Here is a 56,934-nt window from a genome sequence, read left to right as displayed (position 1 = left end):
GGCCCCCTTTCGCGGGCCCGGTACGCCGCACGGACACCCCGAGGTGACCTGTGGGCCCGCCCCGGAGCCCAGTGGTTCCCCGGCAGGGATCTGGCGGACGCGGAACGCGTCAGGTCGTTGGAGGTCACGTTGCACAGCGGTACCCACGTGAGCGCCACCCCCACGCCAGCCACGACGTACTACCCCTACGAGCACACGATCGACCGTGCCCTGGCCGTGATGCTCCTGCGCGGCGGGGTGCCCTGGGCGCGCGTCGCGCAGAACCTGATGCTGTGATCAAGCAGCGCGCCACCGCCTGAGAACCCTGCGGCGACGCCCCGCGTCCTCTTTACCGGGACACGTCGTAGGGCACCGCGTCCCCGGCGGCGGTCACGATCGTGTAGCGAACCTCGCCGGGCGCCTGGATCCCGTACTCCCGGATGCCAAACCTTCCCGCCTCCGCCCCGCCATCGAGGGTGGGGTTGCGGATGGTGATCGTCCCCGTCGTCCCGCGGTCGCCCCCGACGTTGAGGGGCTTGCCCGTATTGCCGGTGACGCGGAACCCGAGCAAAAGCGTCGGATCGACGAAGGTCATGTCGCCCGTGGAGTTCTCCACGTTGATGCCGGGCGACCAGCCTTGAGGAGCCTGGGCGACATCGTTGAGGTACATCCGTTCCGACCAAATGTCTGCGCACTCCCACCAACTCGGCATCCCGAAGGCGATGTGGTGCATCCAGGTGTCCGTGACCACCGTGCGCCGGTTTCGGTTGAACATGAGGGGGGACGTCCCCACCGCCACCCCGGTGCGCGGATCGCGTCCGTCGATCTCGACGTTGCGCACCGCGATATCGGAACCGGAGTAGGCGGTGATGGCGGCAGCCTCCCCCGGCGCGTGGGCAGTCCAGCCTCGATGCGCTCCCTGGAACCGCATCGCCTGGAAGGAGGCTCCACTGCCGGTGACCTGGATGCCGTGATAGGCGACCTCACCGAAATCACGACCCCGCAAGGTGAAGTTCCCGAAGAACGCCCCGTCCGTGACGGACTCGATGAGCTTCTCCTGCAACCCGTCGGCATACGTCTGCCGACCCGCACGAAACGAGGACGCCGACGGCTCGACCACGGCCCCCGGCCCCAACCCCACGATCCCCCGCGGTACCCGGACCATCGCCCGCCATGCCCCGGCACCCCGAAAGCCCCGCGACGAATCGATCTCGTAGGGGCGCTCGTCCTCGAGAAGGACCAGGATGTCGCGCGCGCCGAGCGTCGCCACGGCGTCCTGCACCGTCTTGTTTCTGCTGCGTGCCCACCGCCATCGCACCAGGCGAGCGCCAGAGGGCAGGTGCTCCACGTCTTCGGGGCGCGTCACCGAACGTGGTCCCGTCGTGGCGCGTGGCTCGGTAGGCGTCAAGGCACGTGGGGTGGGCGCCGACGGCGACGGCTGAGTGGGCGGCTTCTCCTCACGAGGCATCAGTGCAAGGACGGGCACGCCGATGGCAACACCTGCCGCCGCGATCCCACCTAACACCGTTCGACGGGCCACCTGAGCTGACCTCGGCTGCCGCGTCCCGCGCTCCGGGGTAACCATGGGTAGATACAACCAGCCCCCAACGCGCATCACAAACGTGAGCGTGGGGCGAGCGTCGCCGAGGCGCTAGCTGCGGCTCAGCGAGTAAGGCGCCAGCACGCCGCCACCATCGTGGATTTCGTAGCGGACCGCGCCCGACGCCTGAGCGCCGTACTCCTGGATGCTCATCTTTCCGGGTTCGAGGGACGGGTCGAACGTCGGGTTACGGACGACCACCGTCCCGACGGTGCCCCGCGTACCCCCCACATTGAGGTGACGTCCGGTGTTGCCGGTGGGGCTGTAGCCCAGCAGCAGCGTGGGGTCGATGAAGTTGAGGTTGCCCGAACAGTTCTCCAGGTTGATCCCTGGCGACCAGCCGCGCGGTGCCTGCGCGACGTCGCTGTGATAGATCCGCTCCGACCAGATGTCGGTGCACTCCCACCAGGTGGGCATGCCCATCGACGTGTGATGCATCCACGTGTCGGTGACAATCGTGAGGTGGTTGCGGTTGAACATGAGCGGGGATGTGCCCACCGCGATTCCCGTGATCGGATCCCGGCCGTCGATCTCAACGTTGCGCACGGAGATGCGCGAACCCGAGTAGGCCGTGATGGCGCCCGCTTCCCCGGGAGGCTGAGCGATCCATCCGCGATGCGCTCCCTGGAACCGGATCGCCTGGAAAGTCGCGTCGCTGCCGGTGACCTGGATGCCGTGATAGGCGACCTCACCGAAATCACGACCCTGCAAGGTGAAGTTCCCGAAGAACGCCCCGTCCGTGACGGACTCGATGAGCTTCTCCTGCAACCCGTCGGCATACGTCTGCCGACCCGCACGAAACGAGGACGCCGACGGCTGGATGACCGCCCCGGGCCCCAGGCCCGCGATCCCGCGGGTCACCCGCACCATCGCCCGCCACGCTCCCGGCGTGGTGAAGCCCCGCGAGGAGTCGATCTCGTAGGGACGCTCATCTTCTGGCAACACCAGGATGTCGTTGGGCCCCATCGCCGCCGCGGCGTCCTGCAGGGTCTTGTTTTGGCTGCGCGCCCAGGGCCAGCGCACCAGCCGGGCGTCGAAGGGAAGGTAGTAGAGGTCGGCCGCGTTCCTGATCGATTGCGGCCCGATCTTCATCCAGGGCTGCGCGGGCCGCGGGACGAACATGTCCGACGCCGCGCCCGTATCGCCCCCGGCCATCGCCGGGAGTGCGAGGCTGGACGACACGGCGACGGCACCCGCCGCGGTGAGCATTGCCCTGCGGGTGAGGCGGATCGTGCTCTCTGGTGCCCGCAGCCTGCTGTCCGGCGTGTCCATGGGAGAATCCAACCAGCATGGCTGGGGCGCCACAAGCAGCCCCGGCAACCGTGGTGGACGCACGTCCCGCCACCGGCTGCCCGGGCCGCCGAGCGTGGTTCTGCCGCTACTCGACCGCGCTGGGACCTGCCCAGAGGTTGAGGCCGCCCTCCACTGCCACCGCGTCGATGCGTTGAAGTTCCTCGTCGGTGAAGTCGAGGTTCGTCACGGCCGCCGCCGAGTCCTCCAGTTGCTTCACCGAGGAGGCACCCACCAGCGCCGAGGTGATCCCCGGCTGGCGCAGCACCCACGCGATCGCCAGTTGGGCCAGCGTCTGCCCACGGCCTGCGGCGATGTCATTGAGGCTGCGGATATGTTCCAGGTTCTCGGGCGTGAGCAGGTTGGGGCTCAATGACTTGCCTTGGGACGCCCGCGATCCGTCGGGGATCCCGCCCAGGTATTTGTTGGTGAGCATGCCCTGGGCGAGTGGGGAGAAGGCGATGCCACCCACACCCTCTTCGGTGAGCGTGTCGAGGAGCCCGTCCTCCACCCAGCGGTTCAGCATCGAGTAGGACGGCTGATGGATCAGCAGCGGTGTGCCCATGGCGCGCAGGATCTCGACGGCGCGCCGCGTGCGCGTGGCCGAATAGGACGAGATGCCGACGTAACGGGCCCTGCCTGAGCGCACGGCGTAGTCCAGCGCGCCCATCGTCTCTTCCAGGGGCGTGTCCGGGTCGGCGCGGTGGTGGTAGAAGATGTCGACGTGGTCGAGGCCCATCCGGCCCAGCGAGGCGTCCAGGGAGTCCAGCAGGTACTTGCGCGACCCGCGGTTGCCGTAGGGGCCGGGCCAGAAATCCCAGCCGGCTTTGGTGGAGATCACCAGCTGCTCCCGGTAGGGGGCGAAGTCGGTGCGCAGGTGGCGTCCGAAGTTCTCCTCGGCGGCACCATAAGGCGGACCGTAGTTGTTGGCCAGGTCGAAGTGCGTGATGCCCAGGTCGAACGCGCGACGCAGGATGTCGCGCTGGCGGGCGAAGGGAACGTCGTCACCGAAGTTGTGCCATAGCCCCAGCGAGATCGCGGGCAGCATGAGGCCGCTGTCGCCGGTGCGGCGGTAAGGCATCCGCCCGTCATAGCGGTCGGGATCGGCGCGGTAGGGGTCGAGGATCGGCATCGGTGCAGGCTCCTTCGGGTCGGGACACCGTCACGCTAGCCCAGGGAGCCGGCCAGCCCCAGCTTGTTGCCCAGCATGGGCGGGCCGGGTGGCTCAGCGTCAGGAGCGCCTGGTCACTGCCGGATGATCCGCCCAGGCGGGCATGGTGGCCATCCAGGCCAGCGTCTCGGCCTCGGCAGCCTCGCGGTCAAGGCCCGGTTCGCGCTCGAGGCGCCAGGTCGTCATCGCGGCGAAGCGCTCCTCGAAGCCTTGGAGGTTGCCCTCGGCATCGGTGCAATGGACGCAATACCGGCCGGTCCCGATCGGCATGCTGCAACTCTCGCAGGTCAGTGTGGTCATCGTGATTCTCCTTGGTCGATCAATCATGGGAGGAAACGGGAGGAGCAGGCTGCGGAGGCCGGGCGCGCGCCGCAAGCGCCTTCAGGGCGTCAATGAGCGCGTCCGCGCTCGGATCACAGGCGAGCGCTTCCTCCAGCCGGGGCACGTCGAGGACGCGGTTGAGGCGATCCAGCAGCGCGCGCCCCTGCGGGGTGAGCCAGATCAGGGAGCGGCGCCGGTCGGCCGGATCGACGTCCCGTTCCAGGTAGCCGTCGTGGACGAGGTGGGCGACGATCTCGCTGACGACCGATTGGGCTCGCTGGAGATGCAGGGCGAGTTCGCCCACACTCACTGGCCCTGTCAGCGCGAGATGCGTCAAGACCGCCCGTGACGCCGCGGGCACCTCGCTGCGGGGTCCGTCGCGCCGGTGATAGGCCAGGTAGAGAGCCCGGAAGGCGTCCTCGAAGCGTTCCCCGCATCCCCGTTCGGTCATGACCTCAGCCTGCGACCAGCCCCCTCCATCGTCAATCCCGATGGATCCCTCACCTCGGCAACAGCGCCCGGCGCTCGCATCAGTGGTTCGGGCCGAGCAGGATGGATCCATGGCCACTGCACCCATGTTCGTGTCCCTGCGGCGTGATGCCGTGAGCGTCCTGATGGACGTGAGCGCTGGACGCCTCCCCGCCCTGCTGCACTGGGGCGCCGACCTGGGCTCGCTGAGCTTCGACGACGCGGCAGCCATCGCGTCCGCGACCCGAGCGCCGGTGGCGCCCAACATGCCAGACGTCCCTCCGCGCCTGGCGATCCTCCCTGAGGCGCACACCGGCTGGACGGGGCGTCCCGGATTGCAGGGGTCGCGCGCAGGCCGGGATTGGTCGCCCTCCTTCGCCGTCTCCGCGCTGACCCTCGACGGCGACCCGCTGCCCCCCGAAGGCGGGATCGCGGAGGGACACGCGCTGATCGTGCACGCCACAGACCCGCAGGCCGGGCTGGCGCTGAGCCTGGAGATCGCGCTCACCGCAGGGGGGCTCCTGCGCAGCCGCGCCACCCTCACCAACACGGGCGCACAGCCCTACCAACTCGACGCCCTCACCCTCGCCTACCCGGTGCCCGACCGGGCCGCGACGCTGCTCGACTTCGCCGGACGCTGGGGTTATGAGCGCGTTCCGCAACGGCGCGACTTCACGGTGGGGACGCACCTGCGCGAGGGACGCCACGGCCGCACCGGGGCGGACGCCGCCACGATCCTGCACGCGGGCGTCCCGGGCTTCGGCTTCGCCCAGGGGGACGTGTGGGGCGTCCACGTCGGCTGGTCGGGCAACCACGTTCACTACGCGGAACAGATCCTCACCGGCGAGCGCGTGCTGGGCGGCGGCGAGCTTCTCCTGCCCGGGGAGGTCATCCTGGCGCCGGGTGAGGAGTACACCTCGCCGTGGCTGTACGGCTCCTACGGTGTTGGCCTGGACGCGGTGGCGCACCGGTTCCACCGGTTCCTCCGGGCACGCCCACAGCATCCGGACGCCCAGCGCCCGGTGACGCTGAACGTGTGGGAGGCGGTCTACTTCGCCCACGCGCTGGAGCCGCTGTGTGAACTGGCTGACCTCGCCGCCGCGGCGGGCGTGGAACGGTTCGTCCTCGACGACGGCTGGTTCTCCTCGCGGCGCGACGACACCTCGGGGCTGGGCGATTGGTTCGTCTCGACACAGGTGTGGCCTGCCGGGCTCGGCCCGCTGGTGGAGCACGTCACCGGGCTGGGGCTGCAGTTCGGGCTGTGGTTCGAACCGGAGATGGTGAATCTGGACTCCGACGTGGCCCGTGCTCATCCCGAGTGGGTGATGGCGACCGGCGGACGCCTCCCGGTCGCCTCCCGCCATCAGCAGGTGCTGAACCTGGGCATCCCGGAGTGCTACGCCTACGTCCGCGACGCGATGGATGCGCTCCTGACCGCCTACCCGATCAGCTACATCAAGTGGGACCACAACCGCGACCTGAGCGATGCGGGCACGTCCCCCGAAGGGCGCCCCGGCGTCCACGCTCAGACGTTGGCCGCCTACCGGCTCATGGCCGAACTCAAGCAGCGCCATCCTGGGCTGGAGATCGAGTCGTGCTCCTCCGGCGGGAGCCGGGTCGATCTGGGCGTTGCCGAGTACACCGACCGGGTCTGGGTGTCGGACAACATCGACCCCCTGGATCGGCAGCAGATGCTGCGCTGGACCACCCAACTCCTGCCCCCAGAACTGCTCGGCTCCCACATCGCCAGCGGGCGCTCCCACGTCACAGGGCGCTCGCATGATCTGAGTTTCCGGGCGGCCACTGCGCTGTTTGGCCACCTGGGCATCGAGTGGGATCTGCGGGCTGCCTCCGCCGAGGAACGCGCCGAACTGGCCGAGTGGATCGCGTTCTACCGGGCCCAGCGCTCGTGGCTGCTGCGCGGGGACCTGGTCCGCGTGGACGTCCCCGATCCGAGCGTGATCCTCGGCGGGATAGTGGCTGCCGATCGTTCCCGCGCGCTGTTCTCCTACGCGGTGGTGGCCACCCCCACCGTCACGTTGGGCAGCCGTATCCGGATGCCTGGCCTGGACGCCGAGCGTCGCTATCGGGTCGTCCCGTTCGGTGCGGGGAGTTCACTGTGGAGCTTCGCTGCCCCGCCGTGGTGGGGCGAGGGCGTCGTGGGCTCGGGCGCCATGCTGGCCGCTATCGGCGTCGAGGCGCCGGTGATGCCGCCCGAACACGCGGCCATCCTTCTCGTCGAGGCGGTGGAGTGACCACCTTCGCGTTCCCGCACAGCCCTGCCCGGTCGCACGGTTACGGTAGAGCCCATGGGTTCGGTCCTGGTCACGTACGCCACCCGCACGCAGGCAGCGCGAGACGTCGCCGCGGCCCTGGCTGACTGCTTCTCTCGTGCCGGGCATCGCGTCCGGCTCTCTGATCTCGGCACCGAGGATCCGGCGGTCACCGGGGTGGATCTGGTCGTCGTCGGCAGCGGCATTCGGGCCACGACGTGGTATCCGGAGGCGCTGGCATGGCTGAGCGCGCGGGCGTCCTCGCTGGCGCAGTGCCCGGTGGCAGTGTTCAACACCTGCTTGAACGCTGCCGAGCCGGACAAGCGCGACGAAGCCTTGGGTTACAACCGTGCCGCGACGGCGACCGTCACGGCCGTCGCTGAGGAGTCCTTCCCGGGGCGGTACGTGCGTGAGCAGGTGGGCTGGGTGTCACGCCTGTTCCTGCGGGTGCTCCGCAAACCCGAACAAGACCACGTTGACCTCAGCCGAGCCCGCGCGTGGGCGACCACGCTCGCCGCGTTCCTGCCCGACCAGCACGCCTAGTCACGCCCCTCTTGTGCGATCGTTACGGCGCCAGGACGCGTGCCTTCGCCTGCGCCGTGACGGCCAACTCGGCCGCCTTCAGCGCGTGCTCTTGGGTCATGGCGTTCTCGGTGCGGTTGAGGCAGTCGAGGATCAGCTCACCGAAGAACGGGTATCCGACCTTGCCGGTCGCGTTGAAGTGGTGCTCGCCCTTGCTGTCCACGAGGAACACGTGGCCGGGGCCCTCCTGGGTGGCGATGTTGGCGTACTTGCGCAACTCGATGTAGCCCTCGGTGCCCAGCAGGACGGTGCGCCCGTCGCCCCAGGTGCTGAGGCCGTCGGGGGTGAACCAGTCCACGCGCACGTAGCCCGACGCGCCGTTGTCCATGACGATGTGGGCGTCGCCGAAGTCGTCGAGTTCGGGGTACTCCGGGTGGGCGTAGTTGGCGATGTTGGCGTCGGTGACGGTGGCATCCTTCGCCCCGGTGAAGTACAACATCTGCTCGAAGTTGTGCGAGCCGATGTCACACAGAATGCCGCCGTACTGCTCCTTGTTGAAGAACCAGTCCGGACGCGAGGGGGCGTTGAGGCGGTGCGGCCCCATGCCCAGCACCTGGATGACGCGCCCGATGGCGCCCTGCTCGACGAGCTGACCGGCCATGACCGCCGCTTCGACGTGGATCCGCTCGCTGTAGTACACGGCGTACTTCTGGCCGGTGCGGGCGGTGGCCTCGCGCACGGCAGCCAGCTGCTCCATCGTGGTGAGCGGCGCCTTGTCGGTGAAGTAGTCCTTGCCTGCTTCCATCACGCGCAGGCCCAACGGGGCCCGCTCAGAGGTGATCGCAGCGGCGGCGACGAGCTGAACGTCGTCGTCGGCGAGGATCTCCTCCTCGCTGTGGGCGATCTGGACGTTCGGGAAGATCTTCTTGGCCATCTCCAGCTTGGCCGGATCGGGATCCCACACCGACTTCAGCGTCCCGCCGGCGCCGATGAGGCCCTCGGTCATGCCGAAGATGTGACCGTGGTCGAGGGCAGCCACCGAGAAGGTGAAGTCGCCGGGTTCGACGACGGGCTTGGGCATCGGGGCGGGCGCGTAGTTCATCCCGTCCGTGGCCATCGAGATCTTTCCGTGTTCCTGGGAACTGGTCATGCCGTGCAGTGCCTCCGCCGCGATCGCTTCGAGTGTGTCGGACCCCGACGAAGCGGCTGCCGCGTCGATGCCTCGGGGAGGGCCCCGGGCGGTGCGACGTCGTCGCCGACCGCCGGCGGGATCGTCGCCCTCCGCTACGGACGATAGTGAGGTTGCCATGAGCGGGCAACGAGTTGCCACGAGTGCCGCACGAGGGGAGCGAACGTCACCCCTCCCTCTCAACACCACCTTCCCGACACCACATGTAGTGGTTTCACGGCCGCTCAACTTCTGTATATAGTGGTCGACGTAGTGGTTCGGCCCGTCAGCCAGACGGGTCGTCGCAAGAGGGAATCCGGTGAGAATCCGGAACTGCCCCGCAGCGGTATGTGGGAACGAACGTCGTCATTCAGCACTGGGACACCTCCCGGGAAGCGACGGCCAGTAGGTCACGGCCGGCACCAACGTGCCGACCCCGCCCACGAGTCCGAAGACCTGCCTCTGCCACCGGTTCGCCCCTCGCGGCCCTCCGGTGCTGGTTTGCTCAGCCTCGTGGGAGGGCTGTGTGCCACGCAGGCCCTGCGCCCGCGTCCACGCGTTTGTCCACGTCGCTGATCTTCTTCGACGGATAAGGACGAACCACATGACCATCACCATTTACTCCCAGCCTTCCTGCGTGCAGTGCACCGCCACCTACAAGGCGCTGGACAAGCTCGGGCTCGACTACGACGTCGTCGACCTGAGCACCGACGCGGACGCGCTCGACCATGTGAAGGCCCTCGGCTACCAGCAGGCCCCCGTCGTGATGGTCGACGAGGAGCACTGGTCGGGTTTTCGGCCCGACCTGATCAAGGCGACCGCCCGGCGCGCGGCAGCCTGAGACTCCCGTGACCTCGCCACGGCCCGGGAGCGAACCCGAGGACGGCGTGCGGCTGGTCTACTTCTCCTCCGCGTCCGGCAACACGCACCGGTTCGTCGCCAAGCTCGGGCTGCCCGCGTCGCGGATTCCGTTGCGCGCCGCCGAACCGGCCCTGCACCTCGACCATCCCTACGTCTTGGTCGTCCCGACCTATGGGGGCGGCAACGATCGCGGAGCCGTCCCCAAGCAGGTCATCGCGTTCCTCAACGATCCGGGCAACCGTGCGCTTCTGCGCGGCGTCATCACCGGCGGCAACACCAACTTTGCGCCCGCGTATGGCCTGGCGGGCGACATCGTCGCCGCCAAGTGCGGCGTCCCCCTCCTCTACCGATTCGAACTGATGGGCACTCCCGACGACGTTGGGCGCGTCCGCGAAGGGCTGACCTCCTCATGGCAACGACTCTGCTCACCGACACCGGCCTCGAACAGCCTGGCCCGCGCCTCGACTATCACGCGCTCAACGCACTGCTAAATCTCTACGACGCGCAGGGACACATCCAGTTCGACGCCGACCGACGCGCCGCGCGGGAGTACTTCCTGCAGCACGTCAACCAGAACACCGTCTTCTTCCATTCGCTGAAGGAGAAGCTCGACTACCTGCTGGAGGAGGGCTACTACGAGGCGGCCGTCCTGGAGCGCTACGACTTCGCGTTCATCAAGGCGTTGTTCAAGCGCGCCTACGCGGTGAAGTTCCGGTTCCCGACGTTCATGGGGGCGTTCAAGTACTACACGTCCTACACGCTGAAGACGTTCGACGGGACCCGCTACCTGGAGCGGTTCGAGGACCGGGTCTGCATGGTGGCTCTCACCCTGGCCGCGGGCGATCCGGGCCTGGCGGAGCGGATCACCGACGAGATCATGGCCGGACGCTTCCAGCCCGCCACCCCCACCTTCCTCAACGCGGGCAAGGCCCAGCGCGGCGAACTCGTCTCCTGCTTCCTGCTGCGGGTCGAGGACAACATGGAGTCCATCGCGCGGGCGATCAACTCCTCGCTGCAGCTCTCCAAGCGCGGCGGCGGCGTCGCGTTGTCGCTGACGAACCTGCGCGAGGCGGGCGCGCCGATCAAGCGGATCCAGAACCAGTCCTCGGGCGTGATCCCGGTGATGAAGCTGCTGGAGGACTCCTTCTCCTACGCCAATCAACTCGGCGCTCGTCAGGGCGCCGGGGCGGTGTACCTGCACGCCCACCACCCCGACATCCTGGCGTTCCTCGACACCAAGCGGGAGAACGCCGATGAGAAGATCCGGATCAAGACGCTGTCGCTGGGCGTGGTGATCCCCGACATCACCTTCCAGTTGGCCCGCGACGACGAGGACATGTACCTGTTCAGCCCCTACGACGTCGAACGCGTCTACGGGATGCCGTTCACCGAGGTGTCGATCTCGGAGCACTATCGCGACATGGTCGATGACGGCCGGATCCACAAGACCAAGATCAACGCGCGCCGGTTCTTCCAGACCCTGGCCGAGATCCAGTTCGAGTCCGGCTACCCCTACCTCGTCTTCGAGGACACGGTGAACCGCGCCAACCCGATCGACGGGCGGGTCACCATGTCGAACCTGTGCTCGGAAATCCTGCAGGTGTCCTCGGCGTCCACCTACCGCCCCGATTTGGGTTATGACCAGATCGGCAAGGACATCTCCTGCAACCTGGGGTCGCTCAACATCGCCAAGGCCATGGACGGCGGCGACCTGGGCGGCACCGTCGAGGTGGCGGTGCGGGCGCTGACGGCCGTCTCCGACCAGTCCGACATCTCGTGCGTGCCCAGCATCGAGCGCGGCAACGCGCTCAGCCACGCCATCGGGCTGGGGCAGATGAACCTGCACGGCTATCTGGCCCGCGAGTCCATCCACTACGGGTCGGCTGAGGGCATCGACTTCACGAACCTGTACTTCTACACGGTGACCTTCCACGCGTTGCGGGCATCCTGTCGGATCGCGGCCGAGCGCGGCGTCCGCTTCGACGGGTTCGAACGTTCCGACTACGCCTCGGGGGCCTACTTCACCCGCTACATCGAGGGCGAGTGGTCCCCGGCGACGCCTCAGGTGGCGGAGTTGTTCGAGCAGGCGGGCCTCACCCTGCCCACCCCCGAGGATTGGCGGGCCCTGGCGTCCGACGTCGCCGAGTTCGGGCTGTACAACCAGAACCTCCAGGCGATCCCGCCGACCGGGTCGATCAGCTACATCAATCACTCCACGAGCTCGATCCACCCCATCGTGGCGAAGGTCGAGATCCGCAAGGAGGGCAAGATCGGCCGGGTCTACTACCCGGCGCCTTACATGACCAACGACAACCTGGAGTACTACGCCGACGCCTACGAGATCGGCCCGGAGAAGATCATCGACACCTACGCGGCGGCCACCCAGCACGTCGACCAGGGGTTGTCGCTGACGCTGTTCTTCCCCGATTCGGCCACGACCCGCGACGTGAACCGCGCCCAGATCTACGCGTGGCGTCGGGGCATCAAGTCGCTGTACTACATCCGGCTGCGGCAGTTGGCGCTGGCGGGAACCGAAGTCGACGGCTGCGTGAGCTGCATGCTCTGACCGCCCCTCCCACCACTTCTTGATTGAGAGACGACGATGACGAAGAAACTAACCCTGCTGCGCGGCGTCCAGGCCATCAACTGGAACCGCCTCGAAGACGACCTGGACCTGGAGGTGTGGGATCGCCTCACCGGCAACTTCTGGCTGCCCGAGAAGGTGCCGCTGTCCAACGACATCCCCTCCTGGCGGACCCTGCTGCCCGCCGAGCAACTCATGACGACCCGTGTGTTCACCGGGCTGACGATGCTGGACACCATCCAGGGCACGGTCGGCGCGGTGTCGCTGATCCCCGACGCCCGCACCCCGCACGAGGAGGCGGTCTACACCAACATCGCGTTCATGGAGTCGGTGCACGCCAAGAGCTACTCCTCCATCTTCTCCACGCTGATCTCCACCGCCGAGATCGACGAGGCGTTCCGATGGAGCGAGGAGAACGAGCACCTGCAGACGAAGGCGAAGATCGTGCTCGACTACTACTACGGCGAGGATGCCGAGAAGCGGAAGGTCGCCTCCACCATGCTGGAGTCGTTCCTGTTCTACTCGGGCTTCTACGCCCCGATGCACTGGTCGAGCCGCGCCAAGCTCACCAACACCGCCGACCTGATCCGGCTGATCATCCGCGACGAGGCCGTCCACGGCTACTACATCGGCTACAAGTACCAGCGGGCGCTCGCCGAGGCGTCCCAGGAGCGCCGCGACGAGCTGAAGGACTACACGTTCGACCTGCTCACCGAGCTGTACGACAACGAGGAGTCCTACACCGAGGATCTGTACGACCCGCTCGGCCTCACCGAGGACGTCAAGGCGTTCCTGCGCTACAACGCCAACAAGGCCCTGATGAATCTCGGGTACGAGGCCCTGTTCCCCAAGGCCGCCACGGACGTCTCCCCCGCCATCCTCTCCGCACTGTCCCCCAACGCCGACGAGAACCACGATTTCTTCTCCGGATCCGGTTCCAGCTACGTGATGGGCAAAGCTGTCACTACTACCGACGACGACTGGGAGTTCTGAGATGACCGCGCAAACGACGACGGCGGGGAGTCTGCCCCGCACCGATGCCCTCCTGCAGGCGAACGCCGCCCGCAGCTTCGGCCCGGACGGTCTGACCCTGGAAGGTGGAGAGGAGCATGAGGCGCTCGTGGCAGCTGCCGTGGCAGACGTGGTCGCGCGTCAGCGTGCGGCGGGGGTCACCCTGGTGGGCGACGGGGAGTTCGGCAAGGCCATGGCGCATGCCGTGGACTACGGCGCGTGGTGGTCCTACTCGTTCCAGCGGGCAAGCGGCCTGGAACTGACCGAGGCCACGCCTCAGGATCAGGCCTCACGGAAGTCGACCCCAGGCCACCTGGTGCTGACGTCTTTCGCCGATCGCCGCGACCGTCAGGCGTTCAGCCGGGTCTACGCGGATCCGGTGGATCGTGGTGGGGTGGACACGGGTCGGATCGCCACCGGCTTTCCCACGACGACGGGCCCGCTGCACTACACGGGCCACCAGGCCGTGACGTCTGACATCGCCCACCTCACCGCAGCGCTGCGCCCCGGGGAGCAGGGGTTCCTGACGGCCATCTCGCCAGGCAGCGCCGCGCGGGTCGCGAACACCTTCTACGCCACCGACGAGGAACACATCTGGGCGTGGGCCGAGGCACTTCGCGAGGAATACGCCGCCATCACGGCAGCCGGTCTGGTTGTCCAGATCGACGACCCCTCGTTGGCCGAAAACTGGGACCAGATCACGCCAGAGCCCACCGTTGCCGACTATCAGGCATTCACCCGCATACGCGTGGAGGCCCTGAATCATGCGATCGCCGGGCTCCCCCGCCATCTCGTTCGCCTGCACCTGTGCTGGGGCTCATGGCACGGCCCGCACACGACGGACATCCCGTTGGCCGACATCCTGCCGGTCGTTCTCGAGGCGAACGTCGGGCAGGTGTCCTTCGAGGCGGCGAACGTGCGGCACGAACACGAGTGGTCGGTGTGGCGGGACGTGGCACTGCCCGACGACCTGGTGCTCGTGCCGGGCGTCGTCAGCCACGCCACCCCCGTGGTGGAGCATCCGGACCTCGTGGCCCAGCGAATCCGGCGGTTCACCGACGTGGTCGGCTCCGAGCGGGTCATCGCCTCGACCGACTGCGGCCTGGGCGGACGCGTCCACCCCGATATCGCGTGGGCGAAACTGGAGGCATTGGGCGAGGGCGCGCGGCGCGCCGCACGGTGATGACGCCAGTCGCCGTCGGGAACAGGTGCGGGTGAACTCCACGCCGAGGAAGCGCGTCGGTCTGGGCCAAAACAGCACGGGCTACTCAGGGGAGGCGGTCCCGAACCGGTAGGTCGACTGGACGGCGCCTGCGGGAAGTTGTCGGACGGACTCCAACTGTGCGGGCATCGGCGCAGGAAGACGCCCGAACAGCGGGACGCCCTCCCCCAGGAGCACCGGGACTCGGGTGAGGACGAGGTCCGCGAGCAGGCCGGCGGCGAGCAGCGCCTGCACCGTGCGCCCGCCGTCGGCGTAGGCGCGCGTGACGTGGGCGGCAGCCAAGGCGTCCACCAGTGCGGGCAGGTCCGTGTGCACCGTCACCGTCGAACGGCCCAGGTTCGGGTGAGCCCCCTCGTCGAGCGTGCGCGACAGGACGTGGATCGGCACGCCGCGATAGAAGGCGGGGTCGAACTGCAGCATGGCCTCGTAGGTCACGCGTCCCATCACCAGCGCCTCGATCGAGGCGAAGAAAGCGTCGAAGCCGGTGTCGCCCAGCACCTCGTCGAAGTCGGTGAGCCAGCTCAACTCCCCCGCCGGGCCGGCGATGAACCCGTCGAGACTGCACCCCAGGAACGCGTGAAACGTCGTCATCGCCTCACCCTACGGCGCAGGGCTACCCGGTCGCCGCGGATGAGGCGATCCCCCGTCCCGGGATCGCGGCCAGCAACTCCACCGTGTACGGGTCGTGCGGATGCTCGAACAGGTCGGCGACCGTTCCGGCCTCCACGACCTCTCCTCTGTTCATCACCGCGACCTCGTCGGCGATCTGCCGGACGACGGCCAGGTCGTGGGTGATGAACAGGTAGCCGAGTCCCAGCTCGGCCTGCAGGTCGGTGAGGAGCTGCAGCAACTGCTCCTGCACGGAGACGTCCAGGGCCGAGACGGGCTCGTCCAGGATCAGAACCTTCGGGTTGAGGGCCAGCGCCCGCGCGATCGCGACGCGCTGCCGCTGGCCGCCCGACAGCTCCGCGGGAAGCCTGCGATGCAGGTCCGCGGGAAGCTGGACGCGTTCGAGCAGGCCCGCCGCTGTGCGCGCACGGGAGGCCCGATCCCCGACCCGGTAGGCCCGCAGCGGAGCGGCGACCGTGTCGAGGATGCGCATCCGCGGGTCCAGGGAGCCGAAGGGGTCCTGGTAGACGAGTTGCAGTCCCCGGCGCAGTTCGCGCAGGTCGGCTCCTGTCGCCGTCGTGATGTCCCGTCCCCCCAGCAGGACGCGGCCCGCGTCCGGCTCCACCAGCCGGCTCGCGATCCGGGCGACGGTGGTCTTGCCCGAACCGGACGCGCCCACCAGGGCGGTGGTCCGTCCCGCCCGGACGCTGAGGTTGACGTCATGGGCGGCCACCACCTCCCGCGTCCGGCCGCCCGCGCGGCTGACGTAGCGCCGGGCGATCCCGGCCAACTCCAGCACCACAGCGTCGCTGAGCGCCTCCGGAAGGCGCGTCCCCGGCGTCGCCGACAACCGACGCGACTGCAGCGAGGGTGCGGCCGCGACGAGGCGTCGGGTGTACTCGTGTTCGGGGGCCTCCAGCACCCGCGCCGCCGGCCCCTCCTCCACGATCCGCCCGCCCTGCATGACGATGATCCGGTCGGCGCGGTCCGCCGCGACCCCCAGATCGTGCGTGATGAGCAGCACGGACGCCCCGGCCTCCCGGGTGCGCTCCTGCAGGTGATCGAGGACGACCTTCTGCACGGTGACGTCGAGGGCGGAGGTCGGCTCGTCGGCGATGATGAGTTGCGGGTCGCAGGCGAGCGCGATCCCGATGAGGACGCGCTGCCGCTGGCCGCCGGACAATTCGTGCGGGTAGCGCAGCGCGACGGCCTCGGGGTCGTCCAGCCCGGCCTGGGCGAGGATCTCCAGGGCGCGGGCGTCCGCCTCGGCGCGCCCGGCCAGGCCGTGGATGCGCAGCGGCTCGGCCACCTGGACGCCGATGCGCTGCACCGGGTTGAGGGCGACGCCCGGGTCTTGCGGAACGAAGCCGACGTGACGGCCGCGGATCGTGGCCAGCCGCCGCTGCGACCAGCCCGCGATGTCGGTCTCACCGAGCACGATCGCGCCCGCATCGCGGTGGGCGCTGCCGGGCAACAGCCCGACGATGGCGTGGGCGGTGGTCGTCTTGCCGGATCCGGACTCCCCCACCAGCGCGACGGTCTCGCCGGGTCCGACGCTGAACGCCACGCCCTGCACCGCCGCCGTGCGACGGCCTCGGGAGGTGTAGCTGATGGCGAGGTCGCCGACGCTGAGCACCGGCTCAGGCGTCCCGACGGGCTGCTCGGTGGTGGCGGCCTGGCTCATCGGATCACTCCGTCCCGGCGTTGGATGGCCTGGCTGATCCGGTTCGCCGACAGCACGACCGCGACGACGACGAATCCAGGAAGCATGGTGAGCCACCAGCTCGTCGCCAGGTAGGCGCGTCCTTCAGAAATCAGCGATCCCCATTCGGGGTCGGGCGGCACGACGCCGTAGCCGAGGAAGCTCAGCGCGGCGACGGCCAGGACGGCCTGCCCCAGTTCGAGGGTGATCAATGAGGCAACGGGCCCCCACGCGTTGGGCAGCACGTGCCGCAGAATCACCCAACCGGTGCGCTCGCCCCCGGCGAAGGCGGCCTCCACATAGGGGGTGCGGCGCACACGCATCACGTCGGCGCGCAGCAGCCGCGCAAACGACGCCACCGAGGCGATCCCGACGGCGATGGCCACGTTGGTGATGCCGAATCCGAGGGCAGCGATGACGGCCATCGCCAGGAGCAGGCCGGGGATCGCGAGCATCACGTCGACCAGCCGCATGAGGACGGCGTCGAGGCGTCCGCCGACGAAGCCCGACACGAGCCCGACCAGCGACCCGAAGACGACTCCGATGGCGACCGCGAGTCCGACCGCGAACATCGTCCGGCCCGCCCCGTGCACGACGCGGCTGAACAGGTCACGGCCCAGTTGGTCGGTGCCGAACAGGTGGAGCCCCGACGGCGGCTGCAACCGCTGAGCGGGAGCGGTCGCGGTGGGGTCGAACGTCGAGAACAGACCGGGGGCCAGGGCGAACGCGGCGACGACCACGAGAACGGCCACGGCCAGGATGAGGCTGATGCCGCCCGGCCGGGTCAGGGTGCGGCGCAGCCGGGCTCCGAGGAGCGGGGATGCGGTGGGGGCCTCCGTCGGGGCGGGACCGGCGGCGCGGACGGTCGCGGTGAGCGTGCTCATCGGACCTCCCAGGCGGGGCGGGACACGGGTGTGCTCATCGGGCACCTCCAGAAAGCAGACGGGGATCGATGCGGGCTTGCAGCACGTCGACGCCCAGGTTCGCGATCACGAAGATGGCGGCGGCGAGCACGACGATCCCCTGCACGACGGGGATGTCCTGGGCGGCGACGGCCTGCTCGGCGAGCCGGCCCAGGCCGGGGCGTCCGTAGACGCTCTCGGTGACGACCGACCCGGCCAGCACGGCACCCAGGGTGACACCGGCCACGGTGAGCGCCGGAGAGATGGCGTTGCGCAGCACGTGCCGGGTGAGCAGGCGCGGACGGCGGGCGCCCTTGGCGCGGGCGGTCTGCACGAACGGCGATCCCCAGGTGGCGTCCAGCGAGGAGGCGAACACCTGCGCCATCGACGCGGACACCGGCAGGGCGAGGGTGATGGCGGGCAGCACCAGCGACGTCCAGCCCTCAGCGCCGAACGCGGGCAGCAACCCGAGCCGGAAGGAGAAGATCTGCAGGAGCACCAGCGCCAGCCAGAAGGTGGGGATCGCCACCCCCAGCGGGGGCAGGGCCAGCAGGAAGCGGCGCAGCCAGCCGTGGGAGGTGCTGGTGGCGGCGATCGCGATGCCGGCGGCGATGACCACGGCCAAGCAGACCGCGATCAGGGCCAGCAGTCCCGTCGCGGGCAGGGCCGCGGCGATCTCGGTGGTGACGGGTGCGCCCGTGCTCATGGAATGGCCGAAGTCGCCCCGCAGCGCCGCCCCCAGACGGCTGAGGTATTGCAGCCACACCGGCTGGTCGAAGCCGTACTCGGTGCGCAGCGCCGCCACCTCGACCGGGTCGACGTTCGCGCCCTGGCCGTCGGCGCCCAGCATGGTCAAGACGGGGTCCGAAGGCAGCAGGAAGAGCAGCACGAAGGACGCCGTGAAGGCGGCCCAGAGGACGAAAGCCCCCTGAGCCGCCCGCCGGAACAAGAACCGGATCATCAGCCGATCCAGGTGTCGTACAGCAGGATCTTGGCCTCTCCGTCGACGGCGAACCCGTGGACGTCCTTGCCGAGGCCGTACACCCAGGCGCGGGTGAGCTGGGGGATGGCGACGTAGCTCTTGGCGAGCTCGATCGACGCCTCATCCACCAGCGCCTGCCGCTTGGCCGAGTCGGTTTCCCCGGCCTGGGCGGCCAGCGGGGCGTCGGCGGCCGACGGCTGGGCCCGCGAGTAGGCCTGTGCTCCCCCGACGGAGGAGAAGATGCCGCGCAGCACGTCGGGATCGGCCCGCGTCATGTTCCACACGTAGAAGTCGTAGTCGCCTTGCGCGATGGCCTGGGAGGACGCCGCGTTGTCGAGCTTGCGGATCTGGTAGTCGATGCCGACCGTCTTGAGCTGCTGTTGCAGCAGTTCGGCCTGCTCGGGGAACACGTTGATGACGTTGAGGCTGAGCCGGACGCCGTCCTTGACGCGGATGCCGTCGGATCCCAGCGTCCAGCCGGCCTCCTCCAGCGTGGCGGCCGCCGCGGTCGGATCGTGCGTGATGTAGGCGCTCAGATCGGTGAAGTAGGGCGTGTTGGGGCTCAGCAGGCCGGTCGCCGGGGCGAAGCCGGAGCCGTACAGCGTGGTGAGCGCCTCCCGGTCAAGAGCCAGCGAGATCGCCTTGCGGACGGCCTCGTCCCCACCGAGTGCCGAGCTCTGGTTCGCGATCCAGGTCTGCACGAGTCCGGGCGGGCTGGCCACCAGCGTCGAGAAGCCGGAGCCGGTGAGCACGGCCTCGTCCTGGGGCTGGACCAGCGAGACGGAGTTGACCTGGCCGGACTGCAGAGCGCCGACGCGGACGCCGGACTCGCTGAGGAAGGTGAACGTCACCGAGTCGAGGTAGGCCTCACCGGTGTGCTGGGCGGTCGCTGAGGGCCAGGCGTAGCCGGTGCGCTTGGACAGCTTCGCGGAATCGTTCTTGGTGTAGCTGTCGATGACGAACGGCCCGGTGCCCGAGTAGTCCCCCGAGCAGATCTGGTCGGCGGTCTTCTGCGTGTCGGTCGGGGAGATGAACCCCAGCCAGGCGGCCGTCAGCCCCTGCAGGAACTGGATGTTGGGCTGGGCGAAGTCGACCTTCACCGTGGTCGGATCGACCACCGTGGTTCCGGTGTACCCGGCGAGCACCGGTCCGGCGCCGACGGCCTTGGCGCCCAGCGCGGAGATCCGATCGAAGTTGGCCTTCACCGCGGTGGCGTCGAACTTCTCCCCGTTGGAGAAGGTGACGTCGTCGCGCAGGGTGAAGGTGAAGGTCTTGGCGTCGGGGCTGATCTCCCAGGCGGTCGCCAGCCACGGGACGATTTTCCCGGTCTCCGGATCCAGGTCGACCAGCGAGTCGGTGGCTTGGCGAACGATGTTGAGGGCGACGTGGAAGCGCTGCTGGGCGCCGTCGAGGCAGCCGCCCGGCTCGGCCTCCAGCGCGTGGACGTAGTTCCCTCCGGCGACGGGGGTGGTGGCGGCCGAACTGGTCGGCGTGGCCGGTTGGGCGGCACTGCAGGCGGTCAGCGCGAGCAGCGGGGCGAGCGCGACGGCGAGGAGTCGTGCAGGTCTGGTCATCGTGGTTCCTTGGTGTGGTTGCGGTGTGGGATCACAGGGAGGCGACGGCGTCGGCGAAGCGGTCGGCCGCGAGGAGGAGCTGATCGGGGGTGGCGCTGGAGTAGGCGAAGCGGACGAACTCGTCGTAGCGTCCGCTGGCGACGGGGTCGAAGCCGACGCCGAGGGTGAAGTCGACGCCTGCGGCGCGGCCCGCGTCGAGCGCGCGCGCGGCGTCGAGACCGGGGATCTGCGCCCACAGGAACAGTCCGCCCTCGGGCCGGGCGGCCACGAAGCGGTCCCCCAGCCGGGCGGCCAGGGCGTCGTAGAGCACCCGCGATCGTTCGGCGTAGGCCGTGGTGGCGTCCGTGACGACCGCGTCCAGGGCTCCCGGCTGGGTGAGCAGGTCGGTGACGACACGCTGGGTGAGCAGCCCGGCGTGCTGGTCGGTGTTGAGCCGGGTCCGGACGGCGGGGCCCACCAGCCAGGTCGGCAGCACCGCCCAGCCGAGCCTCAGGCCCGGGCCGAGCACCTTGGAGAACGTGTTGGCGTGCACCACCCGGTCGCTGGCCACCTCGAAGTCGGCGACGGATTCCCCCGCAAACCGCAGCCGCTAGTAGGGGTTGTCCGACAAGATCACGAACCCGTACTGCTCGGCCAACTCGGTGATCTGCGTCCAGCGCTGCGCGGTGAGGGTGACGCCGGTCGGGTTCTGGAAGTCGGGAATGACATAGAGCGCCTTGGGGCGGGCGCCCGCCTCCAGCGCGGTCTGCAGGGCGTCGGCGTCGAGGCCGTGTGCGTCGGTGCCGATCGCCTCGACGCGGGCGCCGTAGTACTGCAGCGCGCGCAACGCGAAGGGGTAGGTGGGGTTCTCCACGAGCACCAGGTCGCCCGGCTCGATGAGCGCCTCCAGCGCGTAGGAGATGCTGTGCAGCGCGCCGTTGGTGATGAGCACCTGCTCGAAGGGGACGCCCTGATCTTCGGCGATCCATGCGCGCAACTCGTCGGTGCCAAACGGGCCGTGATACTGCAGGGCGGTCAGCCCCGCGCCGGGATCGGCCAGGACGCGGGCGTAGGACTCGGCGAGCCGGGCGATGGGCAGCACGTCGGGGCCGGGGAAGCCACCGGTGAGGGCGATTCCACCCGGAGCCAGGGGCACCGACGACCGTGCGAACGCCCCGCCGATGGTCTGATCGGCGCCCCGGCGCGACAGTGCGGGGCGGCTCTCGTCCGCGGTGGCTGCACCGGGTTCAGTCAGTGCGGCGGAGTCGGCGAGTTCATGGAAGGAAGGCTTGTAGGTGGTGGTGTCGCTGCTCATGGGCGTGCTCCTTCGAGCGGAGGAAAGGCGAGGCGAGGAATGCTGCGCACCGGCGCAGAAATAGGGACTCACGGCACGCCAAGAACAGCGCACGGGAATCAGCACCACGGCGCGAAGAATCCTCGCGCTCAGGCGTCAGAAAAAGAAAACGTCAACGGGCCTCAGGCCCGGATCACCGCGGTGCGAGTGACCTCAACAACAGCGACAGCAGGGCATCGACAGCATCGTGGGCGCGAGAACAGCGGCCAAGCGATGGGCGATGACGGTCATGCCGACTCCTGTACACAGACAGAGTTTCAGGCCCCCGGATGGGGCTGGGGGAACTCTATACACAGCGGGGCCCGATTTACCACAAGTTTCATGCCGTGGACCAATGAGGCCCCACTATCGAAGACTTGACTGCACAGTGCCACCGCCACGAGGCGATCGCTAAACTAGTCAGCATGGCTGAGGTCCGCGGGAGGTTCGTGTTCGATGACAACCTGACGCCCGGCAGGAAGACGAGTGGAGGCTGGAGTCAGAACCTCTACGACGCCGGTGGGCACATGGAGACCCATGCGGACTTCATCCCTGACGACGATGAACCGGAGTCATACGAGCGCAGCGTCGATAAGTCAGGGCTGAGCGACGAGGACCATCGCATGGCCTTGGAGGCAGGTCTTGTTATCGCCGCCGCGCTCGTGGTCGCGTCACCGCATGTCAAGCAGTGGTGGGAGCTTTCCGCCTGGCCGCGTGTGAAGAACCTACTTGCCAACGGGCGTCAGGAACTCCGCGAGTTGAAGTGGGTCCGCCGATCACCCATCACGTCCGAGACGTGCGCACCCGAAGGCCAGCGTCCGAAACTGATGGCCGATGAGGTGCGAGAGCCGGGCCCGGAAGAGTTGCCTGACCCGGTTGAACGGCCAATCCCCCTGGGATCCTCGAAGTCCGCGAATCTTCGACAACTGCAGGCCGGCCCGTCGGATGCGCCCGAGACCAGTTCTGCAGGCGCATCCGATGGTGACTGACTCAAGCGGAGGCTTGACCCGCTGAGAACCGCGGATCGAGCACCAAGAACAGCATCACGCAGGCCAGCAGGACCACCGAGACGGCGACCGGAATCCAACCTCCCAGCCCGTACAGCAGCGTGGCCGCGGTGGGGGCGATGATGAAGGTGAGCCCGTTGGTGGCGCCGATGAGGCCCGCGAGCGCACCCTGCTCCTCATCGCGGACCAGCAACGTCGGGCCCGCGGTGTAGCCCGGGATCGCGAATCCTAGGCCCAGCCCGATCAGCAGCATGGCGACCAGGAGCAGCCACAGGCCGGCGTCCGGCAGCAGGACGACGAACCCCGTCAGGGCGAACGCGACGCCCACCCGCATCAGCCGATGCGGCCCCCAGCCCAGCCTCGGGATGAGCACCACCTGGGAGACCAGCATGCCGATGCCGGCCATCAGGAAGGCGATCCCCGCGAAGGCACCGGCTGCGGTGGCCTCCAGGTGGAGCCGGTCCTGGACGAGGAAGCCGGTGATCACCTGGACGAAGCCGAAGGCCAGGAACATGCCGAACCCGGCGATGAGGTACGGGAGCACCCGCGGGTCGGTTGCCCGCAGCCCGGCGGGCCTCGCCACCAGGGTCGCCGCGTCCGGACGCTGCAGCTTGGCCCACGCCAGGGTCAGCGCGAGCGCGAGCATGACGGGGACGGCGATCATGGGCACCATCAGGCCGAACACCACCAGCACCCCACCGACGATCGCGCCGAGGATGGACGCCGCCCCCTGCGCGGCCCCCACCCCCGCCATGCCCTTCACGCGGGTCGCCTCGTCGGTGGTGACGGCGGCGATGTGTGCCTGAGCGGTCGGCATGACGGCAGCCACGGCCGCCCCGTAACACAGACCGCGCAGCACCAGGAATGCCACGAACAGCGGCACGGGGCCGAGCAACCCGGCCAGTCCCAGCCCGACGACGCCGGCGAACGCGACCATGACGACAGTCGCGAAGCCGAGCGCCGCGATCAGGACGGTGCGGCTCCCCCAGGCTTGCGCGCGGCGTCCCCAGATCGGGCTGAACAGCACGACCATGAGGGCGGCGACGCTGATGGTGAGCCCCACCTGCCATTCGGCCAGCCCGATCTCACGCGACAGCGGCGCGATGATCGGGTTGAGCGTCATCTGGCCGGTGAACGCGATCGCCACCGCCGCCAGGAGGACGCCGACCTGCCCGTTGACTGAGGCGTCGGCCTTCTTCGGTGTCGAAGCCTGGACGCTCACGAGGTGGCCAGGCTCCAGCCGGCGGCCTCGGTTCGAGCGCGCCAGAACGCGGCGTAGGGACCGTCGTTGGCCATCAAGGTCGCGTGGACGCCGACCTCGGCGATCCGGCCGTCATCGGTGAGGACGACGATCTGGTCGGCGTTCACCACCGTCTCGAGCCGGTGCGCGATGACCAGCCGGGAGCGACCCTCCAGGTGGTGCAGGGCGCGGGAGACCGCCTGTTCGTTGACGGGATCCAGCGCGCTGGTGGCCTCGTCCAGCAGCAGGATGGGGGCGTCCTTCAAGATGGCGCGCGCAATGGAGACGCGCTGTCGTTCTCCGCCGGACAGCAACCCGCCGCCTTCTCCGACCTGCGAGTCCCAGCCGTCCCCCAGCCGGGCGGCGATCTCGTCGACCTCAGCGGCGTGTGCGGCCGCGAACACCTCTTCGTCGCTCGCCTCGGGGCGCCCCATCCGGATGTTGTCCAGGAGCGTCCCCGAGAACAGGTAGACGTCCTGGAACACCAGCGACACGTTCTCCATGGTGGTGGCGGTGCCCAGTTCGCGAACGTCCTGGCCGCCGATCATCACCTGCCCGCTGGTGACGTCGTGGAAGCGGGCGAGCAGTTTGATGAGCGTGCTCTTCCCCGAACCGGAGGGGCCCACCAGCGCGGTGGTGGTCCCCGGCGCGACGCTGAAGCTGATGCCGGTGAGCACGGGGGTGTCGGGGCGGTAGGAGAAGCCGACGTCACGCAGTTCGACGCTGGCGTCCGCCGGGACGGCCGCGGTGGTCGGCTCGGGCAGTTCGGGGGCGTCGAGGATCTCGCGCATCTCGGCCAGCGAGTTGGACGACACGCGCAGCGCCGAGCCCAGGTCGGCGACCTGCATCAGGGGTTCGACGAACCGCAGCGACAGCACGAGCAGGGCGACCAATGCGGGGACGTCGAGGCTGCCGCCAAGCGTCAGGGCCGTGCCGAGCAGCACCAGCACCGTGATCACGGCCTGGACGGCCACGGCGAAGATCGACATGCCTGCGGCGCCGCCCAGCAGCAGCGAGCGGTAGGTCTTGTGTTGGGCGCCAAGCGCACGCGTCAACTCGTCGTTGCTCGACGCGCTGCCGCGGAATGCCCGGAGCGCGGGCTGCACTCGCGCGAATTCGACGATCCGCCCGGCCGCTTCAGCCGACGCGGCGGCGTACTTGCTGTCGCGGTTGCGGACGATGGTGCCGGTCAGCAGGTAGCCGCCCGCCAGCAGCGGCAGGGAGATGAGCGCGGTCAGCCCGATCCGCCAGTCGATCACGGTCATGCCGATGACAACGGTCAGCGGCGTCCCGACGGCGGTGATGATGGGCCGGACCAGGTGTGCGGGCACCGTGGCGACCTGCATGACGCCCTTGCTGGTCAGGCGCGCGAGGCGTCCGGTGAGCGCCAGGTCGACCGTGCCCAGCGGCAGGCGGGAGATCTTGTCTCCGAGACGGTCATACAGGCCCACCGACAGGTCGAGGGCCGCCTTCTGGCCGAGCACCGAGCTGAACCACAAGGTGATGGCGAAGCCGAGCGCGGCCGCGGTCAGGGCGCCAGCCCACAGCCACGCTCCGGCGATGTCGCCCAGGATCAGGGCGCGCAGCAGCGGCACGAGCAGCACGAACGTGATGCCTTGGAGGATGGCGGCGACGACCGCGAGCGCGATCATCCCGTCCAGGGTGCGGCCCTTGCCCAGCACCCAGCGCAAGTCGCGGATCATGCCTGGTTCCCTTCGATGTGCGTCGGCGCGACCTCGTCGCTGCCGGTGGCGCACCACAGCCGGGCGTATTCCCCGTCGCTGGCGAGCAGGTCGTCGTGGCGACCGGATTCGACGATGCGGCCGCCCGAGAGCACCGCTATCTGGTCGGCCTGCCGGATGGTGTAGAGCCGGTGGGCGATCACGAGCAGCGTCCGCCCTCGGACGAGTTCGCTGAGCGCCCGCTGGATGGCGACCTCGGAGTCGGGGTCGGCGAACGCGGTCGCTTCGTCGAGGATCAGGATGGGGGTGTCGGCGAGCAGCGCCCGCGCGATGGCGACGCGTTGCCGTTCTCCGCCCGACAATTCCGCGTCGGTGCCGAGCACCGAGTCGTAGCCGCGGGGGAGTTGGCCGATCCGCTCGTCGATCTGCGCGGCGGCGGCGGCCGACCGCACCTCATCGAGGGTGGCCTCGGGACGTCCGAGCGCGATGTTGTCGCGCAGGGACGCGTTGAGCAGGTAGTCGTCGGAGAACACGAACCCGACGCGCTGGTAGAGGTCGTCGCCGGCGACGTGATCCACGGGGACGCCGCCGAGCGTCACGGCACCCGCTTGGGGATCGTAGAAGCGTGGCACCAGGCGGGCCAGGGACGACTTGCCGGACCCGGACGCCCCGACGAGAGCGGTGACGGTGCCGGGTCGCAGGTGCAGGGAGACCCCGTCGAGGGCGAGGGAGCCTTCGTTGTAGCTGAAGGTGACGTTCTCGACGTCGACGTCGTTGCCCTGGGGCTCACGCGGGTGGGCAGGCTCGGGCATGGGTGCGGCGCCGAGGAGTTCCCCGACGTGGTTGGCGGCTTCTTGGGCTTCGCGGAGCTCCTGGAAGCCGAAGCCGAGGGCCAGCACGGGCGCGGAGATTCCGAGGCCGAGGACCAGGCCGGGCAGGACGTCGATGAAGGGGACGCCGCTGCCGACCAGGGCGACCCCGGTGAGCGTCAAGGCGGCCAGAGCGACGGGCGGGGAGGAGACGATCTCCATGAGGACTCCGGACAGCCCGGCCTTGCGCATCCACTGCCCGAAGAAGGTGATGAACCGCTGACAGGTGTCCGCGAAGCGGGCGTGGGCGCGTCCGGCCTGTCCGAAGGCCTTGACCACGGCGATGCCGCGCGCGTACTCGACGGTGGCGGCGTTGATCTCGGCCAGCGAGTCGTCGTAGCGCTGGTAGAGCTCCATGGATCCGCCCAGGGAGATGGCGTACAGGATCACGGCGGCGACCATGGGCAGCAGGGCGACGAGCGCCATCCGCCATTCGATGACGAGCAGGTAGGCCATGGTGGCGACGGGGACGACGATCGCGGCGGTCATGTCGGTGATGGAGTGAGCCACGAGGTGGTGCATGGTGCCGACGTCGTCCTGGGCGGCCTTCTTGACCCGGCCCGAGGACCGGGTGCCGAACCAGCCGAGCGGGACGACGCGCAGGTGATCGACGATGCGGGTGCGCAACGAGGCGCCCAGGTCGGCGTCGGCGAGATGGGTGATCATGAGCGCGCTGAACTGGGCGACGGCCCGGACCAGCAGCGCACCGGCGACGATCCAGGCGATGAGCCAGGCGTGGTCGGCGTCAACAGGTTGCCCCCAGGCCATGGGCAGCAGGGTGCGGGTGAGTTCGACGACGCCGATCAGGGGGACGATCGAGGCCAGCGAGGACACGACGTAGAGGAGGACCGCGAGCGTCAGCGGGCCCTTCACTTCGGACAACAGCGCGCCGACACGGACGCGATCCGCAGCCGGCGTCGTGTGCGCGACGGCGGACTGCTCAGGGGCTACTTCGAGTGTCGCGGTGGACACACCACTCTCCCTACTCTTTGATGAGAACAGTTCTCATTATGTAGTACATTGTCACAGACGTGAGACAGTGTGCCAGAGTGGTACTTAGTCAGGTAAGCCTTACCTAACATCTGAGATTGTCGCACCACCGCATCCAAGGAGAACCCGTGTCCGCCACGCACCAACCACCCGCAACCGCCACCACCGGAGGCCGGCTCACCGTCAAGGACCTCATCACCGTCGGAGTCTTCTCGGCGTTCTACATCGTCGCCTTCTACGTCGCGGGGATGCTCGGCATCATCCCGATCTTCATGGTCCTGCTCGCCCTGATGTGCCCGATCGTCGGCGGCATCCCGTTCATGCTCTACCTGACCCGGGTCAAGAAGTTCGGCATGGTCACCATCACCGGCCTGCTCGTCGGCCTGGTGATGACCGGGGGCGGCCACAGCTGGCAATCCCTCATCATCGCGCCGCTGGTCGCCTTCCTCGCCGACCTGATCTTCCGCGCTGGCAACTACTCCAGTTGGAAGCACACCCTGGCGGGCTACTTCGTGTTCTCCCTGTGGATCTTCGGCCCCTACCTGCCGATGATGCTCAACCTGGACGCCTACCTGGCCGCCATCGAACCTGCCTACGGCACGGAGTACGTCACCACCGTGAAGTCGCTGATGCAGTCCTGGTTCTGGTTCACCATCCCGGTCCAGGTGGCCGTCGGCACCCTGATCGGCGCTTACCTCGGCCGCGGCGTCCTGCGCAAGCACTTCGAGCGCGCCGGCATCGCCTGATGTCCCTCGCATCCGTCTCCGCGCTGTCCACCACCGCGGTCTCCACTCCAGCGCCCTGGCTGAACGGCCGCAGCGGTCGGGCCTGGCTCGACCCTCGCACCAAAGCCTTCGCCCTGATCGCCATCAACGTGGTCACGCTCAGCACCAACGGCTCGGCCACTGCCTGGACCGCCCGCAGTTTTGCAATGGGGATCGTGGCGGTCTTGTGGCTCAGCGTGGGACGGGTGCGCACCGCGTTGACAACCAGCCTCGCCTTCGCCGTGGGGCTCGTGTTGGTGCAGTACGCCCGCCTGCTCCCGGGGCAACTCGCCCTGATCGGGGGAATCGGCACCCTCGTCGTCCAGTTCATCCCGTTGGTGGCGATGGCCAGCTACCTGGTGTACAGCACCCAGGTGAGCGAGGCCGTCGCCGCCATGGAACGGATGCGGCTCCCCCGCGCCGTCGTGATCCCGTTCACCGTAGTGCTGCGGTTCCTGCCCACCATCGCCCAGGAGCACCGCTCCATCTCCGACGCCATGCGGATGCGGGGCATCGGCTTCGGCGGGCGCGTCCGGAGCCCGCTGGCGATGCTGGAGTACCGGGTGGTGCCCTTGCTGGTGTCGCTGGTCCGCATCGGCGATGAGCTCACCGTGTCCGCGCTCACCCGTGGTCTGGGCGGCTCCCGCACCCGCACGCACGTGAGCCGCACCGGCTTCGGCTGGCGCGACGCGCTGCTGGCTGTGGCCGTCCTGATCCCGGTCGTCGCCCTGCTGGGCGGGGGGTGGCGCGCATGATCGAGGTCCGCAACGTCCACTTCCGCTACCAGCACGGCGAGGAGGGGGCCGGGCTGTCCGGGGTCGATCTGCACGCCGCCGCCGGTGAGGTCATCGTCGTGACCGGCTCCTCGGGGTGTGGCAAGACCACGCTGACCCGCCTGGTCAACGGCCTGATCCCCCACTTCTTCGAAGGTGATCTCTCCGGGGAGGCGAGCGTCGCCGGCCGAGTCGTGGCCGACACGCCGCCCGCCGAGGCCGCCGACGTGGTCGGGTCCGTCTTTCAGAATCCGCGCAGCCAGTTCTTCACCGTCGACGTGGGCAGCGAGCTTGCCTTCGCCGCCGAGAACCTGGGCCAGGACCGCGACGAGATCCTCGCCCGGGTGACCGAATCGGCGCAGCAGCTCGGCCTGGACGCCTTCATGGATCGCTCCATCTTCCAGCTCTCGGGCGGCCAGAAGCAGAAGGTGGCCTGCGGGTCGGTGTGGGTCTCGCGCCCCCGCGTCCTCGTGCTGGACGAACCGTCCTCCAACCTGGACGCCGCCACCATCGCCGACCTGCGTGGTCTGATCGCCGGATGGAAGGGCGCCGGCTGCACGGTCGTCGTGGCCGAGCACCGCCTGCACTACCTCCAAGGCCTCGCCGACCGCTGGCTGCTCATGGAGAACGGACAGGTCACCCGCGAGTTCAGCGCCGCCGACATGTCCGCCATGGACGCCGCCACCGCCGCGTCCTTCGGGCTGCGCTCCCCTCACCCGCTTCCCCCGCCGCAGCCTCTCGCCGCACCCGCGGGCGAGGACGTCGTGGAACTCACCGGGTTCGTCAAGACCTACCCCGGCGCGAAGGCACCGGCGCTCGACATCGCGTCCCTCACGCTCCCCCGCCACGGCACCGTCGCCATCACCGGCCCCAATGGGGCAGGAAAATCGACGCTCACCCGCGCGCTGGTGGGCCTGGACAAGAAGGCGCCCGGCATCCTCGCCATCGACGGCGCCCGGCGCGACCGCAAAGCCCGGCTGGCAACGTCGTTTCTTGTCATGCAGGACGTCAACCACCAGCTGTTCACCGAATCGGTGACCGAGGAGATCCGGCTGAGCGCCCCCGACGCCGACGACGCCCACCTCGCGACGATCCTGGCCGGACTCGACCTGACCGCTGTGGCGGAACGTCACCCGATGAGCCTCTCGGGTGGGCAGAAGCAACGGGTCGCGATCGCCGCTGCGGTGGCCAGCGACGCCGACGTGGTGATCTTCGACGAGCCGACCAGCGGCCTGGACCTGGCGCACATGGCGGAGGTGGCGGCCCGCCTGGAGGAACTCGTCGCGGCCGGACGGCTCGTCATCGTCGTCACCCACGACGACGAACTCGTGGAGGCGTGCGCGGACTACCTGGTGCGCCTCGAAGGCGGCCGGGTGGTATCCGCTGGCCCGCTCCTCCGGGAGGGCGCGTCAGGCGAGGCGGCCTAGGTCCGCCGCTCGCCCTCGGCCTCACCGCTGCTCGTCGCCTGCGTGGCCTCGGCGAGTTCGGCGGCCAGCCCCCGCATGGTGACGCGCAGGGCGTCCCGGGTGAAGCGCCCCTCGGCGACGGGGTCCGTGGCGAACGGGTGGACCAGCGTCCGCACGAGCGTCGCCACCCCGGGGCTGGACTGTGCTTGGGCGTCCAGTCCGGCCAGCAGGGCGGCACGATCGTGCGGGTCGGCGTCGGAACCGCCGCTGTCGCGGTCGTCGCCGAACGCGACCGACCCGACGACCTGGTTGAACATCACCGCGTAGGCGAACCCGGCCCGGTCCCCGAATCCGGCCCTGGCCAGGGCCGCCATGCCCGCGTCCGCGATGGGGGCGGTCTCGGGCAGGGCGGGCCCGCGCATCATGAACCAGCGCGCCACGCCGGGATAGCCACGCAAGGTGTCCCGGACGCCCAGCAGGGTCTCCTCGAACCACACCCGCCAGTCCAGATCGGGATCCACGAGGGGAAACTGCACCGTCAGCCCGCCGATGACCCGCCGCACGACCGCGGCACGGGGTCCCCCACGTGGTGGTAGATCGACGACGGCGCGACCCCCAGCCGCGCGGACAGGTCACGAATGGACCAGCCATCCAAGCCCACCTCGCGGGTGAGTTCGGTCGCCGCGTCGATAACGCGCTCGGGCGTGAGCCCCTTGTGCCCTGAGCCGATGCGCGCCATCCCTCCACTCTCGCACGCTCACGGCCCTCACGGACGCCTCCCACACCACGGCCGAAGGCCCTCAGGCCGCTAGGCTGCCCACGAGCACCGGCAGCGGCGCCGGGGCTCTCGACGTCGGGAGACCACCATGGCCGGACGACTCACGGCACGCGCCTTCCTCGACGCCGTCCTGGATCCCGGCAGTTGGGTGAGCTGGGACGCCCCCATCCGGTTCCGCGCGGAGGCTGCGCGGGAGTATCGCGAGGCCCTCGCGCGGGCCCGCTCCGAGACGGGCGAGGACGAGGCGGTGATCACCGGGCAGGGCCGGATCGGCGGGCACCCGGTGGCGCTGATCGTCAGCGAGTTCGGCTTCCTGGGCGGCTCGATCGGGGTGGACGCCGCTGATCGGGTCGAGGCGGCGATCCGGCGGGCCACGCACGAGCGGCTGCCCTTGCTGGCCGCCCCGGCGTCCGGGGGCACGCGCATGCAGGAAGGCACCCTCGCGTTCGTGCAGATGGTCCGGATCACGGCGGCGATCGTCGATCACAAGGAGTGGGGAGTCCCCTACCTCGTCTACGCCCGGCATCCGACGACGGGCGGGGTGTTCGCCTCCTGGGCGTCCCTGGGGCACGTGACCATCGGAGAGCCCGGCGCGCTGCTGGGGTTCCTGGGGCCCGGGGTCTACCAGGCGTTGCACGGGGTCGCGTTCCCACCCGGCATCCAGCGCGCCGAGAACCTGCTGCGCCACGGGCTGATCGACGACGTCGTCGCCCCCGACGCGTTGGCCGCGCACCTGGCGGGCATCCTCGACATCCTGGCGACCCCCGCCTGTGCAAGCTCGGCGTCGGAGCCCCACGGGCGTCTGCTGCCCGATGCCGCGCCCATGCGCCCCGTCGGGGACGCCTGGGACTCGGTACAGCGCACCCGCGAGCCGGGACGCTTCGGCCTGGAGTCGCTGATCGCCAAGGCCGCCACCGGGTTCGTCCCCTTGCTGGGCACCGTCGTGGACGCCCGGCATTCCGGCCTGGTGGTGGCGCTGGCCCGCCTCGGCGGCATGTCGTGCGTCATCGTCGGGCAGGAACGTGACTCCCAGCGCGAGCACACCCCGCTGGGGCCTGACGAACTGCGCGCCGCCCGGCGCGGCTTCCGGCTGGCGGGTGAGTTGTCGCTGCCGCTGATCACGGTCATCGACACCCCGGGCGCGATCCTGTCCGCCGAGGCCGAGGAGGGTGGGCTGGGCGCCGAGATTGCCCGCTGCCTGGCCGACCTGCTGGCCTCCCCCGCCCCGCTGGTGTCGCTGTTGCTGGGCGAGGGCACCGGCGGTGGGGCGCTGGCGCTGCTGCCCGCCGACCGCGTCCTGGCCACCGAGCACGCCTGGCTCGCTCCGCTGCCACCCGAAGGCGCGAGCGCGATCACCCACCACGGCGACACCTCGTTCGCGGCCACCTCGGCGAACGCCCAGGGCATCACCGCGTGGGACCTGCGCGATGCCGGGATCGTGGACGCGATCATCCCCGATGACCCCGATCACGACCGGTTCGCCGCCACCCTCGCGGCGGCGTTGGCCGACCAGGCGGCGCCGGCGTCCGCCGTGGCCCCGCACGAGCGCATCGCCCTACGACCTCGCCGCTACGGCCACTCTCGCTAAGGATTCGTTCCACTCCAAGGGGCCGATCCCGGTGGCGGGCCCATCAGTCGCCCGTCCGTCGACGGGGCCCCGACGCCACACCAGCCCCCTCGCGGGGCCGCATCGCCGCGCGAAAAGACCGTATTTGACGAGCATGTAACAGCTTCTCGCGAGGGGGTTGGCGTGCAAACGTTTGCATGTCAGAGTCCGCCGAAAGTGACCCGCAGCGAAGCGGGTCGAACCTGGCAGAGGGGGACACCATGGGCACACTGGATTGGGTGGTCATCGCCGGATACTTCCTGGTGATGGTCTGGATCGGCTGGTGGTCGAAGCGGCGTATCAAGAACGCCTCCGACTTCTTCGTGGCGGGCGGCAAGGTGCCCTGGTGGCTGGTGGGCATCTCCCACCACATGTCCGGCTACTCGGCGGCCGTCTTCGTCGGCTACGCCGCGCTGGCCTACACCACCGGCTTCGCCGTCTACGTGTGGTGGGCGCTGTCGATCACGGCGGCCTGCGTCATCGGCACCATCTTCTTCGCCCCCCGCTGGCCGCGCCTGCGGCAGCGGCTGGGCATCATCTCGCCGCTGGAGTACCTGGCGACCCGCTTCAACGTGGCCACCGAGCAGTTGCTCGCCTGGTCCGGCGCGCTGCTGAAGATCTTCGACGTGGCCGCCAAGTGGACCGCCTCGGCGATCCTGCTCAACGTGTTCGCGGGCGTCCCGATGGTGTGGGGCATCCTGCTGGTCGGCGGCGTCACCATGTTCTACTCCACCATCGGCGGCATCTGGGCCGACGTCCTGACCGACTTCGGGCAGTTCGTCATCCAGTTCGTCGCGGCGATCGCCCTGGCCATCGCCGTCATGATGCGGCTCGACGGCATCACCACCCCGATCACCATGTGGCAGCAGTTGCCGCCCGACCATGCGCTGCCGTTCAACGGGACGCTGACGCTGGGCTTCTTCACCGCCTACATCGTCATCGCGACGCTGTCCTACAACGGCGGAACCTGGAACTTGGCCATGCGGATGATCGCCACCGAGAACGGCCGCGCCGCACAGCGCTCCCTGATCCTGTCCGGGGCCCTGTACCTGATCTGGCCCCTGGTGCTGTTCTTCCCGATGTGGGCCGCGCCGCTGATCCTGCCGGATCTCGCCCAGCCCGATCAGTCCTACGCGCTGCTGGCGACTCAGTTGCTGCCCCAGGGCCTCATCGGCCTGGTGCTGGCCGGCATGTTCGCCCACACCATGGCCATGACCTCGTCGGACTCCAACGCCATCGCGTCGGTCGTGGTCCGCGACATCATCCCGCAATTCCGCAAGGGCAAGTCGTTCCTGCCGGAGAAGAGCGAACTGTTCTTCAGCCGCCTGATCACGTTCTTGTTCATCACCTTCTCGATGATCATCGCGCTGACCTCGGACAGCTTCGGCGGCGTCCTGGGACTGCTCATCTTGTGGTTCGGCGCCCTGGTGGGCCCGGTCGCGGTGCCGATGCTGTTCGGCATGCTGCCCGCATTCCGTCGCTCCGGCTCCTCCGCGGCGCTCATCTCCACCGCGGGCGGCCTGCTCATGTTCGCGCTCAACCGCTGGGCGATCGCCGACTGGGTCAAGACGCTCGGCGACAACTCCCAGGCGTGGACCGTCGCGACACCGGTGCTGGTCTCCATCGTCTTGTTCGTCGGGATCGGCTTCCTCAAGCCGGAGAACACCCCGGAGACGGACGCGCTGATCGACTCGCTGTCCACCGATCTGCCCGAGGCCGCCGACGCCGAGGGTGCGGCGGCATGACGCAGCAGCATCGTTGGGCCTCTCACCTGGTGGAGGACGTCCTCCCCTGGTGGGAGGCCCACGGGGCCGACGACGCGCGCGGCGGCGTCCGGACCGGCTTCGACAACGACGGCGTCCTCGTCTCCTCCGATCGATTCACCTGGTCGCAGGGACGCTGGGCGTGGCTGGCCGGGGAACTGGCAGACGAGGCGGACGCCGGCCGCCTCCCCGTGGACGCCGCCACCTGGCGGCGCCGCTGCCTCGACACGAGCGCCCGGATGATCGCCGAGGCGGTGCGTCCCGACGGGCGCACCCACTTCCGGGTCACCGAGGCGGGCGAGCCCGTGACCGACGCCGCCGGGGAAAGCGCCACCAGCGTGTTCGCCGACCTGTTCGTCGTGCTGGGGCTGTCCGCGGGCCTGCGGCAGCTTCCGGCGGGCGATCCTCGCCGCGGTGCCTGGTTGGAGGCGGCGACCCGCATCCTGATGACGGCCCGCGACGCGCTCGTCGCCCGCACGGCCGTCAGCGAGCCCTACCCGGTACCCGAGGGGTTCACCGACCTGGCCGGGCCGATGACGCTGCTGCACGTCTCCGCCGAACTGCTACGCATCCCCGAGCACCCGCCGATGGCCCGGGAGGTCCGCGACGGGGCGGGGGCCCAGGTGGAGCGGCTGCATCTGGTCGACGGGTTGTGGCGGGAGTTCGCCCCGCTGCGCGACGGGCTCGACGACACGCTCCTGGCCCGGCACATCACTCCCGGTCACCTCCTGGAGCTGTTGTGGATGATCGAGCACGCGGGCGAACAGGATCCGGGCTTCGGCGTCCTCACCGCGCAGGCCCGCCTCGCCTATGCCGAGCGGGCGGCCAGCCTCGGCTGGGACGCCGACCTGGGCGGGGTGCTGCGCTACGTCGACCGCGACGGCGGCGCCCCGCACGGCCGAACCGTCGCGGGCTCGCCGTATGAGGCACTGGTGCGCGACACGTGGGACACCAAACTGTGGTGGGTCCACGCCGAGGCGCTGTACGCACTCACCCGCTACGCCCCCCACAGCCCGGCGCTCGCGGACGCGGCGGCCCGCGTCCAGGAGTGGACGATGCGCGTCTTCCCCGAACCGGGCGGCGAGTGGCTGCAGATCCGCGACCGGGCGGGCGACCCGCTCAACCGTGTCGTGGCGCTGCCGGTGAAAGATCCGTTCCACATCGCCCGCGCCCTCATCTTCATGAACCGGCTCACGGCCTGAGCCTGCACCCACGAAAGGAAAACCCATGAGCACGCATCCCCTGGACGTCACCGTCCACCCGTCGCTGGAGGATCTCGGCGAGGTGACCGCCGCGAGAGCTGCCGCGGCCATCAACGCCGCGATCGCCGACCACGGCTCCGCCCGCGTCATGCTGGCGGCCGCGCCCAGCCAGACGCCGACGCTGACCGCCTTGGCGCGAGCAGACGTCGACTTCGACCGCGTGACGTTCTTCCACATGGACGACTACCTGGGCTTGGCCCCCGACGCCCCGCAGGGGTTCGGGAACTGGCTGGTGTCGCACTTCTTCGACCTGGCCCCCGGGACGCCCACCTTCCACCGGCTCGACCCCGGCGCACCGGGTGAGCAGGCGGCATCGGACTACGCGGCCCTGATGGGCGAGGAGCCCTTCGACGTCACCTTGTGCGGCCTGGGCGTCAACGCGCACCTGGCGTTCAACGATCCGCCCGCGGACTTCGCCGAACCGCGAGCCGTCCGGGTGGTCGACCTCACGGTCGCCTCCCGGCAGCAGCAGGTCGACGAGGGGCATTTCCCCAGCCTGGATGCGGTGCCCGAGCATGCGCTGACCGTCACGATCCCGCGGCTGCTGAACGCGTCGGTGGTGATCTGCTCGGTGCTGGGGGCGGCCAAGAAGGACGCCGTCGCGGCCACGATCGCCTCCGATCCCACCCCGGACATCCCGGGGACGGCGCTGAAGCTGCACCCGGCCGCCGAACTGCACGTCGACCGTGAGGCGGCTGGCGCATGAGCGATCTCGGACGGGAGTACTTCGCGGCCACCACCGGCCTGATGCAGCAGATCCTCGACACCGAGCCGGACGCCGTCGCGGCCGTCGCCGACACCCTGGCCGACCAGATCGAGGCCGACCGGCTCGTGCACGTGTACGGCCCCGGCGGGCACTCCAACCTGGCCAGCCAGGAGGTGTTCTTCCGGGCCGGGGGCCTGATGCACGTCTCGGCGATCCTCGACGAGGGCACCCTGCTCTCCTCGGGGGCGCTGCGGTCCATGGCGATCGAACGCACCCCCGGGTACGGCCGCATCGTGATCGACGACGCCTCCCTGGGTGCCGACGACGTGTTGATCCTGGTCAATGCCTACGGGATCAACGCCGCCCTGATCGACGCCGCGCTGCGGGCTCGCGAGCTGGGCGTGACGACCATCGGGGTGTCGTCCCGGGAGCACGCCGATGCCACCGCGCCCGATCATCCCGCGCGGCACCCCTCGGGCAAGAACCTGCACGAGGTGGTCGACCTGCACGTGAACACCCACGTGCCCATCGGGGACGCCCTGATCCAGGTGGAGGGTGCGCTGGAGAAGTCGGGCGCCAGTTCGACGTTCGCCAACTCGTTCACCCTGAACTGGATCATGCTGGAGACCCTGCAGCGGCTGGCGGACCGCGGCGTCGAGGTGCCGATGTGGCGCAGCGGCAACGCGCCGGGCGGCGACGAGGCCAATCAGCGCTTCATCGCGCGGTTCAAGGGGCGGGTCCGGTGTCTGTGATCGAGGGGAGGGATCCTGCCACCGGGCAGGTGCTGCGCGCCGAGATCGACGGCGAGGGCATCGTCGCCGTCCACCGGCTCGCCGCCCGCGATCCGGGCCTGCCGTGGCTGATCCCGGGGTTGATCGACCTGCAGGTCAACGGTTACGGCGGCTTCGACGTCAACGGCGCCGATGCCTCCCCGGACGCGGTGGCGAGCATCACGCACCTCCTCGCCGGGCGTGGGGTCACCACCTGGGTGCCGACGATCATCACCGGCACCGAAGAGGCGATCACCGCGTCGCTGCGGGCCGTCGAGGACGCCCGGCGTGCCGACCCGGTCGTCGCCGCGGCGATCCCGTTCGCGCACGTGGAGGGGCCCTTCCTGTCGGGGGAGGACGGGCCGCGCGGGGCGCACGACCTGGCGCAGATCCGCCCGGTGGACGCCGCCGAGGTGGCCCGCTGGGCCGGCCACGGCCCGCTGGGCTACGTGACCGTCTCCCCGCACACCGAGGGGGCACCCGCGCAGATCGCGGCCATCGTGGCGTCCGGGGTGCGGGTCGCGCTCGGCCACACCCACGCCAGCCCGGCGCAACTCCAGGCGGCCGCCGACGCGGGCGCGACCCTGTCCACGCACCTGGGCAACGGCATCTTCGCGACGCTGCCCCGGCACCCGAACCCGATCTGGACGCAACTGGCCGACGACCGGCTCACCGCCGGGCTGATCGGCGACGGTCACCACCTGCCCGCCGACACGCTGACGGCGATGGCGCGAGCGAAGGGCCCGGGCCGCTCGTTCCTGGCCTCGGACTCGGTCGCCCTGGCCGGGTCCGCCCCGGGCCGCTACCACCAGCCGGTCGGCGGCGACGTCGAACTCCACCCGGACGGCCGCCTCACGATGGCGGACAGCCCGCTGCTGGCCGGGTCGGGGGTCAACCTCGCCGAAGTCGTCGCGTTCGTGCTCACCCACACCCCGCTCGGGCTGCCGACGGTGGTGGAGATGGCGTGCGCCACGCCCGCCCGCATCATCGGGGACGCCCGCATCGGACGCGTCCAGGCGGGGGCCCGGGCCGACCTGGTGCTGCTGGATGAGCAGGGCCGCGTCGTCGACGTCCTGCGGCAGGGGGTGCGGCCGTGAGCGTCCGCGTCGGCGCGGCCGTGGCTCAGGTGCCGGTCCCGGCCGGGACGCCGCTGGGCGGCTTCGCCGGACGGCTGTCGGCCAGCACCGGGGTGCACGATCCCACCACGGTCCGCGCCCTGGTGATCGACGGCGTCGGCGTCGTGTCGGTGGACGTCTGCGTCCTGCACGAGGACACCTGCGCGGCGATCCGGGAGGCGTCCGGGCTGGCGGACGTCGTGGTGTCCGCGGTGCACACCCACAGCGGCCCGGCGATAGGGCACGGGCGGGCCGGAGGGCACGACGAGGCGGTTCACGCAGCCGTCATCGCGGCAGCCTCCCGGGCGCTGGCGTCGGCGTCGGCGGGCGCCCGGGAGGCCGAGGTCGCGTGGACGTCGGTGCGCGGTACCGGCGTCGCGAAGGACCGTCGTCACCCCGAGCGGGCCATCGACCCGCCACTGACGGCGCTGCGGTTCACCGGCGCCGAGGGGGAGGTGATCGCGACCCTGGCGAGCTATCCGTGCCACCCGGTCGTCCTGGACGCGTCGAACACCCTGGTCAGCGCCGACTACGTGCATCCGCTGCGGGTGGGGGTCGAGAAGACGACCGGGGCGCCGTGCCTGTTCCTGACCGGTGCGGCGGGGGACGTCAACACCGGCCACGCGGCCGCGGCGTCCTTCAGTTCCGCCGCAGCCGCGGGACGGACGTTCGCGCGGGCCGCCGAACTGGGCGGACGCCTGGCCTCCGCGCTGGCGTCGGCCTTCTGGGAGGACCTGGAGACGGCCACCGCCCGCTTCGCCGCCGTGGAGGTCACGCTGGACTACGCCCCGGTGGATGCCGCGAGCCTGGGTGCCCGCGCCGAGGAGTGGCTGGCGGCGCAGACCTCCGCCGACGACGGCTACCGCGCGGTGCTCGACATCTGGATCGACTGGGCGCGGCACCGACGCCCCGCCGACCAGGCGAGCCCGTGGGCGGGCCGGGTCGGGCTGCTCGATGTGGGCGGGGCCGCGCTGGTGACCGTGCCGGGGGAACCGTTCCTCGCCGTCGCCGAGAGCATCGCCGCGGCGCGCCCGCGCGTGATGGTCGCCGCCTACAGCGACGGCGTCCCGGGTTACCTCCCGACCCGGGAGGCCTACCCCGAGGGCGGGTACGAGGTGGAGGATGCCTGCATGTACTACGCCATGCCGGGCCCTTTCGCGCGCGGGTCCGCCGAAAGCCTCACCGCGGCGGCCCTGCGCCTGCTGGGGGTGTGATCCGATGCCCGGACGGTCGACCATCCAGGAGGTGGCCCGCGCCGTCGGGGTGTCGGCGTCCACGGTGTCGCGGGCGTTCAACGCGCCCCACCTGCTCAGGGAGGCGACGGTCGCGCGCGTCACCGCGGTCGCCGAGCAGATGGGGTACGTGCCCAATCAGCACGCCCGCGCACTCGTGACCGGCAAGACAGGGATGCTCGGGCTGATCGTTCCCGACATCACCAACCCGTTCTTCCCGCCGCTGGTCCGGGCGTCGCAGCGGGCCGCCGAGGAGCGCGGCCTGAACGTGATGGTCGCCGAAAGCAACTCGCTGCCCGGGCGCGAGCGAGCCCACATCGCCTCCCTGGCGCCCCACTGCGAAGGCCTGATCATCGCGTCCTCCCGGCTCACCCCGGAGGAACTGCGTCATGTAGCCCAGGCCACTCCGTTGGTGCTCGTGAACAACGACACCGAGGGAATCGCGCGGGTGCTGGTCTCATCGGCTGACGCCTTGGCCCAGGGCGTCCATCACCTCGCCGAGCGAGGCGCCCGCAAGCTCTGCTATGTGGGTGGCCCGCATCGCTCCTGGTCGGAGTTCGAACGCCGCTCCACCCTGGAGAACGTCGCAGGAAAACTAGGCCTGCCGACGCAGTTTCGGCGCGACGAATCGGGCAGCTATCACGAAGCTCGCACCATGGCCGCTTCAGGACCGTTCGGCGCCAGCGCCATCATCGCGTTCGACGACGTCATTGCCTGTGGCATCCTCGACGGCCTCGCGGATCGTGGCATCGCGATCCCAAGGGACGGATATCTTTTAGGCTGCGACGATGCCTTGCCGATCCAGACAAATCCGCGCCTATCGACTATCCGGTTGCGCGGGACTGAGGCCATGATCGAGGCAGTGTCACTCCTCGCTTCGGCTACAGATGAAGGGGTTCGTGAGACCCGCATCCTTCTCCCCGGGACGCTCATGCTTCGAGAGACCACTTGATCGCGCCGCCTTCGTGGTTACACCCCGAGCGACGGAATCGTCGCTGGGGAGTGCTTGGCTGGAATCGACGATCGACATCTTCCGATTTCGCATTCGTGGAGACGTGCCACATTCCAAGTTGCCCCGCATCCCCACTCAAGTAGAACGAACCCGCACCATGGCCCCATCACCGGGAACGACGCCGGCAGGCCGTCCCGTAGCATCGATGACGTCCACGGTCGAGGATCCAACGACGACCGTGGCTCCAGGTCGCAAACCAGCAACCCGCAGCCGAGCGAGTGCGTCCGGGTCGGCGTCCGAGACTCGAACCACCCTATACGTGCCAGGTTCGGCCTCGCTGAGTATCAGCGTTTCATCGGGCACATGCCAGCGGCCTTCACGCGTGGGGATGGGATCGCCGTGCGGATCGGTGGTGGGATGACCCAGGAGGGCGTCGATGCTCGCCAGGAACCGGGGCGACACGGCGTGTTCGAGACGCTCGGCGTCATCGTGGACTTCATCCCAGCCGTAGTGCAGCACTTCGGCGAGGAACTGCTCGATCAGCCGGTGGCGGCGCACCATCGCGACGGCGAGCCGCTCCCCTGTGGGGGTGAGGGTGACCGGATGGTAGGGCTGATACTCCACGAGGCCTTGGGCTTGGAGGCGGCGCATGACGTCGGACACGTTGGCGCGGCTGGTCCCGAAGCGTTCGGCGAGCCCGGTGGTGGTGATCGGTGCGTCGCCCCATTCGACGGCCGACCAGATGACTTTGAGGTAGTCCTGGGCGACCGGGGAGAGCGCGTCGGCATCCATTAGGCCAGCCCGCCTAGCGTCAAGACGATGAGCGCCACATTGAGGGCGACGATCAGGGCCACGACGACCCACGAGATGATTTGTAGCGCAGGCTGGTTGGCGTAACGGCCCATCAGGGTGCGGTCGCCGCTGAGCCGCACGAGCGGGGCCAGCGCGAAGGGGATCCCGAGGCTCAAAACGACCTGGCTGAGGACGAGCGCCCATGTCGGGTTGACGTCCGTGGCGAGGATCACCAGGGCGGGGATCAAGGTGATGGCGCGGCGGGCCAGCATCGGGACGCGCACCTTCAGCAGGCCGGACATGATGGTGGCGCCCGCGTAGCAGCCGACCGAGGTGGACGCCAGCCCTGAGGCCAGCAGCCCGATCGCGAACAGCGTCCCGACGAGCGGTCCCAGCGTGGAACTGATGGCCGCGTGGGCGCCTTCGATGGAGTCGGTGCCGGTCGCCTCTTGCAGGCTCGCGGCGGCAAGCAACAGCATCGCGATGTTGACTGCGCCCGCCACGATCATGGACGCGGTGACGTCCCAGCGGGTGGCGCTCAGCAGGCGGGGCAGTTCGTTGGGCTGGTGGCCGTGCCGGTCGCGCGCCAGCGCCGAGTGCACATAGATGGCGTGAGGCATGACGGTCGCACCGAGCATGCTGGCGGCCAACAGCACCGATTCGGAGCCGCGGAAGCGGGGCAGCAGGCCCGCGGCGGCGTCCCCCCACGACACATCGCTGACGAACAACCCCGCCATGAAGCCGATGGTGATGATGAGGAGCAACCCCATCACGACGAACTCGAAGGGGCGCTGGCCGTGCCGGGATTGCACCGACAACAGGGCCATCGAGACGACCCCGACGATGACGCCGCCCCACAGCAGGGGGACGCCGAACAAGATGTTGAGCGCGATCGCCCCGCCGATGACCTCAGCGAGGTCGGTGGCGGCGGCGACCAGTTCGGCTTGGAGCCAAAACGCGATACGCGGGCCGCGTCGCATCCGACGCCCCAGCAGTTCGGGAAGGCTCTGCCCTGTCACCAGCCCCGTCTTGGCCGACAGGTACTGCACCAGCAAGGCCATGATGTTGGCCGCGACCAGGACCCACACGAGCATGTATCCGTAGCGGGCGCCTGCCGTCAGGTTGGCGGCCACGTTGCCCGGGTCGACGTAGGCGATCGCCGCAACGAACGCGGGCCCCCATAACCACGTGCGGACGCGATGCGTCGGCCGTGCGGCGACCTCAGGAGCAGGGTCGCTGCGGGTGAACGAGGGATCGGCCGTCATGAGAGTTAATCTACGTTAACTTTGGCGCGTTCGAGGCTGCTCTCCGCTGCAAGGACAATCGCGAACACCGTTGACGCCGCCGCCACCTGCCCCTACGAAGGCCTCAGTCCCTTCGGGGGCGAGCATTGGGCATGTCACTCAGCGATGAGGCAAGGACTCAGGCTCTGGTCGATTCACGTCGTCCGGGTCGGGTCCTTTTTTTGTTGCCCAAAAGCGACCGGTCGACCCAGCCAGAAGGAGCAGACTCATGCAGTACGCCGCCGTTCCCCCGTTCCCGGAGGGGTTCTTGTGGGGCGCGTCCACGTCGGCCTACCAGGTCGAGGGGGCCTGGGACGAGGACGGGAAGGGACCTTCGGTTCAGGACGCCCGCACCCACTACCCCGAGGGGACCACCGACTATCGCGTCGCAGCCGACCATTACCACCGCTACGTCGAAGACGTCGCCTTGATGGCGGAGATGGGGCTGAAGGCCTACCGCTTCTCGATCGCGTGGACGCGCATCGTCCCGGACGGCGACGAGGCCGAGAATCCGGCGGGTATCGCCTTCTATCACCGGCTGATCGACGAACTGCTGGCCCACGACATCATCCCGATCGTGACGATGTTCCACTTCGACCTGCCTCAGGCCTTGGCTGTGGAGTGGACAAGCGCATCGACGTGCTCGCCACCGCGATCACCTTCGGCGCGACCGTCGCTGACCTGTTCCACCTCGACCTCGCCTACTCACCGCCCTTCGCCACCACGAAGGACCCGGTCCACTACACGGGTATGGCGCTCGAGACCGCCGTCCGCGGACGAGCTCCATTGATATCGCCCACCGACCTCGATGAGCGGCTGGCGCGAGGCGAGCGGATCCAGATCGTCGACGTGCGCGCCGCGAAGGACTACGCCAAGAGCCACCTGCCCGGGGCGGTGAACATCCCGCTGGCAGACCTGCGGCGGCGCGTCGGCGAACTCGACCCACAGGCGCCGACGGTCACGTACTGCAACAAGGGCGTGACCGGGAACGCCGCCCAGAACGTCCTGCTCGCCCTCGGCCTCGCTGAGGTGATGAACCTGTCGGGCGGCAACAGCACCTACCAGACCCACACCCGCCAGATGCAGAGGGCGATCTCCCTCCCGAGCACGATCAAGCCAAGCCACCTCCCCCATGTGCTGTTCCTGTGCGTGCACAACGCGGGCAAGTCCCAGATGGCGGGGGCCCTGATGCGCCACCTGTACGGCGACCGGATCGTGGTGACCACGGCCGGCACCGGACCCGACGACGCCGTCGACGACGCGTCGGCGCGCATCGTCGCCGAGCTGGGCGCCAGCACCGCCGGGGAGCACCCCAAGGCCGTGACGGCCGCCATGCTGGACGCAGCCGACCGCATCATCCTCATCGGCCCCGACGTCCAGCTGAACCCACCCGAGCCTCTGGCCGACCGCGTCGAGCGCTGGCCGATCCACGACCCGGCCGACGACGGCATCGAGGGCGACGAACGGACCCGCAACATCCGCGACCAGATCGCCAACCGGGTGCACGCACTCGCGACAGAACTGACCAGCTGAACGCACTCCGCGTCAGCCCGATCGGTCCGATTGAAGGAGAGGTGTCCGCAGCTTCCTTCGCCGCGGTCCGATCGCGGCTGCACGCTGTCGCTCACCTACCTCACGACTCGACAGTTCCCACAGGTGTCGGGTCGAGGAGCTGTTGGATCGCCCGCAGCCCGTCGGTGTTCACCGAGTACCAGGTCTGTCGGCCTGCCCGCTCCCGGTCGAGGAAGCCGGCGTCGAACAGGGCACCCAGGTGATGGGTGACGGTCGGCTGGGTGAGTCCCACCTGATCGGCCAGGACGCGGGTGGTCGCCCGTCCGTCGTCCGCGGCTCGGATCAGGCTCAGCAGCCGCAACCGCGCGGGGTCGGCCAGCACCTTCAGCGCCCCGGCCAGGGCCAGCGCATCGCCGGACTGCAGGGGGGCCTGCAGGATCGGTGAACAGCACAGGTCACCGACCGACGTGACCCGCGGCGCCACCCCTTGAACACTCATAGACATGTGTCTATCATATCCATCAGCATTGATCGATCGATGCGTGTCTATGGATTGGAGAGGTAGATGCTCGACCACCTGACAGATTTGGGTGTCGCGGTCACGACCGATGTGGCGACCGCGCTGGCCCACAACTGGCCGTTCCTGCTGGCGAGTGTCGTGGTGGCCTCCGTCGTGCAGGTGTACGTCAAACCGGACCGGTTGGGCAGCTGGCTTCGGCGACGTACCTGGGCGGCGGTGCTGGGCGCCGTCGCACTGGGCGCGCTGACGCCGTTCTGTTCCTGTGGTACCACCGCCGTCGTGCTGGGCGCCATGGCCTCCTCGGTCCCGTGGGCGCCGGTGGTGGCGTTCATGGTGTCGTCGCCGCTGACCAGTCCGCAGGAGTACGTGTGGTCGGTCGGGCTGTTCGGGCCCGCCTTCGCGACCACGTTCTTCGGTGCGGCGATCGCCGTCGGCCTGATCGGCGGCGGTGCCGCCTGGTGGCTGGAGCGCCACGGGCTGCTCGCCGGACAGGCCCGCCTGGCGACCCCGACGCCCGACGGTGGCTGCGACACCGGCTGCCAGACGGACGCCGTCGCCGGGGCGCCGGGCACGACGCGCGTCGGCGGGACCCGACAACTGGCCGTCATCGACGCCCGGCCGGCCACCGTGGTCGACGCCGAACCCGCCACCTGGCGGCGGTTCGGCGTGGCCCTGGCCACGAATGGCCGCCGGCTCGCCGTGTACTTCCTGGGTTTCGCCGCCCTGGGGTACCTGGTCATCAGGATCCTGCCGACGGGCCTCCTCACCACGTGGCTCGGCGCGGGCAACCCCGTCTGGTCGGTCCCGCTGGCCGCCCTGCTCGGCGTCCCGGTCTACCTCAACACCGACGCCTCGCTGCCCCTGGTGGCCACCCTCCTGGACGGCGGCATGGCCCCCGGAGCGGGCATCGCGTTCCTCATCACCGGCGCGGGCACCAGCGTCGGGGCCATCAGCGGCATGCTCGTCATCGCCCGCTGGCGGATCGTCGCGCTGGTCATCGGCACGCTGCTGGTGACTGCCACGGCCGCCGGATGGCTCGCGGGGCTGTGGCTCTGACGCGGCAGGACGGATGAGGGTCGCCTTGCTTGCACAGGCGGCCGCACGGGAGCATAGTTCAGGCGTGGTTGAATCAATTGAGGCTGAACTGACGCGGGATGCCGCGACGCTGCTGGCGGTCGCAGCCGACCCGGTGCGGCTGACCCTGCTCAACCGCCTGGCGGCATCCGGCACGCGGTGCGTGTGCGACCTGCAACTCGATCCGCCGATCCCGGCGAACCTGCTGAGCTACCACCTGCGCATGCTGCGGGAGGCCGGCCTGGTGACCACAGCCCGGCGGGGCCGATGGGTGGACTACACCCTGGCCGAGGACGCCCTGGAGCGGCTGCACGCCGCCCTGCCGGTGGCCGCGGCTACGCGGGCGGAGTGTGGGTCATGTCGGTGACGACCAGGTTGGGACGCCCCGGGCTCCGGCTGAGCCTCGGGGTCGCGGGGGCGTCCGTGGCATGGGTGGCCTTGTACTGGGTCAACGAGCCGTTCTGGACGTGGCTGATCGGCGAGGCCGCTGGGTTGGATCTGGAGTCCCGGCTGGGGTCCGGGGTGTGGTTCTTCTTCTACGACATGATCAAGATCGCGTTGCTGCTGACCGGGATCATCTTCGTGGTCACGGTCCTGCGGTCGTTCATGAGCGTGGAGCGCACCCGGGCGCTGCTCGGTGGCAAGCGCGAGGGTGTCGGGAACGTGTTGGCGGCGCTGCTGGGCATCGTGACCCCGTTCTGCTCATGCAGCGCCGTGCCGGCGTTCATCGGGTTCGTCGCCGCCGGCGTTCCCCTGGGGGTGACGATGAGCTTCCTGATCGCGAGCCCGCTGATCAACGAGGTGGCGATCGCGCTGCTGCTGGGCCTGTTCGGCCCCGGCCCCACCCTGCTGTACGTCTCCGCGGGCGTCAGCATCGCGATCGTCGCCGGCTGGGTGATCGGACGCCTCCGCCTGGAACGCTGGGTGGAACCGTTCGTGTTCGAGACCCGGCTCCGCGGCCAGGTCATCGACTCGACCGCCCACCTGACGTGGCCCGACCGCGTCCAACTCGGCATCGACGAGGTCGGGACAATCCTGCGCAAGATATGGCCCTACCTGCTGGTCGGCATCGGCCTCGGCGCGGTCATCCACGGCTGGGCGCCGGAGAACTTCTTCGCCACCTACGCCGGCCGCGACAACCCCTTCGCCGTCCTGATCGCGGTCGTCGTCGGTGTCCCGCTGTACTCCAACGCCGCCGGCGTCCTGCCTCTGGTCGACGCCCTGCACGACAAGGGCCTCCCGATGGGAACCCTGCTCGCGTTCATGATGGCCACGGTCGCCCTCAGCCTGCCCGAGATGATCCTGCTGCGCCGCGTGCTCAAACCGAAACTGATCGCCACCTTCGTTGCCGTGGTCGCCGCCGGGATCATCGCGGTGGGCTACCTGTTCAACGCCGTCCTCCCCGTCTGAAACCACCCGAAGCACCACCATCACCCGAAGAAGGAGTCACACACCATGCACATCAAAGTCCTCGGTCCCGGCTGCGCCAACTGCGTCAACCTGGAGAAGAACACCCGCGCAGCCTTGGCGTCTCTGGGAATGGAGGCCAGCGTCGAGAAGGTCACCGACTACGCCGACATCGCCGGCTACGGCATCATGCGCACCCCCGGCCTGGTGGTCGACGAGCAGGTAGTGCTGTCAGGTCGGGTCGCCAAGCCCGCCGAGATCGCCCAACTGCTGGCCGGCCGCTGACCGGCTGACCCCGCGATCGGCTGGAGGGAGTTTGCCATGAAGTTCCTGGAGGACATGCCACGGTTCGTGTTCTTCACCGGCAAGGGCGGGGTGGGCAAGACGTCGCTGGCGTGCGCGACGGCGGTCCACCTGGCCGGGGCGGGGCGTCGGGTGCTGCTGGTCTCGACCGACCCCGCCTCCAACGTGGGCCAGGTGTTCGACCAGCCGATCGGGAACCGGGTCACCCCGGTGGTCGGCGTCGAGGGCCTGGACGCGCTGGAGATCGACCCCGAATCGGCCGCCGAGCAGTACCGGGAACGGATCCTCGGCCCCGTCCGGGCCGCGCTGCCGGCCAGCGAGATCGCGTCGCTCACCGAACAGTTGTCGGGGTCGTGCACCACCGAGATCGCATCGTTCAACGAGTTCACCGGCTTCCTGGCCGAGGAGGACTCCCACTACGACCATGTGGTGTTCGACACCGCGCCGACCGGACACACCATCCGGTTGCTTCAGCTGCCCGGCGACTGGACCGGCTTCATCGATTCGGGCGGCGACGCGTCCTGCCTGGGGCCGATGTCGGGGCTGGACAAACACCGCGACCAGTACGCCCGCGCGCTGGCGGCCCTCACCGACCCCACCACCACCCGGCTGGTGCTGGTGGCCCGGGCGCAGGCCACCTCGCTCGCCGAGGCCGAGCGCACGGCGTCCGAACTGGCCGGGATCGGGATCCACGCCACCCACCTCGTGGTGAACGCCGTCCTGCCCGCCGACGGCCACCCCGACCCTCTCACCGCCGCGACCCGCGCCCGCGAGACGGCCGTGCTCGCCGCCGTCGCGGGCCCGCTCGCCGACCTGCCACAGGACCGGATCCCGCTGAAGACCGTGAACATGGTCGGCGTGCTCGCCCTGCGCGCACTGCTGTCACCCGAAGACACCGCCGAGGCTCCGACGGACGCCGCCCCACTGCCCGCCGGAGGACTGCCGGGCCTGGACGCCCTCGTCGACGAACTCGCCGCCATCGGTCACGGGCTGGTGATGTGTGTGGGTAAAGGTGGGGTCGGCAAGACCACCATCGCGGCGGCGCTCGCGGTCGGGCTGGCCGCACGCGGTCACCGAGTCCACTTGACCACCACCGACCCCGCGGCGCACCTGGACGCCACCGTCACCGAGACCCCCGACCTGCCGTCGTTGACGCTGTCGCGGGTCGACCCCGCCCAGGCGATCGCCGACTACCGGGCCCACGTGATGGCCACCCAGGGCCAGGGCCTGGACGCCGACGCGCTGGCCGCCCTCGCCGAGGACCTGCAGAGCCCATGCCACCAGGAGATCGCCGTCTTCCAGCAGTTCTCCTCAATGGTCGGGCAGGCCCGTCGCCAGTTCGTGGTCATGGACACCGCACCCACCGGGCACACCCTGCTACTGATGGACACCACCGGCGCCTACCACCGTGACACCGTCAAGACCATGGCGGCCGGCGTCCGGTTCACCACTCCGCTGATGCGCCTGCAGGACCCCGACTACACCCGCCTGGTCATGGTGACCCTGCCCGAACCGACCCCGGTGCTGGAGGCGATGGCGTTCCGCGACGACCTCGCCCGCGCCGGCATCACACCCTGGGCGTGGGTCATCAACCAATCGCTCACCGCCGCCAGGCCGACCGCCCCACTGCTGCTTCGCCGCGCCCGCCTGGAGACCGACCCCATCGACACCGTCACGAAGACGGCCGCCCGGGTCGCCGTCGTGCCCGTCCTGCTCGACGAACCCGTGGGCGCCGCCCGACTCCTCGCCCTCACCGACACCCACACCATGACCGGGAGTACCCCATGACCGACCTCACCATCGCCTGGCAACGCCTCGTGGACGCCGGCCAAACCTGCCCCCGCTGCGGCGACACCGGCAGCGAGGTACGCACGGCAGCCGCGACCCTCACCGCGGCCCTCGCCCCCCTGGGCATCACCGTGCGCCTGGCCGAGGCCACCATCAACCTGGCCCAGTTCGAGCAGGCGCCACTGGAGTCCAACCGCATCCTGATCGCGGGCCGACCCCTCGAGGACTGGCTCGGCGGCGCGACCAGCCAGAGCCCCTGCTGCGACGTCTGCGGCCCCAACGACTGCCGCACCATCACCGTCGACGACACCACCTACGAAACCGTGCCCGCCGGCCTCATCACCCGCGCCGGCCTCCTCGCCGCGGCCGAACTGCTCGCCCAGCCCAGCGCGTCACACGACGACCCCACCCAGGAAACCACCGGCACAACTGAGACCTGCTGCGGACCCACCGCCGAACCCACCGACCTCCCGAACCGTTCACTGCCGCTGGCAACCAAGGCAGGCTGCTGCTGAGAGGCCTAACCCAGCGAGACCGGTCCGGGAAGGCGTCCCTGGACGCGGTCGCAAGCCCATCCCTCACGGCGTGGGGAACTCGTGGGGAATGCGTGGGAACACCCCCACACGTGGGGAACATGCCGGCCAGCCAGAGGAAGCGCCGGCGACCTCAGCGACGCATTCGCCCTTGCCAGCAGCACGCCACACGCCCCGGACATAGGAAAGGCGAGAGGTTTTCGCCTCCCGCCTCTTCGTCCTATTTGCCCTTGTCAGAGGCACTTTTTGTGCGCGAGAGAGGAGTTGAACCTCCACGTCCTTTCGGACACACGGACCTGAACCGTGCGCGTCTGCCATTCCGCCACTCGCGCTTAGTCCCCTCGCGGGAACAGCCCAATCAGACTAGCACGCATCATGAGGTGACGCCTACTCGGTGCTGCGCGGGCACGTCGACGGGTACCCGCGCCGCCTTCCGGCGGGTCCACGGACGAGCGTCGGTGCTTGCTGATCTGCGGTCGATGCGTCGGCCCTGACGGCTAGATTGGAATCCCACGGCCCCGATCCGGGAGGAACGCGTGACCCAGAACACCTCGGAGACCCCCACCGACACCGTGACGGATGCCACAGCACCGTCTGCGGTCCCCCCTGCGCCGCAGCATCTCCCCTCGTCCGGACGTCGGACGCCGGTGTCCACCTATCGTCTGCAGTTGGGGCCGGAGTTGACCTTCGACGAGGCGATCACCCACCTCGACTACCTCGACGGTCTCGGGGTCACCGATCTGTACCTGAGCCCGATCCTGCAGGCTGCGCCGGGCAGCACGCACGGTTATGACGTCGTTGATCATGCGACCATCTCGGCGCCGATGGGCGGGCGTGACGGCTTCGAGCGGCTCGCGGCGGCCGCGCACAGTCGCGGCATGGGCGTCATCGTGGACGTGGTCCCCAACCACATGGGCGTCCCGACGCCGATCTACCACAACCGTGCGCTGTGGTCCGTGCTGAAGGATGGGCCAGCGTCGCCCTATGCGGCCTGGTTCGATGGCACCGACGACGGCGCCGCGGGCCGCATCCTGATGCCCGTGTTGGGTGCCCGCATCGGCACCGTGCTCGCCAACGGCGAGATCACTTTGGAGCGCCGCGTCGTTCCCGGCCTCGAAGACGAGGGCGAACAGCCGGTGCTCGTCTACTACGACCACGTGTTCCCGGTGCGGGCGGGCACCGAAAACTTGCCGTTGCCGCTGTGCGTCCAGGAGCAGCACTACCGGCTCGCCTATTGGAAGGTGGCCGATGAGGAGTTGAACTTCCGGCGCTTCTTCGACGTCGACACCCTGGTGGCCGTGCGGGTGGAGGATCCGGCCGTTTTCGACGCGACGCACGCCCTGCTGCTGGACCTGTTCCACGCCGGGCACATCGACGCCTTCCGCATCGACCATCCCGACGGCCTGGCCGACCCGCGGGGCTACCTGCGTCGGCTCTCGATGGCGACCGGCGGCGCGTGGATCGCGGCCGAGAAGATCCTCGAAGGATCCGAAGACCTGCCCGAGGACTGGCCTGTCGCGGGCACCACCGGCTATGACGCTTCCTGGCGCATTTCCGCGCTCCATTGCGACCCCAACGGGGCTGCGAACCTGGGCAACATCGCCCACGTCATCACCGGCGACATCCCCGGATCGCTGCCCGAGGTCATCACCACCTCCAAGCGTGAGGTCGCCACCACCTCACTGTTTGCCGAAGTGCACCGGGTCGCCACGCTGGCCGATGACATCTGCCGTGACGACATCATGCTGCGCGATCACACCTTCACCTGGATCCGCTCCTGCCTCACCGAGATGATCGTCGCCCTGGATCGCTACCGCGCCTACATCGTCCCGGGCGAGCCCGCCCCCGATGGTGCCGTGGAGATCATCGAGCATGCGGCCCGCGCCGCCCGCGCAGCGCTGGACGCCGAACTCCACGAAACCCTCGATGTCGTGATCGACCTCGTCCTCGGGCGCGAAGTGGGCGTCGAAGGGCACACTCAGCGGATTCAGCGCGACGAACTCGTCGTCCGCTTCCAGCAGGCGTGCGGTGCCGTCATGGCCAAGGGCGTCGAGGACACGGCCTTCTACCGCTGGACGCAACTGGTCTCCCTCAACGAGGTCGGGGGCGACCCGGAAGCGTGGAGCATCAACTCCGACGAGTTCCATCAGTGGGCCTCAGCCATGGCCGCGACCTGGCCGGTGACCATGACGTGCGGCACCACGCACGACACCAAGCGCTCTGAGGACGTCCGTTCCCGGATCGGCGTCTTGTCGCAATACTCCTCCGAATGGCGCGCGCTGCTAACGAAGCTGCACCCCTACGCGGCGGGCTTGGAAGGTCACACCGAGAACCTGCTGTGGCAGATCCTGGCAGGCACCTGGACGGACGCGGGGCCTATCGAACGTGAACGGCTCGAGCGCTACATGCTCAAGGCGTCCCGCGAACAGAAACTGTGGACGTCGTGGACGCACAACGACGCCGACGGCGAAGCCGCCTTGTCAGCGTTCCTGGACAAGCTGTACGACGACGGCGACATCCTGGGCGCGTTTGCGGACTGGTATGAGTTCACCGCCGACTCGGTGCGCACCTCGGTGCTGTCGCGCAAGGCGATCCAGCTCACCTGCCTGGGCGTGGCCGACACGTACCAAAGTTGCGAGACGCTCCAGAACTATCTGGTTGATCCCGACAATCGAGCCCCCGTCGATTTCGCCGCCCTGGCAACGATGGCCACCGACCTGGACGCGCGCGACCCGATCACCTTGGCGGAGGAGAAGTTCCACCTCACCCGGGCGATCCTGCAGCTTCGGCGGCGACGCCCCGACGCGTTCGTGGGAGCCCAAGCCGCCTATCGTCCCTTGCCCAGCAGCACCGGGCATGTGGTCTGCTATGCCCGCGGGGAGGACCCTCAGGTCGTGACCGTCGCGGCACGACTGCATCGCGTCATCGAGAACCTCCAGGGCTTCACCGAGCACAGCGTCGTCTTGCCGGGCGGACGCTGGCGTGACGTGCTCAGCGGGGCCGAGTTCGACGGCGGAAGCACCCTCATCGCCGATCTCCTCACCCGCTATCCGGTCGCCGTGCTGGAGAAGATCGCCGGGCCCCAAGGCGACCAGGCGCGCACCGAGGCCGACGAGTTGGCCCGCCCCGAGATTCAGATTCCGCTGTTTCGCCCGGGCGTCCGCCATCAGTCGACGCCCACGCAGCGTCCGAGCGAGGACACCGAGGTGACAGGGCTGCTCGGCTGGCTCACCAAGCGCTTCTTCGACAAGCACGACGATGGGCACCCCCATGGCTGAACCGCACGACTCCGGCGCCGCCCTGCTCCCCTTGACCGTGTGGGCACCGCAGGCCGTGACCCTTGAGGCGGTGGTGCGCGGCGCCGATCCCACCGACGCCGACGCGGTGATCCCGCTGGTCCGCGACGAGGGCGGGGTCTGGCGCGGCACTCTGCCCGCCGACACGGACTACCTCCTCCGTGTCGACGGCGACACGCCACGCCCCGACCCGCGCAGCCCCCGTCAGCCCTATGGCGTCCATGGCTCCAGCCGCACCTTCGACGCGGCCGCCTTCGCGTGGAGCGACGGCGCCTGGGCTGGGCGCGATGTGCTGGGCGGGGTGTTCTATGAGGTACATGTGGGCACCTTCACCCCCGAGGGCACCCTGGACGCGGCCATCGCGCACCTCGACTATCTCGCCGCCCTCGGCGTCGACACGGTGGAACTGATGCCCCTCGCGCCCTTCCCCGGCGAGCGTGGCTGGGGCTATGACGGCGTCAGCCTGTATGCGGTTCACGAGTCCTATGGCGGCCCGGCTGCCCTCCAACGGTTCGTGGACGCCGCACACGCACGGGGCCTGGCGGTGTGCCTGGACGTGGTCTACAACCACTTCGGCCCCGACGGGAACTACGCGCCCGTCTTCGGGCCGTACTTCACCGACAAGCACTCCACCCCCTGGGGTGCGGCGATCAACCTCGACGACGAGGGCGCGGGCGGCGTCCGCTCGTTCATCATCGATAACGCGTTGCGCTGGTTGCGCGACTTTCACATCGACGCGCTGCGCCTGGACGCCGTGCACGCACTCGTGGACGACTCCCCGCGCCACATCCTCGCCGAGTTGTCCGACGCCGTTGCTGCCGTCAGCCAGGACACGGGCCGGATCGCGACGCTCATCGCCGAATCCGATGAGAATCAGATCTCGACCATCACCGCCACCGCGGAGGGCGGACGGGGCATGGACGCCCAATGGGCCGACGATGTCCACCACGCCCTGCACGCCTGGCTGACCGGCGAACGCTTCGGCTATTACGTGGACTTCGGCAGCGAGGAGACGCTGGCGCACGCCTTCGAGCACGTGTTCGTCCACGACGGCACCTTCTCCACGTTCCGCAACAAGACGTGGGGGGCGCCCGTCCCCGATGAGCTGGCGCGCTCACGGTTCGTGGTGTTCGACCAGAATCACGATCAGGTCGGCAACCGTGGCCTCGGGGATCGGCCCTCGCAGCGCCTGGCTCCCGCCCAGGTCGCAGGCGGGGCCGCCTTGCTGCTCCTGTCGCCGTTCACCCCTCTGCTCTTTCAGGGGGAGGAATGGGGCACCCGGCGTCCCTTTTTGTTCTTCACCGATCATGCCGAGGATCTAGGCCGGGCTGTCACGCAGGGGCGACGCGCCGAGTTCGCCACGCACGGGTGGGAGGATCTGTACGGCCCCGACGCGACCATCCCCGATCCGCAGGATCGCGCCACATTCGAAGCCTCCAAGGTGGACTGGGACGAGCGGACCAGCCCCGACCATGCCCCCCTCCTGGCCTGGTATCGAACTCTGCTGCGGCTACGCCACGAGCACCTTGGCGACCCGGATGCAGAGTTCTCCACCTCCCATGGGCCGGGGTGGTTTGCGCTGCGTCACGGCCCGCTACGCGTGACGGTCGCGGCGCACACCGACACCACGATCGAGCCCGTCGGCACGCTCGTCGCCGCATGGGGCGAGACGGAGCACACGCCCGCAGGCATCCGGTTGATCTCGCCAGCCGTGACCGTCTCGCTGGAGTAAGGTCGTCCACCTGGGCCAGGCGCCGCACGCTCGTCGAAGCAGGCGATACAGCCTGCACTTTTCGGCACCAAGCTAGGCTAGAACGGGCTCGCAACCGCTGTGAGCACACATCATCGGGGCGAAGGAGGGACTCGTGGGCGTATTCGACAACCTGGAACGCAAGTTGGAGGGGGTCGTCAACGGCGCTTTCGCCCGCGCGTTCAAGGGGGACGTCCAGCCCGTCGAGATCACGGCCCGGCTGCAAAAGGAGTTGGACGCCGAGGCTCGGATGCTCTCGCGTGACCGCAAACTCGTTCCCAACGACTTCGCCATCGGGCTGTCCAGCCACGACTACGACCGGCTCGTGCCCTACAGCCGCACCTTGAACCAAGACATCATCCCGCAGTTGCGCGAGTACGCCGCCAACGCGGGCTACATCTTCAACGGCCCCGTCACGATCGCCTACGAGCAGGACGCGGACCTTCCGTTGGGCCGGTTCACCGTCCTCAGCCAGGCGGTCGCCGCAGCCGATACTCCCGCCACGACCACCTCGATTCGTCGCGCGTCGCTGGTGCTCGAAGTCAATGGCATCCGGCATCCGCTCACCGAGCCCGGCTTCACCCTCGGCCGCGGCACGGACGCCGACGTCCGCATCAACGACCCCGGGATCTCCCGGCTCCACGCCCGCATCAGTGTCCATGGGGCCCGCGATCCGCAGGTGACCATCGAAGACATGGGCTCCACGAACGGCATCGTCGTCGACGGCCGCCGCGTCCAGTCAGCATCGCTGCGGGAGGGTTCACGCATCGAACTGGGCAACACCCGAATGCTGGTGAGGTCTCCGGTGAGTGATGTCTGAGCTGCTCGTCTTCGCGCTCAAGTTCGCCTTTTTGGCGCTGTTGTGGGTCTTCATCTTGTTCACGGGTGCCGTCATCCGTTCTGACTTGTTTGGGCGTCGCGTTCCCGCCACGAAGGGTGAGGCCCCCGAGAAGAAACCTCGGGCGTCCGCTCGGACGCGGCGACGCGTCCAGGAGGCTTCCGCGGCGATCCCGACCACCCTGCGCATCACCCGGGGTAAACAGGCCGGTCTGACGATGGCCCTGGGCGATCAGCTGAAGATCGGGCGTAGCGCCGACTGCCAGCTCATCCTCGATGACGACTACGTCTCCACGCAGCATGCGCGCATCTACCGCAGCGGCACCGGCTACATCGTCGATGACCTCGGCTCCACGAACGGCACCTACCTCAACAACGAGCGGCTGAGCGGGCCGACCCGGTTCACGCCCGCCGACACGCTGCGGATCGGGCGGACGCTGATCACCGTGGAGGCGTGAGCGTATGCCGCTGACGCTGAGCTACGACGCCCACTCCGAGATCGGGCTCGTTCGGACCAACAACCAAGACTCGGCCTACGTGTCGCCCACCATGTTGATGGTCGCCGATGGAATGGGCGGGGCAGCGGCGGGTGACCTCGCTTCCGCGATCGCGACCTGGGAACTCGAGCGGACCGACACCGACCTGGATGCCCGCGTGGCCGCGGCCCGGGCCGAGCGTGAAGCTTCCGATGAGCCCGCCTTCAGCGGACCAGACGATCCGGGCGATGTGGTGGACGTCCTCACCGTGCTGGCGGGGACGCTGTCGCGGGCCAACGATCAGCTCATCGAGCGCGTCGAGGACGATCCGGCGCTGGCAGGGATGGGCACGACGGTCTGTGGGTTCGTGCTGAGCGGGCACCGCCTCGCCGTGGTCAACATCGGCGACTCGCGGGCCTACCTGGTGCGTTCGGGACGTCTGCACCGCGTAACCCGGGACCATTCCTGGGTCCAGACCCTGGTGGATGAGGGCAAGATCTCCGAAGACGAGGCCTTGGAGCATCCCCACAAGAACCTGGTGCTGAAGGTCCTCAACGGCTCCACCCAGCACGAACCCGACCTCGGCTGGCTCGACATCCAAGCGGGCGACCGGCTGATGATCTGCTCCGACGGACTGTGCGGGCTGGTCACCGACGCGGCGATGGCGCCCGTGCTCGCGGCCGGCAACTCTCGTCCGCAGACCATCGACGCCCTGGTGGAGATGGCTCACGCCGCGGGCGGTTACGACAACATCACCATCGTGCTGGCCGACGTCGAAACCGACGGGCCCCTCGGCACCCCCGAAGCGCTGGGGGCCGCAGACAACCTCCGCGGTCCCGACGATGTTGAGCACACGTTGAGCTTCGAACTCACCGACGCCGACCCCGAGGGCATCCA

At 69.4% G+C, this 56,934-nt stretch carries 52 protein-coding genes, 1 tRNA gene, 1 pseudogene and 1 riboswitch (2 of these 55 running past the window's edge); of the genes and pseudogenes, 33 read left to right on the top strand and 21 right to left on the bottom strand.

Features of this window, described 5'->3' with window-relative positions; translation table 11 throughout:
• Nucleotides 1–276, top strand: partial view of a hypothetical protein gene (locus C1706_RS10885; RefSeq protein WP_129459269.1) — the 3' portion only. The gene continues 1,302 nt to the left of window position 1, outside the view; 276 of the gene's 1,578 nt are visible here — the last part of the coding sequence; the start codon falls outside the window, past its left edge; the stop codon is at nt 274–276.
• A gap of 52 nt (nt 277–328) precedes the next feature.
• Here C1706_RS10885 and C1706_RS10880 read toward each other — a convergent pair whose 3' ends face one another.
• The 5 genes from C1706_RS10880 to C1706_RS10860 form a co-directional block, all read right to left on the bottom strand.
• Nucleotides 329–1,261 carry a hypothetical protein gene (locus C1706_RS10880; protein ID WP_129459268.1) on the bottom strand — a complete coding sequence of 311 codons (933 nt, stop codon included), beginning with the start codon at nt 1,259–1,261 and terminating at the stop codon, nt 329–331.
• 369 nt (nt 1,262–1,630) lie between these two features.
• On the bottom strand, nt 1,631–2,851 hold the full coding sequence (locus tag C1706_RS10875; RefSeq protein ID WP_129459267.1) for a hypothetical protein: 1,221 nt from the start codon (nt 2,849–2,851) through the stop codon (nt 1,631–1,633).
• 106 nt (nt 2,852–2,957) lie between these two features.
• Nucleotides 2,958–4,001: an L-glyceraldehyde 3-phosphate reductase gene (mgrA, locus tag C1706_RS10870; RefSeq protein ID WP_129459266.1), complete on the bottom strand. Its 1,044-nt coding sequence runs from the start codon at nt 3,999–4,001 to the stop codon at nt 2,958–2,960.
• Between the two features lie 99 nt (nt 4,002–4,100).
• Nucleotides 4,101–4,340 carry a hypothetical protein gene (locus tag C1706_RS10865; RefSeq protein ID WP_129459265.1) on the bottom strand — a complete coding sequence of 80 codons (240 nt, stop codon included), beginning with the start codon at nt 4,338–4,340 and terminating at the stop codon, nt 4,101–4,103.
• Nucleotides 4,341–4,359: 19 nt separating this feature from the next.
• Nucleotides 4,360–4,812, bottom strand: coding sequence for a MarR family winged helix-turn-helix transcriptional regulator (locus C1706_RS10860; RefSeq protein WP_164987527.1), 453 nt, complete (start codon nt 4,810–4,812; stop codon nt 4,360–4,362).
• A 109-nt stretch (nt 4,813–4,921) separates the two neighbouring features.
• On the opposite strand from C1706_RS10860, the gene C1706_RS10855 reads away from it, so the two are divergent.
• Nucleotides 4,922–7,084 carry an alpha-galactosidase gene (locus C1706_RS10855; RefSeq protein ID WP_129459263.1) on the top strand — a complete coding sequence of 721 codons (2,163 nt, stop codon included), beginning with the start codon at nt 4,922–4,924 and terminating at the stop codon, nt 7,082–7,084.
• A gap of 54 nt (nt 7,085–7,138) precedes the next feature.
• Nucleotides 7,139–7,645, top strand: a complete 507-nt coding sequence (locus tag C1706_RS10850; protein ID WP_129459262.1) for a flavodoxin domain-containing protein — start codon at nt 7,139–7,141, stop codon at nt 7,643–7,645.
• Nucleotides 7,646–7,667: 22 nt separating this feature from the next.
• Here the strand turns inward: C1706_RS10850 and C1706_RS10845 are convergent, their stop codons facing one another.
• Nucleotides 7,668–8,774, bottom strand: a complete 1,107-nt coding sequence (locus C1706_RS10845) for a Gfo/Idh/MocA family protein (protein WP_206661094.1) — start codon at nt 8,772–8,774, stop codon at nt 7,668–7,670.
• Nucleotides 8,775–9,049: 275 nt separating this feature from the next.
• Nucleotides 9,050–9,270, top strand: a riboswitch (cobalamin riboswitch).
• A 126-nt stretch (nt 9,271–9,396) separates the two neighbouring features.
• Here C1706_RS10845 and nrdH point away from each other — a divergent pair.
• The 5 genes from nrdH to C1706_RS10820 are packed head-to-tail and all read left to right on the top strand — an operon-like array spanning nt 9,397 to nt 14,431.
• Nucleotides 9,397–9,633 carry a glutaredoxin-like protein NrdH gene (gene nrdH / locus C1706_RS10840; protein ID WP_129459261.1) on the top strand — a complete coding sequence of 79 codons (237 nt, stop codon included), beginning with the start codon at nt 9,397–9,399 and terminating at the stop codon, nt 9,631–9,633.
• A 7-nt stretch (nt 9,634–9,640) separates the two neighbouring features.
• Nucleotides 9,641–10,144, top strand: a complete 504-nt coding sequence (gene nrdI / locus C1706_RS10835; protein WP_180316861.1) for a class Ib ribonucleoside-diphosphate reductase assembly flavoprotein NrdI — start codon at nt 9,641–9,643, stop codon at nt 10,142–10,144.
• Nucleotides 10,063–12,219, top strand: a complete 2,157-nt coding sequence (gene nrdE, locus C1706_RS10830; RefSeq protein ID WP_129459260.1) for a class 1b ribonucleoside-diphosphate reductase subunit alpha — start codon at nt 10,063–10,065, stop codon at nt 12,217–12,219. The genes nrdI and nrdE overlap by 82 nt, the downstream gene beginning before the upstream one ends.
• A 36-nt stretch (nt 12,220–12,255) precedes the next feature.
• Entirely contained in the window at nt 12,256–13,230 is a 975-nt protein-coding gene (gene nrdF, locus C1706_RS10825; protein WP_129459259.1) for a class 1b ribonucleoside-diphosphate reductase subunit beta, read from the top strand.
• Between the two features lies 1 nt (nt 13,231).
• Entirely contained in the window at nt 13,232–14,431 is a 1,200-nt protein-coding gene (locus C1706_RS10820) for a cobalamin-independent methionine synthase II family protein (protein ID WP_129459258.1), read from the top strand.
• A gap of 81 nt (nt 14,432–14,512) precedes the next feature.
• Here the strand turns inward: C1706_RS10820 and C1706_RS10815 are convergent, their stop codons facing one another.
• From C1706_RS10815 to C1706_RS14640, 6 genes and pseudogenes are all read right to left on the bottom strand, one after another.
• Complete coding sequence (locus C1706_RS10815) at nt 14,513–15,061, bottom strand: dihydrofolate reductase family protein (RefSeq protein WP_129459257.1); 549 nt, start codon at nt 15,059–15,061, stop codon at nt 14,513–14,515.
• Nucleotides 15,062–15,083: 22 nt separating this feature from the next.
• Entirely contained in the window at nt 15,084–16,763 is a 1,680-nt protein-coding gene (locus C1706_RS10810) for a dipeptide ABC transporter ATP-binding protein (protein ID WP_129459256.1), read from the bottom strand.
• Complete coding sequence (locus tag C1706_RS10805; protein WP_129459255.1) at nt 16,760–17,665, bottom strand: ABC transporter permease; 906 nt, start codon at nt 17,663–17,665, stop codon at nt 16,760–16,762. Before C1706_RS10805 ends, C1706_RS10810 begins: the two co-directional genes overlap by 4 nt.
• 34 nt (nt 17,666–17,699) lie before the next feature.
• A complete protein-coding gene (locus C1706_RS10800) occupies nt 17,700–18,644 on the bottom strand; it encodes an ABC transporter permease (RefSeq protein ID WP_129459254.1) in 945 nt (314 codons plus the stop codon).
• The gene (locus C1706_RS10795) at nt 18,644–20,239 is read right to left on the bottom strand and encodes an ABC transporter substrate-binding protein (protein WP_129459253.1); all 1,596 of its coding nucleotides are present in this window, start codon (nt 20,237–20,239) and stop codon (nt 18,644–18,646) included. The genes C1706_RS10800 and C1706_RS10795 overlap by 1 nt, the downstream gene beginning before the upstream one ends.
• 31 nt (nt 20,240–20,270) lie before the next feature.
• A pseudogene (locus tag C1706_RS14640) lies at nt 20,271–21,533 on the bottom strand (aminotransferase-like domain-containing protein).
• A gap of 443 nt (nt 21,534–21,976) precedes the next feature.
• Here C1706_RS14640 and C1706_RS10780 point away from each other — a divergent pair.
• On the top strand, nt 21,977–22,540 hold the full coding sequence (locus C1706_RS10780) for a hypothetical protein (RefSeq protein ID WP_129459250.1): 564 nt from the start codon (nt 21,977–21,979) through the stop codon (nt 22,538–22,540).
• Nucleotide 22,541: 1 nt separating this feature from the next.
• Here C1706_RS10780 and C1706_RS10775 read toward each other — a convergent pair whose 3' ends face one another.
• The 3 genes from C1706_RS10775 to C1706_RS10765 are packed head-to-tail and all read right to left on the bottom strand — an operon-like array spanning nt 22,542 to nt 27,321.
• A complete protein-coding gene (locus C1706_RS10775; protein ID WP_241653540.1) occupies nt 22,542–23,780 on the bottom strand; it encodes an MFS transporter in 1,239 nt (412 codons plus the stop codon).
• On the bottom strand, nt 23,777–25,501 hold the full coding sequence (locus C1706_RS10770) for an ABC transporter ATP-binding protein (protein WP_129459249.1): 1,725 nt from the start codon (nt 25,499–25,501) through the stop codon (nt 23,777–23,779). Before C1706_RS10770 ends, C1706_RS10775 begins: the two co-directional genes overlap by 4 nt.
• The gene (locus C1706_RS10765) at nt 25,498–27,321 is read right to left on the bottom strand and encodes an ABC transporter ATP-binding protein (RefSeq protein ID WP_129459248.1); all 1,824 of its coding nucleotides are present in this window, start codon (nt 27,319–27,321) and stop codon (nt 25,498–25,500) included. Before C1706_RS10765 ends, C1706_RS10770 begins: the two co-directional genes overlap by 4 nt.
• Before the next feature lie 146 nt (nt 27,322–27,467).
• Between C1706_RS10765 and C1706_RS10760 the strand changes: the two genes are divergently transcribed.
• The 3 genes from C1706_RS10760 to C1706_RS10750 are packed head-to-tail and all read left to right on the top strand — an operon-like array spanning nt 27,468 to nt 30,303.
• The gene (locus C1706_RS10760) at nt 27,468–28,085 is read left to right on the top strand and encodes an MptD family putative ECF transporter S component (RefSeq protein WP_164987525.1); all 618 of its coding nucleotides are present in this window, start codon (nt 27,468–27,470) and stop codon (nt 28,083–28,085) included.
• Entirely contained in the window at nt 28,085–28,858 is a 774-nt protein-coding gene (locus C1706_RS10755; RefSeq protein WP_129459246.1) for an energy-coupling factor transporter transmembrane component T, read from the top strand. The genes C1706_RS10760 and C1706_RS10755 overlap by 1 nt, the downstream gene beginning before the upstream one ends.
• On the top strand, nt 28,855–30,303 hold the full coding sequence (locus C1706_RS10750; RefSeq protein WP_129459245.1) for an ABC transporter ATP-binding protein: 1,449 nt from the start codon (nt 28,855–28,857) through the stop codon (nt 30,301–30,303). The genes C1706_RS10755 and C1706_RS10750 overlap by 4 nt, the downstream gene beginning before the upstream one ends.
• On the opposite strand, the gene C1706_RS10745 is transcribed toward C1706_RS10750, so the two are convergent.
• Nucleotides 30,300–30,803, bottom strand: a complete 504-nt coding sequence (locus C1706_RS10745) for a TetR/AcrR family transcriptional regulator C-terminal domain-containing protein (RefSeq protein ID WP_164987524.1) — start codon at nt 30,801–30,803, stop codon at nt 30,300–30,302. The genes C1706_RS10750 and C1706_RS10745 overlap by 4 nt on opposite strands.
• A 17-nt stretch (nt 30,804–30,820) precedes the next feature.
• A complete protein-coding gene (locus C1706_RS10740; RefSeq protein WP_129459243.1) occupies nt 30,821–31,021 on the bottom strand; it encodes a TetR/AcrR family transcriptional regulator in 201 nt (66 codons plus the stop codon).
• A gap of 127 nt (nt 31,022–31,148) precedes the next feature.
• Here C1706_RS10740 and C1706_RS10735 point away from each other — a divergent pair, with 127 nt between their 5' ends.
• The 8 genes from C1706_RS10735 (at nt 31,149) to C1706_RS10700 (ending at nt 40,466) form a co-directional block, all read left to right on the top strand.
• Nucleotides 31,149–32,648, top strand: coding sequence for a carboxyl transferase domain-containing protein (locus tag C1706_RS10735; protein WP_129459242.1), 1,500 nt, complete (start codon nt 31,149–31,151; stop codon nt 32,646–32,648).
• 239 nt (nt 32,649–32,887) lie between these two features.
• Nucleotides 32,888–34,411 (top strand): sodium:solute symporter family protein, encoded by a 1,524-nt coding sequence (locus C1706_RS10730; protein ID WP_129459241.1) that lies wholly within the window; start codon nt 32,888–32,890, stop codon nt 34,409–34,411.
• A complete protein-coding gene (locus tag C1706_RS10725; protein WP_129459240.1) occupies nt 34,408–35,631 on the top strand; it encodes an AGE family epimerase/isomerase in 1,224 nt (407 codons plus the stop codon). The genes C1706_RS10730 and C1706_RS10725 overlap by 4 nt, the downstream gene beginning before the upstream one ends.
• Nucleotides 35,632–35,656: 25 nt before the next feature.
• Nucleotides 35,657–36,397 carry a 6-phosphogluconolactonase gene (locus tag C1706_RS10720; protein ID WP_129459239.1) on the top strand — a complete coding sequence of 247 codons (741 nt, stop codon included), beginning with the start codon at nt 35,657–35,659 and terminating at the stop codon, nt 36,395–36,397.
• Complete coding sequence (locus C1706_RS10715) at nt 36,394–37,149, top strand: sugar isomerase domain-containing protein (protein WP_129459238.1); 756 nt, start codon at nt 36,394–36,396, stop codon at nt 37,147–37,149. Before C1706_RS10720 ends, C1706_RS10715 begins: the two co-directional genes overlap by 4 nt.
• A complete protein-coding gene (locus C1706_RS10710) occupies nt 37,140–38,264 on the top strand; it encodes an N-acetylglucosamine-6-phosphate deacetylase (RefSeq protein WP_164987523.1) in 1,125 nt (374 codons plus the stop codon). The genes C1706_RS10715 and C1706_RS10710 overlap by 10 nt, the downstream gene beginning before the upstream one ends.
• Nucleotides 38,261–39,496, top strand: coding sequence for an alkaline ceramidase (locus C1706_RS10705; protein ID WP_129459236.1), 1,236 nt, complete (start codon nt 38,261–38,263; stop codon nt 39,494–39,496). Before C1706_RS10710 ends, C1706_RS10705 begins: the two co-directional genes overlap by 4 nt.
• 4 nt (nt 39,497–39,500) lie before the next feature.
• Nucleotides 39,501–40,466: a LacI family DNA-binding transcriptional regulator gene (locus C1706_RS10700; RefSeq protein WP_164987522.1), complete on the top strand. Its 966-nt coding sequence runs from the start codon at nt 39,501–39,503 to the stop codon at nt 40,464–40,466.
• Between the two features lie 135 nt (nt 40,467–40,601).
• On the opposite strand, the gene C1706_RS10695 is transcribed toward C1706_RS10700, so the two are convergent.
• A complete protein-coding gene (locus C1706_RS10695; protein WP_129459234.1) occupies nt 40,602–41,258 on the bottom strand; it encodes a metal-dependent transcriptional regulator in 657 nt (218 codons plus the stop codon).
• On the bottom strand, nt 41,258–42,523 hold the full coding sequence (locus tag C1706_RS10690) for an Nramp family divalent metal transporter (protein WP_129459233.1): 1,266 nt from the start codon (nt 42,521–42,523) through the stop codon (nt 41,258–41,260). The genes C1706_RS10695 and C1706_RS10690 overlap by 1 nt, the downstream gene beginning before the upstream one ends.
• Nucleotides 42,524–42,770: 247 nt before the next feature.
• On the opposite strand from C1706_RS10690, the gene C1706_RS10685 reads away from it, so the two are divergent.
• Both C1706_RS10685 and C1706_RS14990 read left to right on the top strand, forming a co-directional pair.
• A complete protein-coding gene (locus C1706_RS10685; protein ID WP_129459232.1) occupies nt 42,771–43,331 on the top strand; it encodes a family 1 glycosylhydrolase in 561 nt (186 codons plus the stop codon).
• Entirely contained in the window at nt 43,292–44,074 is a 783-nt protein-coding gene (locus C1706_RS14990) for a rhodanese-like domain-containing protein (RefSeq protein WP_129459231.1), read from the top strand. The genes C1706_RS10685 and C1706_RS14990 overlap by 40 nt, the downstream gene beginning before the upstream one ends.
• Before the next feature lie 100 nt (nt 44,075–44,174).
• Here C1706_RS14990 and C1706_RS10675 read toward each other — a convergent pair whose 3' ends face one another.
• A complete protein-coding gene (locus C1706_RS10675; protein WP_129459230.1) occupies nt 44,175–44,558 on the bottom strand; it encodes an ArsR/SmtB family transcription factor in 384 nt (127 codons plus the stop codon).
• Between the two features lie 60 nt (nt 44,559–44,618).
• Between C1706_RS10675 and C1706_RS10670 the strand changes: the two genes are divergently transcribed.
• The 6 genes from C1706_RS10670 to C1706_RS10645 all read left to right on the top strand — a co-directional run bounded on the left by C1706_RS10670 (nt 44,619) and on the right by C1706_RS10645 (nt 49,660).
• A complete protein-coding gene (locus C1706_RS10670) occupies nt 44,619–45,629 on the top strand; it encodes a permease (RefSeq protein WP_129459229.1) in 1,011 nt (336 codons plus the stop codon).
• 64 nt (nt 45,630–45,693) lie between these two features.
• Nucleotides 45,694–46,014, top strand: coding sequence for an ArsR/SmtB family transcription factor (locus tag C1706_RS10665; RefSeq protein WP_206661093.1), 321 nt, complete (start codon nt 45,694–45,696; stop codon nt 46,012–46,014).
• Nucleotides 46,011–47,057, top strand: coding sequence for a permease (locus tag C1706_RS10660; RefSeq protein ID WP_206661092.1), 1,047 nt, complete (start codon nt 46,011–46,013; stop codon nt 47,055–47,057). Before C1706_RS10665 ends, C1706_RS10660 begins: the two co-directional genes overlap by 4 nt.
• Nucleotides 47,058–47,102: 45 nt before the next feature.
• Nucleotides 47,103–47,339: a thioredoxin family protein gene (locus C1706_RS10655; RefSeq protein ID WP_129459226.1), complete on the top strand. Its 237-nt coding sequence runs from the start codon at nt 47,103–47,105 to the stop codon at nt 47,337–47,339.
• A gap of 36 nt (nt 47,340–47,375) precedes the next feature.
• Nucleotides 47,376–49,145, top strand: a complete 1,770-nt coding sequence (gene arsA / locus C1706_RS10650; protein WP_129459225.1) for an arsenical pump-driving ATPase — start codon at nt 47,376–47,378, stop codon at nt 49,143–49,145.
• Entirely contained in the window at nt 49,142–49,660 is a 519-nt protein-coding gene (locus C1706_RS10645; RefSeq protein WP_129459224.1) for a DUF2703 domain-containing protein, read from the top strand. Before arsA ends, C1706_RS10645 begins: the two co-directional genes overlap by 4 nt.
• 267 nt (nt 49,661–49,927) lie before the next feature.
• Here the strand turns inward: C1706_RS10645 and C1706_RS10640 are convergent.
• Nucleotides 49,928–50,010 (bottom strand) — tRNA-Leu (locus C1706_RS10640).
• A gap of 204 nt (nt 50,011–50,214) precedes the next feature.
• Between C1706_RS10640 and treY the strand changes: the two genes are divergently transcribed.
• The 5 genes from treY to C1706_RS10615 all read left to right on the top strand — a co-directional run.
• The gene (treY, locus tag C1706_RS10635; RefSeq protein WP_241653539.1) at nt 50,215–52,956 is read left to right on the top strand and encodes a malto-oligosyltrehalose synthase; all 2,742 of its coding nucleotides are present in this window, start codon (nt 50,215–50,217) and stop codon (nt 52,954–52,956) included.
• Nucleotides 52,949–54,706: a malto-oligosyltrehalose trehalohydrolase gene (treZ, locus tag C1706_RS10630; RefSeq protein WP_129459223.1), complete on the top strand. Its 1,758-nt coding sequence runs from the start codon at nt 52,949–52,951 to the stop codon at nt 54,704–54,706. Before treY ends, treZ begins: the two co-directional genes overlap by 8 nt.
• 133 nt (nt 54,707–54,839) lie before the next feature.
• Nucleotides 54,840–55,544, top strand: a complete 705-nt coding sequence (locus C1706_RS10625) for an FHA domain-containing protein (RefSeq protein ID WP_129459222.1) — start codon at nt 54,840–54,842, stop codon at nt 55,542–55,544.
• Nucleotides 55,537–56,019 (top strand): FHA domain-containing protein FhaB/FipA, encoded by a 483-nt coding sequence (locus C1706_RS10620; RefSeq protein ID WP_129459221.1) that lies wholly within the window; start codon nt 55,537–55,539, stop codon nt 56,017–56,019. The genes C1706_RS10625 and C1706_RS10620 overlap by 8 nt, the downstream gene beginning before the upstream one ends.
• 4 nt (nt 56,020–56,023) lie before the next feature.
• Nucleotides 56,024–56,934 carry the 5' portion of a PP2C family protein-serine/threonine phosphatase gene (locus C1706_RS10615; protein WP_129459220.1) on the top strand. The gene runs 547 nt beyond the window's last position, so 911 of the gene's 1,458 nt are visible here — the first part of the coding sequence; its start codon is at nt 56,024–56,026; its stop codon lies off the right edge, out of view.

This window comes from Propioniciclava flava (assembly GCF_004126535.1).
GTDB lineage: Bacteria > Actinomycetota > Actinomycetes > Propionibacteriales > Propionibacteriaceae > Propioniciclava > Propioniciclava flava.
This window is presented reverse-complemented; position numbering and strand designations above follow the sequence as displayed.

Excerpts from the sequence above, each read along its gene's own strand:
- C1706_RS10735 (WP_129459242.1), top strand. The coding sequence starts at position 31,149 with ATGGCCGGACGACTCACGGCACGCGCCTTCCTCGACGCCGTCCTGGAT.
- C1706_RS10810 (WP_129459256.1), bottom strand. The coding sequence starts at position 16,763 with ATGAGCCAGGCCGCCACCACCGAGCAGCCCGTCGGGACGCCTGAGCCG.
- C1706_RS10655 (WP_129459226.1), top strand. The coding sequence starts at position 47,103 with ATGCACATCAAAGTCCTCGGTCCCGGCTGCGCCAACTGCGTCAACCTG.
- C1706_RS10850 (WP_129459262.1), top strand. The coding sequence starts at position 7,139 with ATGGGTTCGGTCCTGGTCACGTACGCCACCCGCACGCAGGCAGCGCGA.
- C1706_RS10740 (WP_129459243.1), bottom strand. The coding sequence starts at position 31,021 with ATGGCGCGCATCGGCTCAGGGCACAAGGGGCTCACGCCCGAGCGCGTT.
- C1706_RS10700 (WP_164987522.1), top strand. The coding sequence starts at position 39,501 with ATGCCCGGACGGTCGACCATCCAGGAGGTGGCCCGCGCCGTCGGGGTG.
- C1706_RS10690 (WP_129459233.1), bottom strand. The coding sequence starts at position 42,523 with ATGACGGCCGATCCCTCGTTCACCCGCAGCGACCCTGCTCCTGAGGTC.
- mgrA (WP_129459266.1), bottom strand. The coding sequence starts at position 4,001 with ATGCCGATCCTCGACCCCTACCGCGCCGATCCCGACCGCTATGACGGG.
- C1706_RS10780 (WP_129459250.1), top strand. The coding sequence starts at position 21,977 with ATGGCTGAGGTCCGCGGGAGGTTCGTGTTCGATGACAACCTGACGCCC.
- nrdE (WP_129459260.1), top strand. The coding sequence starts at position 10,063 with ATGGCAACGACTCTGCTCACCGACACCGGCCTCGAACAGCCTGGCCCG.
- C1706_RS10645 (WP_129459224.1), top strand. The coding sequence starts at position 49,142 with ATGACCGACCTCACCATCGCCTGGCAACGCCTCGTGGACGCCGGCCAA.
- C1706_RS10755 (WP_129459246.1), top strand. The coding sequence starts at position 28,085 with ATGTCCCTCGCATCCGTCTCCGCGCTGTCCACCACCGCGGTCTCCACT.
- C1706_RS10875 (WP_129459267.1), bottom strand. The coding sequence starts at position 2,851 with ATGGACACGCCGGACAGCAGGCTGCGGGCACCAGAGAGCACGATCCGC.
- nrdH (WP_129459261.1), top strand. The coding sequence starts at position 9,397 with ATGACCATCACCATTTACTCCCAGCCTTCCTGCGTGCAGTGCACCGCC.
- C1706_RS10715 (WP_129459238.1), top strand. The coding sequence starts at position 36,394 with ATGAGCGATCTCGGACGGGAGTACTTCGCGGCCACCACCGGCCTGATG.
- C1706_RS10725 (WP_129459240.1), top strand. The coding sequence starts at position 34,408 with ATGACGCAGCAGCATCGTTGGGCCTCTCACCTGGTGGAGGACGTCCTC.
- C1706_RS10730 (WP_129459241.1), top strand. The coding sequence starts at position 32,888 with ATGGGCACACTGGATTGGGTGGTCATCGCCGGATACTTCCTGGTGATG.
- C1706_RS10675 (WP_129459230.1), bottom strand. The coding sequence starts at position 44,558 with ATGTCTATGAGTGTTCAAGGGGTGGCGCCGCGGGTCACGTCGGTCGGT.
- C1706_RS10750 (WP_129459245.1), top strand. The coding sequence starts at position 28,855 with ATGATCGAGGTCCGCAACGTCCACTTCCGCTACCAGCACGGCGAGGAG.
- C1706_RS10820 (WP_129459258.1), top strand. The coding sequence starts at position 13,232 with ATGACCGCGCAAACGACGACGGCGGGGAGTCTGCCCCGCACCGATGCC.
- C1706_RS10795 (WP_129459253.1), bottom strand. The coding sequence starts at position 20,239 with ATGACCAGACCTGCACGACTCCTCGCCGTCGCGCTCGCCCCGCTGCTC.
- C1706_RS10855 (WP_129459263.1), top strand. The coding sequence starts at position 4,922 with ATGGCCACTGCACCCATGTTCGTGTCCCTGCGGCGTGATGCCGTGAGC.
- C1706_RS10670 (WP_129459229.1), top strand. The coding sequence starts at position 44,619 with ATGCTCGACCACCTGACAGATTTGGGTGTCGCGGTCACGACCGATGTG.
- C1706_RS10720 (WP_129459239.1), top strand. The coding sequence starts at position 35,657 with ATGAGCACGCATCCCCTGGACGTCACCGTCCACCCGTCGCTGGAGGAT.
- C1706_RS10695 (WP_129459234.1), bottom strand. The coding sequence starts at position 41,258 with ATGGATGCCGACGCGCTCTCCCCGGTCGCCCAGGACTACCTCAAAGTC.
- C1706_RS10865 (WP_129459265.1), bottom strand. The coding sequence starts at position 4,340 with ATGACCACACTGACCTGCGAGAGTTGCAGCATGCCGATCGGGACCGGC.
- C1706_RS10620 (WP_129459221.1), top strand. The coding sequence starts at position 55,537 with ATGTCTGAGCTGCTCGTCTTCGCGCTCAAGTTCGCCTTTTTGGCGCTG.
- C1706_RS10805 (WP_129459255.1), bottom strand. The coding sequence starts at position 17,665 with ATGAGCACGCTCACCGCGACCGTCCGCGCCGCCGGTCCCGCCCCGACG.
- treZ (WP_129459223.1), top strand. The coding sequence starts at position 52,949 with ATGGCTGAACCGCACGACTCCGGCGCCGCCCTGCTCCCCTTGACCGTG.
- C1706_RS10800 (WP_129459254.1), bottom strand. The coding sequence starts at position 18,644 with ATGATCCGGTTCTTGTTCCGGCGGGCGGCTCAGGGGGCTTTCGTCCTC.
- C1706_RS10860 (WP_164987527.1), bottom strand. The coding sequence starts at position 4,812 with ATGACCGAACGGGGATGCGGGGAACGCTTCGAGGACGCCTTCCGGGCT.
- nrdF (WP_129459259.1), top strand. The coding sequence starts at position 12,256 with ATGACGAAGAAACTAACCCTGCTGCGCGGCGTCCAGGCCATCAACTGG.
- C1706_RS10845 (WP_206661094.1), bottom strand. The coding sequence starts at position 8,774 with ATGACCAGTTCCCAGGAACACGGAAAGATCTCGATGGCCACGGACGGG.
- C1706_RS10770 (WP_129459249.1), bottom strand. The coding sequence starts at position 25,501 with ATGATCCGCGACTTGCGCTGGGTGCTGGGCAAGGGCCGCACCCTGGAC.
- C1706_RS10815 (WP_129459257.1), bottom strand. The coding sequence starts at position 15,061 with ATGACGACGTTTCACGCGTTCCTGGGGTGCAGTCTCGACGGGTTCATC.
- C1706_RS14990 (WP_129459231.1), top strand. The coding sequence starts at position 43,292 with ATGGCGCTCGAGACCGCCGTCCGCGGACGAGCTCCATTGATATCGCCC.
- C1706_RS10685 (WP_129459232.1), top strand. The coding sequence starts at position 42,771 with ATGCAGTACGCCGCCGTTCCCCCGTTCCCGGAGGGGTTCTTGTGGGGC.
- arsA (WP_129459225.1), top strand. The coding sequence starts at position 47,376 with ATGAAGTTCCTGGAGGACATGCCACGGTTCGTGTTCTTCACCGGCAAG.